Raw genomic sequence first — 57,671 nt, forward strand, 5'->3', positions numbered from 1 at the left:
CCCGACGTCAAGATGAACTACCTGGCGTCCCCGCCGCTGGTCGTCGCGTACGCCATCGCCGGTTCGATGAAGGTCGACATCACCAAGGACGCCCTGGGCATCGACCAGGACGGCAAGCCGGTCTTCCTGGCCGACATCTGGCCGACCGAGGCCGAGGTCAACGACGTCGTGGCGAACGCCATCGGCGAGGACATGTTCAACAAGTCCTACCAGGACGTCTTCGCGGGCGACGCCCAGTGGCAGGCGCTCCCCATCCCGACCGGCAACACCTTCGAGTGGGACTCCGAGTCCACCTACGTGCGCAAGCCCCCGTACTTCGAGGGCATGGCGATGGACCCGTCCCCGGTCGAGGACATCACCGGCGCCCGCGTCCTGGCCAAGCTCGGCGACTCGGTCACCACCGACCACATCTCCCCGGCCGGCGCCATCAAGGCCGACACCCCGGCCGGCAAGTACCTCACGGAGCACGGCATCGAGCGCCGTGACTTCAACTCCTACGGCTCGCGCCGTGGTAACCACGAGGTCATGATCCGCGGTACGTTCGCCAACATCCGCCTGCGCAACCAGATCGCGCCGGGCACCGAGGGCGGCTACACCCGCGACTTCACCCAGGACGGCGGTCCGGTGTCGTTCATCTACGACGCCTCGCAGAACTACCAGGCGGCCGGCACCCCGCTCGCGATCCTGGCGGGCAAGGAGTACGGCTCCGGCTCGTCCCGCGACTGGGCCGCCAAGGGCACCGCGCTCCTCGGCGTCAAGGCCGTCATCGCCGAGTCCTACGAGCGCATCCACCGCTCGAACCTCATCGGCATGGGCGTCCTGCCGCTCCAGTTCCCCGAGGGCCAGAACGCCGAGACCCTCGGCCTCACCGGCGAGGAGGCCTTCTCCTTCACCGGCGTCACCGAGCTGAACAACGGCACCACCCCCGTACGGTCAAGGTCACCACCGACACCGGGGTGGAGTTCGACGCGGTCGTCCGCATCGACACCCCCGGCGAGGCCGACTACTACCGCAACGGCGGCATCCTGCAGTACGTGCTCCGCAGCCTGATCCGCAGCTGATCAGCCTGATGCGCCGCCGAGCGGTGGCCGGCACAACGCGAGGGCCGCGCCCCGGGATTCCCGGGGCGCGGCCCTCGCGCCGTTTCCGGGGCCGCGGCCCGGGGCCCGCCTCAGTCCGCGGGCCCCGACGGTGTGCGCCAGATGTCGCTGATCCGGCAGGTCGTGCCGCGCGGCACCTCACCGACGTCCTGCGCCTTCCTCACCGCGCTCGCGCCGGGCTCCAGGGCGACCACTCCCGCCCCGCCCTCCGCGACCCTGACGCCGTCCTTGTCGAGGAACTCGATCATGATGGTGTAGCTGGCCGTCGTCGACGAGCCGTTCACGACCTTCACCTTCGCCGCCTGCCAGCCGATCTGCGGATCACGGGTGCAGGCCGTGATCGTGACGTCCTTCTCCGCGTCGGGCTCCGGGGCGGCCTCCGCCGGGCCCTCGTCGTACGGTTCCTCGTCGTACGGCCCGGAGCCCTCCTCGTACGGCTCCGAGTAGGGCGCCTCCGACCGCGGCGGCAGCGCGATGGAGTCCTCGAAGGAGTCCATCGCGGAGAAGACGAGCGCCACCACCGCTCCCGCCACGACGAGCGCACCGCCCACGGCGAGCGTCACGATCAGCCCCGTGTGCTGCTTCCGCGGCGGCCCCGCGGGCGCGGCCCACGGCGAAGGCCGCTCCGGAGGCGCCCCCATCGGAGGCCGGTGTTCCTGCTGCGGCTGTTCGGGCGGCGGAGGCGGAAAGTTTTCGGACATGCGGTCCCCCCACGGGAAAGCGATCAGCTGAGGGGCTTACCGTACGTGGCCCCATCAGCCCCACCCGCACCACCTGGACAGAAAGCGAACGGACCACCATGGGCGAGCTGATCCTCATCCGGCACGGCGAGACCGAATGGTCCCGTTCCGGGCAGCACACGAGCTGGACCGACCTCCCCCTCACCGACGTCGGGGAGCGCCAGGCCCGCGCGCTCGTCCCGCTGCTGGCCGACCGCACCATCGGCCTCACTCTCGTCAGCCCGTCGATCCGGGCCCGCCGCACCGCCGAACTGGCCGGGCTCCCCGCGCCCCGGGTCACCCCCGAGCTGCGGGAGTGGGACTACGGCGGGTACGAGGGCGTCACCACCCGGGAGATCCGCCGCACCCGCCCCTTCTGGAACCTGTGGACCGACGGCGTCGACCCCGGCTCCGACGAGCACCCCGGCGAGAGCCCCGCCCAGATCGGGCAGCGGGCCGACCAGGTGCTCGCGGGCGTCCGGTCGGCCGCCGAGGAGGTCGGGGGCGAGGAGGACATCGCGCTCGTCGCGCACTCGCACTTCCTGCGCGTCCTCACCGCCCGCTACCTCGGCCTGACCCCGGCCGAGGGACGGCTCTTCCAGCTCGCCACCGGCGCCGTCTCCCGCCTCGGCACCGAACACGGCCGCCCGGTCGTCGCCGCGCTCAACGTCGCCCTGCCCGAGAGCCTCCAGGGCGGCTGAGCCACGGCTGCCACGACCGGCGCATCCGCCACGGCCGGGGCGCCCGCCAGGGCTCTCGCGCCGCCACGGTCGTCGCACCCGCCAGGACCGCTGACACGCCGACGGCCGGCACCCCGATCCTCGGGGTACCGGCCGCCCGCGCTCACCGCGTCACGCTCAGGACAGCAGCTCCACCTCCGCGAGCGTCGCCGAACCCGTCAGCACCAGCCGGTACTTCGTGTACGAGCCCGGCCTGTCCACCGAGAACACCCGGGTCTGCTTGTCCCAGGCGAACGACTGGCCGGAACGGCGGTCGAGGTCCGTCCACTCCTCGCCGTCCGCCGAACCCTGGAGCGTCCACCCCGTCGGGGCCTTGTCCGCCGCCGCCGAGGTCAGCGTGTACTGCACGCCCTTCGTGGCCGAGGCCACCGGCAGCTCCACCGACTCCACCGTCGCCGACGTCGCCGAGGTGTCGTCGAACAGCGCGCCGTCTCCCTTGAGCGCGTCGCCCTTGGGCGTCGGGACCTGGTCGTCCTTCTGCACCGAGACCGGGGCCGCGTCCTTGCCCGTGCCCCAGGCCGACGGCTTCGGGCCCATGGCGAACTCCAGCGTGCCGCCCTTGGCCAGCACGTCGTGGGGGAGCGCCGTGGAGGTCCACTTCTTGCCGTTGACCTTCACGCCCTGCACGTAGATGTTCCTGTCGCTGTTCTTCGGCGCCTTCACGACCAGCTTGCGGCCGTTGTCCATGCGGACGGTGACCTTCTTGAAGAGCGGCGAGCCGATCGCGTACTCCCCGCTGCCCATCACCAGCGGGTAGAAGCCGAGCGAGGAGAAGAGGAACCACGCCGACTGCTCGCCGTTGTCCTCGTCGCCGTGGATGCCCTGCCCGATCTCGCTGCCGACGTACAGCCGACCCAGCACCTCGCGGACCTTCTCCTGCGTCTTGTACGGCTGCGAGGCCGCGTTGTACATGTACGTCGCGTGGTGGGCGACCTGGTTGCTGTGGCCGTACTGGCCCATCCGCACGTCACGCGCCTCGGTCATCTCGTGGATGACCCCGCCGTAGCTGCCGACGAACTCCGGGCCCGCCGTCTCCGGCGTCGAGAAGTACGTGTCCAGCTTCTTGCCCAGACCCGCGCGGCCGCCGTACAGGTTGGCCAGGCCCCGGCTGTCCTGCGGGGCGGTGAAGGCGTAGCCCCAGCCGTTGGTCTCGGTGTAGTCGTAGCCCCAGACGCGCGGGTCGTACTGGTCCGAGGGCAGGCGCCAGTCGCCGTTCGGCTTCTTGCCCTGGAAGAACCCGGCCTTGTCGTCGAAGAGCTTGACGTACTTCTGCGCCCGGTTCATGAAGTACTCGGACTCTTCCTTGTACCGTGCCTTCTTCGTCTTCCTGTACAGCTCCTGGCCCATGCGGGCGATGCCGTAGTCGTTGACGTAACCCTCCAGGGACCAGGACAGGCCCTCGTGGGTGGCGGTGTTCGCGTAACCGGTGAAGACCGAGGTCTGAAGGCCCTTGCGGCCGACGCCCGAGGACGGCGGGGCCACGGTGGCGTTCTTGAGCGCCGCGTCGTAGGCCGCCTCGGCGTCGAACTCCACGCCCTTGACGTACGCGTCGGCGAACGCCACGTCCGAGCTGGTGCCGGTCATCAGGTCCGCGTAGCCGGGGGAGGACCAGCGCGAGGTCCAGCCGCCGTCCTTGTAATGCTGCACGAAGCCGTCCACCAGCTTCCCGGCCTTCTTCGGGGAGAAGAAGGAGTAGGCCGGCCACGTCGTGCGGTAGGTGTCCCAGAAGCCGTTGTTGACGTACACCTCGCCGTCGACGATCTTCGCGCCCGTCTGCGTCGGGGTGTTCTCGCCGGTCGCCTTGGAGAAGGGGCTGGCGTATTTGTTCTTGCCCTTCACCTTCTCGTGGCCGGAGTTCGGGTAGAGGTAGAGCCGGTAGAGGCTGGAGTAGAGCGTCGTCAGCTGGTCGGCGTTGGCGCCCTCGACCTCGACCGTCCCGAGGATGTCGTCCCAGGCGCTCTGCGCCGTGCGCCGCACACGCTCGAACGAGGTGGACTCCGGGATCTCCATCGCCAGGTTCTGCTTCGCCTGGTCGACGCCGATCAGCGAGGTGGCCAGGCGCAGGTTGACCGTGCGGTCCTTGCCCGCGTCGAAGCGGAAGAAGCCGGTGACGTCGTCGCCCCCGCCGCCCTTCAGCCTGCCGCTGTCGGTGACCGGCGCGTCGAAGACGCCGTACACGAACATCCGGGTCGCGCCGGTGGACAGGCCGCTCTTGACGTCCGTGTAACCGGAGAAGGAACTGGTCTTCGGGTCCAGTGTGATGCCGCCGGCGTTCGAGACGTTGTCGAAGATCAGACTGGCGTCCTTGCCCGGGTAGGTGAACCGCATCCGGGCCGCGTGGTCGGTCGGCGTCATCTCGGCCTTGAGGCCGTTCTCGAACGTGACGCCGTAGTAGTGCGGCTTCGCCGTCTCGTTCTCGTGCCGGAAGGGCAGCGCGCGGGCGGTCCGGGAGGCGTCCGGGGTGCCGCTCGCGGCCGAGGGCATCAGCTGGAAGGTCTGCCGGTCGCCCATCCACGGGCTCGGCTCATGGCTCGCGCCGAACGCCTGGAGCGTGGGGAGGTTGTCCGCGTTGTTGCCCCGGTGGTAGTCGTACAGCCAGCTCAGCGAACCGGCGTTGGTCACCGGCGTCCAGAAGTTGAAGCCATGGGGGACCGCCGTGGCCGGAATGTTGTTGCCGCGCGAGAAGCCGCCGCTGGAGTTGGTGCCGCGGGTCGTCAGCGCGTAGTCCGACAGGTGCGCCTTGCGCTTCTCCGGCTTCTTCGGGGCGATCGCGATGTCGTCGATCCACCCCTGGAACTTCGCCTTGCCCTTGGGGGAGTCGTACGCCACCAGGATCCGGTCGACCGTCCTGCCCGCGGCGACCGTGCCGATCCGGGCCGCGACCTTGTTCCACTGGTTGACGTAGAGGCGCTTGGCGTCCGCCTGGCCCTGCGGGGTCAGCAGCCCGCCGTGGCTGTCGGTGGCCTTCAGGTCGCTCAGGTACGTGCCGTCGGTGAAGGCGAGGTCCACCGCCACATGCGTGGCCGGGTAGTTCAGGTCCGTCTCGCCCATCTGCGGGTAGACGAGGTAGGACAGCTCGGTGTCCTTGGTGACGGCCGTGTTCACGTCGAAGATCTTGTTGTACGAGTAGGCGCGTCCGTCGGACGTGTGCGTACCGGCGTAGCGCAGCGCCTTCTTTCCGGTGAATCCCGCGCCCGACTTCGCGGTGGGGGAGCCGGAGGGGCCGCGGTCGGGCTGGCTGCGCATCTCGTCGGGCACCGGCGTCGAGGTGTCACCGTTCGAGAACTGAACGTCGGCGAGCTGGAGCGCGTCCGCGCCGCCGTTCGCCGTGATGTCCAGCCGAAAGTGCTTGTAGGCGGTGCCGCCCGCGAACTCGTAACTCTTCGTCTCGTGCCGCTTGGCGAAGGACTCGCCGCTGCGGGTGTCGAGGTCGGTCCACTCCTTGCCGTCCGCCGAGCCCTGGAGCGTCCAGTTCTTCGGGTCGCGTTCCGCGTGGTCGTTGGCAGAAGTGAGTGCGTACGTCACGACCTTGACCGGTTCGTCCAGATCGAACTCGATCCAGCCGGTCTTGGCGAACGTCAGCCACTTCGAGGCCGGCTCGACATCGACGAGGTTCTCCTTGACCTCGCCGCCCGCGGTGTTCTCGGCGCTCGCGCGCACCCCCGTCACCCGGTCGGTGACATTGCCCGGGATGCCGGAGGAGAAGCCGCCGTCGACACCGGAGGACCGCTTCTTGCCGTCGGGGCCCTCCTCGACGGTGCTGCGCCAGTCCGGCTGCTTCTCGTCCGCCTCGAAGGAGGTGGTGAACGTCCGGTCGCCGGAGGGCTTGCGGTCCGGCGACGCGGGCTGCGCGGTGGCGACCGCGGGGGCGATCACCACGAGCGCGAGGGACGCCGCCAGGGCGGCTGCTGTGGGGGTCCGTCTCCGGCGGGGGGCCGGGCGGGGGACCGCGTGAGGGGCTGTGTCGAAGCCGTGGTTGAGGCCGCGTGGTGGCTGCATGCCGAGCCGTTCCTCCCCGGGAAAATGCATGGACAACGTTGTCATAGCGGGATGCAAGGTCCAGTAGGGAGCCAAGTGACAGGACGTGTCAAGGGTGTTGTCTCAGGGTCCGTCGGCGAATCGGCCGGAATGGGGAAATAGCCGCCGCGGGAGGAGGGTGCGGGGCGTCGAGGTGTCCGTGAGGTCTCAACTCGGGAAAGACTGCCGCCCAAACCTGCATTCGATCTTGCTCAGTTGGCGACAAGTGGACTATACCTGTCGGCATCTGCACAGCCGTTTCACACGGATGTGCGCGGGGGAAACAGGAACGTCGCGAGGACGCCGAGGGCGTCCTCGCTGTACGGTCTCCCGGCATCCCCACTGCACCGGCCCGTCCGGTGCGTCTGCATATCCGCATGACCCAAGCGCAACTGACCGCGGTGGCGGGGCCCTTCGCCTGAGGCGAATTCTCGACGGGTGACCGGCACACCGCCTGAGTCCTGGAGAAGGCGAGGACTTGAGCATGGGATCCACCTCCGCCCACAACAATGAGGGCCTTGGCCGTCGCGATCTGATCAAGCGTTCTGCCGCACTCGGCCTGATCGCTGTTCCGACGATGAGCTTCCTGTCCGCCTGCGCGAGCGGCGACAGCAGCAGTGACGACAAGGTCGAAAAGGGCGAAAAGAGCGACAAGAACCCGCTGGCCGTCAACGGCAGCGCGCCGCTGGAGATCGTCATCTTCGACGGCGGCTTCGGCACCAAGTACGCCGAGGACGCCAAGGCCGTCTACGAGAAGACCTACCCCGAGGCGAAGGTCAAGTTCTCGGCGACGCAGAAGATCCAGTCGGTTCTTCAGCCGCGATTCAACGGTGGCACCCCGCCGGACCTGATCGACAACTCCGGTGCCCAGCAGATGGACATGGGCGTCCTGGTCGGCAAGAAGCAGCTCACCGACCTGACCCCGCTCCTCGACGCCCCCTCCATCGACGACCCCGCCAAGAAGGTCCGCGACACCCTGCGGCCCGGCATCGTCGAGATGGGCCAGTTCGACGGCGACCCGGTCTGGATCATGTACTACGCGTACACGGTCTACGGCGTCTGGTACTCGCAGACCGCGCTGGAGAAGCTCGACGCCACGTACCCGGAGAACTGGGACGACATGCTCGCGCTCTGCGCGAAGGCAAAGAAGAAGGGCATCGCCGGGTGGACCTACCCCGGCAAGCACCCGTACTACCTCCCCTTCTCCCTGTACCCCTTCATCGCCAAGATCGGCGGTGTCGAGGTCCTCGACGCGATCGACAACCTGGAGCCGAAGGCCTGGGAGCACCCGGCGGTCAAGGCGGCCTTCGAGGCGTACTACGAGCTGGTCGCCAAGGACTACATCCTCGACGGCACCCCCGGCCTCGACCACCGCGGTTCGCAGGGCGCCTGGGCCCGCGGCAAGGCGCTGTTCATCCCGAACGGCTCCTGGGTGGAGAACGAGGAAGCGGCGATCATCCCCAAGGACTTCAAGCTGTCCGTGGGCGCCCCCTCCAGCCTCGACTCCTCCGACAAGATGCCGTTCGGCACCATCTGGGCGTCCGGCGGCGAGCCGTTCATCGTCCCGAGCAAGGCGAAGAACGTCGAGGGCGGTATGGAGCAGCTGCGCATCATGCTCAGCGAGGCCTCCTCCAAGTCCTTCACCGCCAGCACGAAGTCGCTGTCCGCCTTCAACGGCGGCACGGACGGCATCGAGCTGTCCGACGGCCTCAAGTCCGGTGTCGCCGCGCTGGAGAAGGCCGGCACCAACGTGGTCAACCCGCGCCTGCAGGACTGGTACGTGAAGCTCCAGAAGGAGCAGATCGGTGTCGCCGCGCTCGGCGAGATGATGGCGGGCCGCGCCAAGCCGGCCGAGACCATCAAGAAGATCCAGGCCTTCGCCGACGCGACCGCCAAGGACCAGTCCATCAAGCACTTCAAGCACCAGTGACCACGCGTCACCAGCGGCGGGCAGCACGGGAAGGTCGGAGTCGGTAACGATGCAACACGGTAAATACCGGTTCATAGTCGGGTTCTTGGTGGTCCCGATGGCGTTGTACGTCATCTTCGTCATCTGGCCCTTCATCCAGTCCATCTACTACTCGTTCACGGACTGGACGGGTCTGAGCCCCGACTTCAAGATGGTCGGGTTCGACAACTACACCAAGATGCTCGACGACGACGTCTTCTGGAAATCGCTGCAGCACAGTGTGCTGCTGGCGGTGCTGCTCCCGCTGGTGACGCTCGGCCTCGCGCTCTTCTTCGCCTTCATGCTCAACGTGGGCGGGCGGCGCCGCAAGGGCGCCGCCGTCACCGGCGTCCGGGGCTCGGGGTTCTACAAGATCGCGTACTTCTTCCCGCAGGTGCTCTCGATTGCGATTGTGGCCATCCTGTTCCAGTTCGCCTTCGACCCGGCCCAGGGCATGATCAACGGCACGCTCAAGGCCGTCGGCTTCGACGACGTGCCGGACTGGCTGGGCGATCCGCAGCTGGCGCTGTGGGTCATCATGGCGGTGCTCGTCTGGTGCACCACCGGCTTCTTCGTGGTGCTGTTCTCCGCGGGCATGGCCTCCATCCCCAAGGACTTCTACGAGGCCGCCCTGTTGGACGGGGCGAGCCGCTTCACGACCTTCTTCCGGATCACACTGCCCCTGCTGTGGGACACCGTCCAGTCCGGCTGGGTCTACATGGGCATCCTGGCGCTCGGCGCCGAGGGCTTCGCCATCGTCCACATCATGAGCGTCGGTCCCGGCGGGCCCGACTACTCGACCACCGTCCTGCCGCTGTACGTCTACCAGTCGGCGTTCCGTGACGGACAGGCGGGCTACGCGACCACGATCGGTGTCGCCCTGCTCATCGTGACGCTGGCGTTCGCCGCCATCGTCATGCGGGTGGGCCGGCGCGAGCGGCTGGAGTTCTGATGAAGACCACTGACACCTCTCCGTCCGGGCCCTCCGGAACCCCGTCCGGCGCCGACGCGGCCAAGGTCCCGGCCCAGCGCACCGAGGCGGTCTCCAAGGGCTCGTCGGCCCCCGCGAAGAGCAGTGAGGGCCACGTCCTCAACGTCTTCTCGCACGGGATGCTGATCCTGTGGGCGATCATGGTCGTCCTGCCGCTGTTCTGGGCGGTGATGTCCTCGTTCAAGACCGACTCGGACATCTTCAACACGCCGTGGTCGCTGCCCAGCTCGCTGAACTTCGACAGCTGGGGCCGGGCCTGGAGCCAGGCCCACATGAGCGAGTACTTCCTGAACACCATCCTGGTGGTGGGCGGTTCGCTGGTGGGCACCCTGGTCCTCGGATCCATGGCCGCCTATGTGCTCGCCCGCTTCGAGTTCCCCGGGAACCGCTTCATCTACTTCCTGTTCGTCGGCGGCATGAGCTTCCCGATCATGCTGGCGCTGGTCCCGCTGTTCTACGTCATGGACAACATGGGGCTGCTGAACACGATCCACGGCCTGATCCTCGTGTACATCGCGTACTCGCTGCCGTTCACCGTGTTCTTCCTGACCTCGTTCTTCCGTACGCTGCCGACCTCGGTGGCGGAGGCGTCGATCATCGACGGGGCCTCGCACACCCGGACGTTCTTCCAGGTCATGCTGCCGATGGCCAAGCCGGGCCTGATCAGCGTCGGGATCTTCAACTTCCTGGGGCAGTGGAACCAGTACATGCTGCCGACGGTGCTGAACACCGACCCGGAGAAGCGGGTGCTGGCCCAGGGCCTGGTGGAGCTGGCCGCCAGCCAGGGGTACAAGGGCGACTACTCCGGCCTCTTCGCCGGCCTGGTGATCGCCATGCTGCCCGTGCTGGCCGCCTACATCATCTTCCAGCGGCAGGTCGTCTCCGGTCTCACGGCGGGCGCGCTGAAGTAGGTCGCGCGAGAAGGTCACATATCGGCAACAACCCGGTGCCCCGGCGGAATCCCTCCGCCGGGGCACCGGGCCGTCATGGGGTGCGCCGGTGCTCAGGTCTTGACGGGAGGCACCCCCGAACGGTCAGCTTAGAGTTCACATGTTGGAGGAAGCCGGGGTCTCATCGCTGCGGCCCCGGCCGGGGCGGTCCTCAGGGACCGCCCGCCAAGGGCAGGAGTGGATGAGTCGATGGAGACTCCCGGGTCGCAGACATCGCTGCACAGGGCCAATCTGGAGCGGGTCGTACGCGCCGTACGGATGGCAGGATCGCTCACCCAGGCGGAGATCGCCCGGAGCACCGGCCTCTCCGCGGCCACGGTCTCCAATATCGTCCGGGAGCTGAAGGACGGCGGAACGGTCGAGGTCACCCCCACCTCGGCGGGCGGCCGACGGGCCCGCAGCGTCTCGCTCAGCGGCGACGCGGGCATCGTCATCGGCGTCGACTTCGGCCATACGCATCTGCGCGTCGCCGTCGGCAACCTCGCCCATCAGGTGCTCGCCGAGGAGTCCGAGCCGCTGGACGTCGACGCCTCCTCCGCCGAGGGCTTCGACCGGGCCGAGGTGCTGGTCAAGCGGCTGATCGAGGCCACCGGGATCGGCCCGGACAAGGTGATCGGCGTCGGTCTCGGCGTGCCCGGCCCCATCGACGTCGAGTCCGGCACGCTGGGCTCCACCTCGATCCTGCCGGGCTGGACCGGCATCAATCCCAGCGAGGAGCTCTCCGGCCGCCTCGGCGTGCCCGTGTACGTCGACAACGACGCCAACCTCGGAGCGCTGGGCGAGCTGGTCTGGGGCAGCGGGCGGGGCGTCAAGGACCTCGCGTACATCAAGGTGGCCAGCGGCGTCGGCGCCGGTCTGGTGATCGACGGGACCATCTACCGCGGCCCCGGCGGCACGGCCGGCGAGATCGGGCACATCACGCTCGACGAGTCGGGCCCGGTCTGCCGTTGCGGCAACCGCGGCTGCCTGGAGACCTTCACCGCCGCCCGCTACGTCCTGCCGCTGCTCCAGCCCAGCCACGGGCCCGGGCTCACCATGGAGCGGGTGGTCCAGCTGGCCCGCGAGGGCGACCCCGGGTGCCGCCGGGTGATCGGGGACGTGGGCCGCCACATAGGCAGTGGCGTGGCCAACCTGTGCAATCTGCTCAACCCCAGCCGCGTCGTGCTCGGCGGCTCGCTGGCGGAGGCCGGAGAGCTGGTTCTGGGGCCCATACGGGACTCCGTGGCGCGGTACGCGATCCCCAGCGCCGCCCGGCAGCTCTCGGTCCTTCCCGGGGCGCTCGGCGGCCGTGCCGAGGTGCTGGGCGCACTCGCCCTGGTGCTCAGCGAGATGGGCGATTCAACCCTTTTGGAGAGCACCCTTCCCGTGGCCACTCCTGCCTTCACTTAGATAACGAATGGCACCGTTGTCATCTCGTTAAGGATTTACTCCTTGACGCTGACGCTGAGGCCGAGTTGACTTCCAGCCACCTCGGCCGCAACGTCGCGGCCTCGTCAGGGAGGTTCGAGAATGAACACGCGTATGCGTCGTGCCGCCGTTGCCGTTGCCGCCACCACGATGGCGATCTCGCTGGCCGCTTGCGGGAGCGCCAAGGAGTCCGGCGACAAGGCCGAGCAGAGCTCGGAGAAGAAGGGCGACGACCTGAAGATAGGTCTGCTCCTTCCCGAGAACCAGACGGCCCGTTACGAGAAGTTCGACCGGCCGATCATCGAGAAGAAGATCAGCGAGCTCACCGGCGGCAAGGCGAAGGTCACCTACGCCAACGCCAAGCAGGATGCGAACACGCAGGCCCAGCAGGTCGACACCATGATCACCAACAAGGTCGACGCGCTGATCCTGGGCTCGGTCGACTCCAAGGCGATCGCCAACAGCGTCAAGAAGGCCAAGGACGCCGGTATCCCGGTCGTCGCCTTCGACCGCCTCGCCGAGGGCCCCATCGACGCCTACACCTCCTTCGACAACGAAGAGGTCGGCCGGGCCCAGGGCACCGCCCTGCTGGAGGCCCTGGGGGACAAGGCCGACGGCGGCACGATCGTGATGATGAACGGCGCGATCACCGACCCGAACGCCGCACTCTTCAAGTCGGGCGCCAAGTCCGTCCTCGACGGCAAGGTGAAGTACGGCAAGGAGTACGACACCAAGGAGTGGAAGCCGGAGAACGCCAACGCCAACATGGAAGCGGCGATCACCGCGCTCGGCAAAGACAAGATCGACGGCGTCTACTCCGCCAACGACGGCATGGCGGGCGGCATCATCACCGCCCTCAAGGCCGCCGGTATCTCCCCGCTCCCGCCGGTCACCGGTCAGGACGCCGAGCTCGCGGGTGTGCAGCGCATCGTCTCCGGTGAGCAGTTCATGAGCGTCTACAAGTCCTACCCGGCCGAGGGCATCGTCGCCGCGGAGATGGCCGTCGCCCTCGCCAAGGGCGAGAAGCTCGACTCCATCGCCACCTCCAAGGTCGACAGCGCCACCACCAAGGGCATCCCCACGGTCCTCGTCCCGGTCGTCTCGCTGACCAAGGACAACATCAAGGACACCGTCATCAAGGACGGCATCTGGACGCTGGACGAGATCTGCACGGCCAAGTACAAGGCCGCCTGCGACAAGCTCGGCCTCAAGTAGTCCTCCGGGGCCCCGGCCCCAGGGACCCGGCCCCCCCGAGCGGCCGGGTCCCGCCCGCTCCACCGCCACCCGGTCCGCCGCGCGCCCGCGCGAGGGCCGGGCGGCCCACCGCCCACGCGGGCGCAGGCCCCCGGCCCGCCCGCGTCAGGAAGCCTGTCCGGCGTCCCGCACATCAACCGTCCCGCTACCGGGCGGGGCGCCGGACGGAACGCTTCACCGCTCTTCCCGTATCTCTTCTGCTCGACACCGCCGCGCCTTCCCCCGGGCGCGGCATCCCCGCCGGTCAGGCGGCGAAGGAGATGGTTCATGTGTCCGCTACGCCCGTGTTGGCGTTGCGAGGGGTCTCCAAGCGCTTCGGTGCCGTCCAGGTACTCACCGATGTAGAGCTTGAAGTCCACGCCGGCGAGGTGGTCGCCCTGGTCGGCGACAACGGCGCCGGTAAATCAACGCTGGTCAAGACGATCGCCGGAGTGCACCCCATCGATGACGGCGTCATCGAGTGGGAGGGCCGGGCGGTGCAGATCAACAAGCCGCACGACTCCCAGAACCTCGGCGTCGCGACCGTCTATCAGGACCTCGCGCTGTGCGACAACATCGACGTCGTCGGCAACCTCTACCTGGGCCGGGAGCTGCGCAGGTTCGGCATCCTGGACGAGGTCGAGATGGAGCGCCGCTCCCGCGAGCTGCTCTCCACGCTCTCCATCCGGATCCCGAGCGTCCGTATCCCGATCGCCTCGCTCTCCGGCGGCCAGCGCCAGACCGTGGCCATCGCCCGGTCGATGCTCGGTGAGCCCAAGCTCGTCATCCTCGACGAGCCGACCGCCGCCCTCGGCGTCGAGCAGACCGCCCAGGTCCTCGACCTCGTCGAGCGGCTGCGCGAGCGCGGTCACGCGGTCATCCTCATCAGCCACAACATGGCCGACGTGAAGGCCGTGGCCGACAAGGTCGCCGTGCTCCGGCTGGGCCGGAACAACGGTGTCTTCGATGTGAAGACCACCTCCCAGGAAGAGATCATCTCCGCCATCACGGGCGCCACGGACAACGCCGTGACCCGTCGTGCGGCGCGCAACGCGGAGGTTTCCAAGTGACCACCGACGAGACCACCAACACGGTGGACAAGAGCAGCTCCGCCCTGGACAAGGGCACCGCCCCGGCGGACACGCCGCCGGTCGGCAACCCGGACGCCGCCGACGGCGCCGCCACGGTCGTCGACCCCCGGCTGCTCGTCCGCGAGCAGGGCCTCGCCGGCTACCTCACCGAGTTCAAGCGCAAGATCAGCGGCGGTGACCTGGGCTCGATCCCGGTGGTCATCGGCCTCGCCATCATCGCGATCGTCTTCCAGAGCCTGAACTCCGAGTTCCTCTCCGCGAAGAACATCAGCGACATCGCGGTCACCATGGTCGCCACCGGCATGATGGCCGTGGGCATCATCTTCGTCCTGCTGCTCGGTGAGATCGACCTCTCGGTCGGCTCCGTCTCCGGCGTCTCCGGCGCCCTGATCGCGGTGCTCAGCGTCACCCAGGGCATGAACGAATGGCTGGCGATCCTCGTCGCCATCGTCAGCGGCGCGGTGATGGGCGCGATCCACGGCTTCTTCTTCGCCCGGATCGGGGCCCCGGCCTTCGCCGTCACCCTGGCCGGCCTGCTGTTCTGGCTCGGCTTCATGCTCCAGCTGCTCGGCGACTCCGGCACCATCAACCTGGACGGCGAAGGCGTGGTCGGCCAGCTGACCACGTACTACTTCACCGATGTCGCCGCCGCCTACGGGCTCGCCGCCATCGCGGTCGTCGGCTACTTCGCCGCCGCCTTCCTGGACACCCGCCGCCGCGAGGCCGCGGGCATCCCGTCCCGGCCGGTCGCCGACATCGCCGTGCGCACCGCGGTCCTCGCGGTGTTCGCCTTCGCCGCCGCGTACATGTTCAACCAGTACCGCGGCCTGCCGCTCGCCCTGGTCCTCTTCCTGATCGTCCTGGTCGGCACGGACTTCCTGCTCCGCCGGACGGCCTACGGGCGGAAGATCTTCGCGCTCGGCGGCAGCGTGGAGGCCTCCCGGCGCGCCGGTATCAACGTCACCGCGATCCGGATCTCCGTCTTCTCCATCGCGGGCACCTTCGCGGCGATCGGCGGCCTGTTCTGGGCCTCCAAGATCGCGGCGGCCAACCAGGGCTCCGGCACCGGCGACCTCCTGATGAACGTCATCGCGGCAGCCGTCATCGGCGGCACCAGCCTCTTCGGTGGCCGCGGCCGCACCTGGAACGCCCTGCTCGGTGTCATGGTGATCGTCTCGATCCAGTACGGACTGTCGCTGGAGGGCATCGCCACGCCGATCCAGTACATGGTCACCGGCGCCGTGCTGCTCGCCACGGTCGTCATCGACTCCGTCACCCGTAAGACCCAGAAGACCGCGGGTCGCGCCTGACCGCACGTTCGCGCAGGTGCCCGGCGTCCCGAGAGGGGCGGCCGGGCACCTGCGCGTGTCCGGGTATCGCTACGAAGAAGCCCGCCCGCTGCTCACGTCCGGTAGCGGAACATTAGACTCATCGGATCGGCACGCTCGATCAGCTCAAACGCAAGGAGGCACGGGTGGATCTGCTGACCCGCATCAAGGGACCGCGCGACCTGGACCGGCTCAGCCTCGGTGAGCTGGACCAGCTCGCGGAGGAGATCCGCACCTTCCTGGTGGACGCGGTGTCCAAGACCGGCGGCCACCTCGGACCCAACCTGGGCGTCGTCGAGCTCACCATCGCCCTGCACCGGGTCTTCGAATCGCCGAAGGACAAGGTCCTCTGGGACACCGGCCACCAGGCCTACGTCCACAAGCTGCTCACCGGCCGCCAGGACTTCTCGCGGCTCAAGAGCAAGGGCGGGCTCTCCGGCTACCCCTCCCGCGCCGAGTCCGACCACGACATCATCGAGAACAGCCACGCCTCGGGCGTCCTCGGCTGGGCCGACGGCCTCGCCAAGGCGAACGAGGTCCTGAAGAAGAACGACCACGTCGTCGCGGTCATCGGTGACGGCGCGCTCACCGGCGGTATGGCCTGGGAGGCGCTGAACAACATCGCCGCCGCCAAGGACCGCCCCCTCGTCATCGTCGTCAACGACAACGAGCGCTCCTACGCCCCGACCATCGGCGGCCTGGCCAACCACCTCGCCACGCTCCGTACGACCGACGGTTACGAACGGTTCCTGGCGCGCGGCAAGGACATCCTGGAGCGCACGCCCGTCGTCGGCCGCCCGCTGTACGAGACCCTGCACGGCGCCAAGAAGGGCCTCAAGGACTTCATCGCCCCGCAGGGCATGTTCGAGGACCTCGGCCTGAAGTACGTCGGCCCGATCGACGGCCACGACGTCGAGGCCCTGGAATCCGCTCTCCAGCGCGCCAAGCGCTTCGGCGGCCCGGTCATCGTGCACTGCCTCACCGAGAAGGGCCGCGGCTACACCCCGGCCCTGGAGGACGAGGCCGACCGCTTCCACGCGGTCGGCAAGATCCACCCCGACACCGGCCTGCCCATCTCCACCTCCGGGCTCGACTGGACCTCCGTGTTCGGCGAGGAGATGGTCAAGCTCGGCCAGGAGCGCGAGGACATCGTCGCGATCACGGCCGCCATGCTCCAGCCGGTCGGCCTCGGCAAGTTCGAGGAGGCCTTCCCGGACCGGATCTACGACGTCGGCATCGCCGAGCAGCACGGCGCGGCCTCCGCGGCCGGCCTCGCCACCGGCGGCCTCCACCCGGTCTTCGCGGTCTACGCCACCTTCCTCAACCGCGCCTTCGACCAGGTCCTGATGGATGTGGCCCTGCACAAGTGCGGCGTCACCTTCGTCCTGGACCGGGCCGGCATCACCGGCACCGACGGCGCCTCGCACAACGGCATGTGGGACATGTCGATCCTCCAGTGCGTGCCCGGCCTCCGGATCGCCGCCCCTCGCGACGCCGACCAGGTCCGCGCCCAGCTGCGCGAGGCCGTCGCCGTCGACGACGCGCCCACCGTGGTCCGCTTCTCCAAGGGCGCGGTCGGCCCCGCCGTGAAGGCGGTCGGCAAGGCCGGCGGCATGGACATCCTGCGCGAGCCCGAGGCGGCCCGCCCGGACGTCCTGATCGTCTCCGTCGGCGCGCTCGCCCCGATGTGCCTGGAGATCGCCGACCTGCTGGACGCCCAGGGCATCTCCAGCACCGTCGTCGACCCCCGCTGGGTCAAGCCCGTGGACGAGGCGCTCGCCCCGCTCGCCGAGCGCCACCGCGTCGTCGTCACCGTCGAGGACAACAGCCGCGCCGGAGGGGTCGGCTCCGCCGTCTCCCAGGCCCTGCGCGACGCCGGCGTCGACGTACCGCTGCGCGACTTCGGCATCCCGCCGGTCTTCCTCGACCACGCATCCCGCGGCGAGGTCATGGCCGACATCGGACTGACCGCGCCGGACATCGCCCGGCAGGTCACCGGCCTGGTCGCCAAGCTCGACGGCCGCTTCGAGAGCCGCGCGGTGGAGCCCGCCCGCGACTGAGCCGCTCCTCTCTCCGTACGGCCGACGGGCCGGGAGAACCACCCCTGTACGGGTGGTTCTCCCGGCCCGTTCGCGTGAAACGGGCCGGATGGCGCATGCCTGGGCCGACCCGGTCCCAACCATGGCGTTCACAACGAGTGCGTGGAGGTAACGCAGGTGAGCGCGCAGGTCACACCACCCCGCGGCAAAGGCATGTTCCGCACCAAGTCCGTCGAACAGTCGATCCGTGACACCGAGGAGCCGGAACACGCGCTCAGGAAGTCCCTCTCCGCCGTGGACCTCACGGTCTTCGGCGTGGGCGTCATCATCGGTACCGGCATCTTCGTCCTCACCGGCAAGGTCGCCAAGGAGACGGCGGGACCCGCGACCGCCCTCGCTTTCGTCGCGGCGGGCGTCGTGTGCGCACTGGCCGCCCTCTGCTATGCCGAGTTCGCCTCCACCGTCCCGGTGGCGGGCTCCGCGTACACCTTCGCGTACACGGCACTGGGCGAACTGGTGGCCTGGATCATCGGCTGGGACCTGGTGCTGGAGTTCGCTCTGGGCACCGCGGTCGTCGCCGTGGGGTGGTCCGGCTATGTCCGCTCACTGATGGACAACGTCGGCTGGACGATGCCCGAAGCGCTCTCGGGGCCGGACGCGGCGGAAGGGGTCGGCTTCGACGTTCTGGCCTTCGCCCTGGTGCTGGTGCTGACCGCCATCCTGGTCGTCGGGATGAAGCTGTCCGCCCGGGTCACCTCGGTCGTGGTGGCGATCAAGGTCGCGGTCGTCCTCATGGTGATCATCGCCGGCCTGTTCTTCGTCAAGGCCGAGAACTACAGGCCCTTCATCCCGCCGGCCGAGCAGCAGCCCGCGGGCTCGGGCTGGGACGCCCCGCTCGTACAGCTGATGTTCGGTTACGAACCCACCAATTTCGGCGTGATGGGCATCTTCACCGCCGCGTCCATCGTCTTCTTCGCGTTCCTCGGCTTCGATGTGGTCGCCACCGCCGCCGAGGAGACCAAGGTGCCCCAGCGCGACATGCCGCGCGGCATTCTCGGCTCGCTCCTGATCTGCACGGTGCTCTACGTGGCGGTCTCCCTCGTGGTCACCGGCATGCAGCACTACAGCGAACTGTCCGTCAGCGCCCCGCTCGCCGACGCCTTCAAGGCCACCGGGCACCCGTTCTACGCCGGTCTGATCAGCTTCGGCGCGGCGGTCGGACTCACCACGGTCTGCATGATCCTGCTGCTCGGCCAGACCCGTGTCTTCTTCGCGATGAGCCGGGACGGTCTGCTCCCGCGCTTCTTCTCCAAGACCCACCCGCGCTTCCGCACCCCGTACCGGCCGACGATTCTGCTCGGCGTGGTGATCGCGGTCATCGCCGGGTTCACCAGCATCGAGGAGCTCGCCACCCTGGTGAACATCGGCACGCTCTTCGCGTTCGTCGTCGTGGCCCTCGGCGTCCTGGTCCTGCGCCGCACCCGGCCGGACCTGCCCCGCGCGTTCCGTACGCCGTTGGTCCCGCTGCTCCCGATCCTCTCGGTGGCCGCCTCGGTCTGGCTGATGCTCAACCTGCCGGTGGAGACCTGGGTGCGTTTCGGCGCCTGGATGGCGCTCGGCGTCATCGTCTACTTCGTGTACGGACGTTCCCACAGCCGGATGGCGAGGGAAGCACGCTAGGCCCTGCCCGTCTGCCGTCTGCCGTCTGCCGTCTGCCGTGCGACGAAGCACCAGGGGCAGCACCCGTGCCGAGTACGCGACAGCCGACGTCGGCGGGTCGTCGACGGAGCTACCCGGCTCCATCGACGTCAGTACAGGGCCACGAGCTCACACTGATCGACGCTCTGCTCCTCCAGGACCTTGTGCGCGGCGTCGGGCGAGACATCGTGAGGTATCGACACGGGGGCCGGTAGCGCGTACAGACGGAAGACGTAAGGCCGTGGTCCACCGTCCGACGCGTCGGGGCCGCCCCAGCCCGCCTCGCCGTAGCTGTTCCTGTGCACGTGGCTGCCGGGGTCGCCGGTGCCCGCGGCCAGTCCTGTACGGCGTGGATCGATGCCGGTCACGAGCCAGAGCAGATGGCCGTCGCGGGAGGGCGCTTCGGGGCCCTCACACATCAGGGCCAGCTCCGAGGCCTCCCGTGGCACTCCGGTCCACGACAGAGGCGGTGAAGTGTTGTCACCGGCGCGTGCACATCGAGGGGGGAGGCGGTCCTGCCCGCGGAACGCTGGGCTGCTCAACTCCATTCGCGTCATGAGGACCGGCTACCCGTCATCGGCGACCGCATGTCGGCGTGTGACGCTCGGCAGGCGGCCGCCCTGCCCGGGGCGGGCACCGGCAGCGTGCAGCCCTCCCGCTTTCATCCCGGCGGGTTACGCGTAACCGTGCCGATGCCGGGCACTCAGGGAGGAGCGTCCGACCGGGCGCGCCAGCCCTGCGAGACATACCAGGAGGACCCTATGGGAACCGGCCCCACCCCCGTTCTGACCAAGCTCTCCGACTCACCCCAGGTCATCGCCTCCCCTGCCGAGGACATTCTCGGCAGGAAGGTGACCGACCGGTCAGGCGTCAAGATCGGCAAGGTCGGCGACCTCGTCATCGACGAGAACGAGAAGAGGGTCCGCTTCCTGATCCTGGAACACGGCGGCTTTCTGGGCATCGGGGAGAAGGAGACCTACATCCCGGTCGACGCGGTGTCAGAGGTGACCGAGGACCGTGTGCACATCGACCGCACAGGCGATCACGTTGCCCAGGCACCCGGTTACGACCCCGAACTGCTGGACCAGAACGAGTACTACGGCAGCCTCTACAGCCACTACGGCTACACCCCCTTCTGGGGAGCCGGCTACGTCTACCCCCGCGTCTATCCCTGAGCCCCGCGCCCGGCCACCGCACGGGATCCCGAGTCCGCTCTCCCCATTTCGTCGTCGCTGCTCCGCACCGGGCCGACAGCGCCGCCTGCCGCCTCCGCCGAGGCGACCGAGTTGCCGTGGTGGCGACCCGGCCGTGTGATGGAGGTGTCCGGAAGAACAGCGGGAGAGAAGAGGACCATGGACGGTCGGCGCATGGCCGGAGCAGTGGTGGTGGGGGTGGTCGACACCGCGGAGCAGAGGCCGGTCGTCCGGTACGCCGCCGAGGAGGCCACTCGGCGTGGGGCCGTCCTGCGCCTTCTGCATGCGGTCGAGTGGCCTGCGCCCCCGGGGTCGGCCGACTCGGCCGGCCGGGGCGCGACCGCGCAGGATGCGGAACAGGTGATCGCCTCGTTCGCCGAGTCGGTGGCTCAGCAGTTCCCGCAGGTGGAGGTCGTGCCCGATGTCGTCTCCGGACCGCCGGCACGAGCACTCGTCGACCGGTCCTACCAGAACGCGATGATCGTTGTCGGCCACCGGGGCACCGGCGGGTTTCCCCGTCTGCCCCTCGGCTCGGTGAGTCTCCAGGTCGCCACGCACGCGGAGTGCCCGGTGCTCGTGGTGAGGCCGGGCGAGCGTGAGGAGCCGAGGGAGAACCGCGTGGTGGTGGGCGTCGATGTGGACGACCTTCCGTCCGGTCTGATGGAGTTCGCGCTGGAGGCTGCGGAGGCTCGCGGCGCCGCTCTCGACGTGGTGTACGTGGCCACCCGACCGGAGCTGCTCGGTACCGGCCCCACCGGACCTGCGCTCATGGACGAGGAGGCGGTGTCCAGCAGCGCGAGGGAAGGACTGGAGAACTTGCTGACCTCCTACCGGGCCCGCCATCCCGGCCTGGACCTGCGAGGGCACGTCAAGCGGCACCACCCCGCAGCGGCCCTGGTGGACGCCTCACGGCGTGCCGGCCTGCTGGTGGTCGGCTCCCATGGCCGCACGGGGCTGAAAAGGCTGCTGCTCGGCTCGGTGAGCGGCAAGGTGCTGCACACCGCTCTGTGTCCGGTGGCCGTGGTACCGGCCGCGCATCAAGGCGTTGCGGCGAGTTGAGACACCGCCGGACCTCACCCTGTACCCATGCGCTGGAGCTTCCCGGACCTCGTGGCGCCGGCGGGTACAGGAACCGTAACGCGTCCGCGCCGGTGGAGGGGGACGGGAGGGCCTGGCCGACAGGTGCTCGGGTTGCGCGATGCGAGGCTGCGCGCTAGGCAGGGAGCATGAGCGACGAGACGGCCTCCTGGCACCCTGGCGAGATCGTTCCCGCCAGCGGGATCTACGCGTGCGACTGCGGCGGAGAACACCACTGGAGCACGGATGTGAAGGGGCATCGCTTCCCGCCCCTGCCCTCGGGCTGTTCGGGCCGGTCCTGGACGCTGCAGGAGCCGACGCACCCCGAGAACCACCCCGGCTGAGTCCGACCTCCCCGACCACTGGGCCCTCGACCGCCGATCCGGCCATCGCCGCGGCGCATCGACCCGCCCTCGCGTACAGCAGCGGCCGTCACCTGCCGGCCTTGCTCCAGGCCATGGCCCGCCCCAGTTCTCCCGCCGTCGCGTTCACCCACGGCGGTAGCGCAGCAGAAGCATGGCCGCATCGTCCTGCGGCCCTCTGGCGTACCGGACGATATCCGTGCGCAGTGCTTCCAGCGCTGCGTCGGCGTCGGAGATGTCGAGAAGTCCGGCTCGCTCCTCCAGGGGGTAGAAGGCACCTTCCGCGTCCCGTGCTTCGGTCACTCCGTCGGTGTAGAGGAGAAGTTGCTCGCCCGGGCTGAAGTCGGCGCGGTAGGGGCGGGGCGGGTCGCCTCCGAGTGTTCCCATCCCGATGGGCAGTGCGTAGGCGGGCGGCAGGGGGAAATCGACGGAGCGGTCGGCGCGGATGATCATCGGGGCCGGGTGGCCGCAGTTCAGGAACGCAACGCAATTCTCCTCGGTGTGTATCTCGGCGAGGACCACGGTCACGAACTTTTCTCCATCTGCGTCGCGGGCGACCGTGCGCTCCAGCCGAGCGGCGATGGCGCTCAGGCCGGGCTCATCGTGCGCGGCTTCCCGGAAGACACCCAGCACCAGGGCCGCTGTCTCCACGGCGGCGAGCCCCTTGCCCTGGACGTCCCCGACGATGACGCGAACTCCGTACGGCGACACCACGACCTCGTACAAGTCACCGCCGATGCGTGACTCGGCAACCGCCGATGTGTAGGAAGCCGCCACCTGGAGACGCCCGACCCGGCGCGGCACGGGACGCTGCAACACGCGCTGGGCCACCTCGGCGATGGAGCGCACACTGGCCAGCTCCGCTTCACGCCGCATACGTGTGCTCGCGGCCAGAGCCCCGGCCAGCGTTACTCCGGCTACGGAAGCCATGGCCGTATAGCCACGTCGGGTGTCGAAAAGTCCGTCGTACACCCCCAGGCCGGCGCACAGCAGCAGCGCCGCGCAGCCGATGAGCACGGTGCGCCGCCACGTGCCGATCAACCCGGCGAAGGCAGGACCGAGCGAGACGAGGGGCAGGAAACCCGCCTGCGGGCCGGCCGTCAGGTCCATGGCGGCAACCACCGCCATCACCACGACGGGGAGCCACGAAAGCACTGCCGGATCGCCTTGGCGCTTCGCAGTGATCATGACGCTCCCAGCAGTCTGACGGCTTCGGCCCGACTCGGCCGGGAACCTCTAAACCTTAGATTATGCAAAGATTCCCCGGACTAAGGACCGGACCACACCTGTTTATGTGATCGTTTCCCTTACCGGCTCTCAGGATGCACGGCGACGGCGCGAAAGCACCGACAGCCCGGCCGCCTTCGTCTGCCCCGCGGACGCGAGGAATCGATCCATTCCGTGAGACGCGGAAGTCGCCGGGGCGGCTCTCACTGACGTGTGCTCGTCCCGTTCCGGGCCCGCTCGCCCATCCGGCGGTAGAGGGCGAGGCCGGGCGCGGTGGTGACGCCGTGAGAGACGGTGCTGGCCACGACGACCAGGGTTCCCGCGGCCATGACGGCCGGGTCGACACCGAGCCGGTGGGCCTCCATGGTCAGGTAGAAGAGCGCCGAGACGCCGATCGGTCCGAACCAGCCCAGGAAGAGGGCGTCCCGCCAGGTCAGCGACAGCGGACGCTTGAGCGCGAGCAGTACGGGAAGGCGGCGCAGCAGCAGCACCCCCAGGACCAGAAGCAGGCCTCGCCACCAGCCCAGCTCACCCCACTCGCGCCAGGGGATCATGGCGCCGAGTGCGACGAACAGCGGCAGGACGATGAACCGGTTGACCGCCTCGTCGATCTTGTTCTCGTCCCTCCGATCCTCCCAGGAACTGGTCGCGTTGAAGGCGAGGCCGGCGACGAAGACGGCCAGGACGCCGTCGACGCCCAGCAGTCCGGAGGCGCCCAGCACCAGGAGGGCGAGGAGAAGCGTGTAGACCAGCAGCGGACCGGACTGCATGGTCCGGTACTTCTCGGCGCCGGACAGCGTTCTGCCCCCGAGCCAGCCGGTCACGAGCCCGAGCGCGGTGCCCCCGAGCACCTGCCAGAGAGATTCCAGCAGCGCTTCGCCCCCGCTCAGCGGGCCTGCGATGGCGATCGCGGCCACCACCAGGGGCAGCGCCAGGCCGTCGTTCGCGCCTGACTCCAGGGAGAGCAGCAACCGGGTACGGGTGGGGACGCTCTTCTCGGCCGGCTCGCCGGAAACCACACTGGAGGCAAGCACGGGATCGGTGGGGCACAGCGCCGCGCCCAAAAGCGCCGCCGCGCCCAGACCGACGCCCAGGGCGGCTGCCGACACCAGCGTCGTGACCACAGCCATGGCAGCCATGGCTGTGGTCATCAGGAGGGCCACACTGCGGACCGACGCCCGCATCTCCCGGAACCCGTAGCGCAAGGCCACGGCCATCACCGAGATCGCCAGAAGCAGTCGGGAGAACTCGTGCAGCTCCTCGTGCCCCTCCACCACGGTGGGCAGGTCGAGGAGATTCAGCATCCGGGGGCCGACGACCACCCCGGCCACCAGGGCCAGCAGGGGGGCGCTCACCGGCGCGCGCTGGACCCACCGGGAGAGGGCAGCGACCACGAGAGCCAGGAGACCGACGACCGTCAGCAGAATGTCCAGCACGGAGATACGCCTGCCCGATCAGCACGGCGGCATGTCCTCCTGGCGACCGGGTACCACTCCCGGCGGATCCACCGGTCGGCTGCCGGGCCGGTCAGCCACGCTCCCTTACGGCCGGACTTCTGCCCAGAGGTCTGCGACGTGGGACACCGCTCGCGCAACGCCGGCCGACGGCAGCTGGAACCGGCCGCTTCCGCCCAGGCGCACGCCGACAGGCCTCGGGAGGCGTCTGATCACCGGGGACGTGCCCTGGAGCGCGTGCCCGGGGGCCCGGATCCCGGCCGAATCACGTCGCGGCGGTCATCGACCCGCAGGCGTGACCGCCGAGCCTCCGGGGGTAGGGAAAGCCTCACGGAGGGGTAGCCGTGCAGGTGTGTTCTACGAATCCTGGAACGAACTCCTCCGTGTCCCGGCCGCAGCCGGACTGGCCTACCTCATCCTGATCGCCGCAGTACGCCTGTCGGGCAAGCGGACCCTCGCGAAGATGAACGCCTTCGACCTTGCGGTCACCGTCGCCCTGGGATCGACCCTTGCCACGATTCTGCTCAACCGTCAGGTGACCGTGGCGCAGGGGGCCGCGGCGCTCGTCTCGCTGGTCCTCCTGCAGTTCGCCACGGCTTGGGCCTCGGTCCGCTTCCGAAGCGTACGGAGCCTGGTGAAGGCCGAGCCGACCTTGCTTCTGCGTGACGGCCGCATGCTGCACGACGCGCTGCGACGTCAGCGGGTCACCCCGGACGAGGTGCGCCAGGCGGTCCGTACCCAGGGAACCGGCGGACTGGAGCTGGTATACGCGGTGGTCCTGGAGACGGACGGCACCTTCAGCGTCATCTCCCATGCGCAGTCCGGCTCGGGAAGCGCCCTGATGGATCCGGGCCGCCCACGGACGCCCTCCGCCGGAGCAGACCGGCTCTGAGAGGACCTTCACGACCATCGGGCAGCCGGGGGGGCTTTTCGTGCGATCCTCCGGCCGGCCTCACGCCCGGACGGGCGTGAGGCCGTGGTCGTGCGCGTAGGCGGCGAAGACTTCCATGGACCCCCCGAGGCCTTCAGGAACCGTTCTTCAAGTACCGAGGCGAATTCCTCCAGCGCTGTGGCGAGCATGGTGGCGCTCGTGCGGACGTCGGCCGCCCCGGACCGCTGTCCTGCCAGGGCGAGGTCTGCCGCGTAGCTGCTCAACGCCGCCATGGTGGGGCCGCCGTCACCGTCGTGGAAGTAGTACGTCTCGGCACGCTGGCTCAGGTCCACGCGGACCCGGATCACCTCCGCGGCCAGGTTCTCCAGCAGCACCGCGGTGAACGTCGTATCCGTCAGCCTGCCGGACCCCAGGGACCTGCGGATCGCTTCGAGGCGGAGTGCCAGGGCGCGTCGGCGTGTCAGCGCCGGGTAGACCTGGCCCACCCAGGAGACGGCAGCCGTCAGCAGCGCGAAGCCGAGGAGACCTTGCAGGGGCGCCGCGATCCGCAGCCAGCCTTCGGCGGGGACGATGTCGCCGAACCCCAGTGTGGCGACCGTGACAAGCGACAGATAGAGCCCGTCGAGCAGAGGCTCGCGCTGGGAAGGCGCGAGTCCCGGGGCGAAGGAGAAGTCGTCGGGCATGTGGGGCGCGTAGACGAGCGCCCCGCCGACCACGACGAGCGATGTCCACACCGCGATGACCACGACCAGCGCCGCGGGGCCAGCGGCGACGGCGAGGCGGCCCTGTCCGCCGGACCGTCTGCGGCAGCGCCACACTCCGCCCATGACCAGGGCGCTGAGACTGCCGCGGCCGACGGGATGCCACAACGTGTGGAACACGTCGCGCAGGGCCACCAGGATCAGTCCCGCACCCGCCACCGAGATCAGGAGGTCAGAAGCCAAGGTCACGCTCCTCGCCCCGCCGACCCGCGAGGAACGCGGGGCGGGGCGGACGGCGCCGCTCGTGCCGGCCGCCGGTCACGGATCCTTTGACCGGCACTCTCCGGTATGTGCGCCGGCGGCATCAGCCGAGCCCTGCCAGAAGGTTGTTGCACGCCTGCTCGCATCGGCGGCACGCTTCCGCGCAGAGCCGACAGTGCTCGTGCGCCTCCGCGTGGCTGTCGCACTCGTCGGCACACGCCTTGCAGATCGCGGCGCACGCCTGGAGTACCGCCCGGGTGACGGTGGCGTCATAGCCGGTGCGGCGTGACAGGACCGCAGCCGTGGCGGCGCAGACGTCGGCGCAGTCCAGATCCGTGCGGATGCACGTGGTCAAGTCGGCCACCATGTCCTCGGCCAGACAGGCGTCCGCGCACGCCGTGCACGTCTGGGAGCACTCCACGCACGCTTCGATGCAGGCGGCCAGGGCGTCCCGGTCGAACCCTCCCAGGCCCGCGGGGTAGGAGTTGAGCATGCTTCGTACCGTTGTGGTCATCGGCCTCACCTTTCCTCGGTGCCGTCCCGGTACCGAGAGCGGTACCGGCCGGGCGACGGGTTTCTGGGACTGACGGGTACCACGGCCCGGGAGGGCACAAACGGACGCTCTCTCCGGCATTCCGCCATCAAAGAGGCTCCTGCGGCCTCGGTCCTGCGCGGAGTTCACCATGGCTCGCCGGCGGCCGCCGGGTGCGTCACCCTGACGGCCCTGCTCCTGCTCACCTGCCGAGGAGCGGCACTCTGCTGGAGCCGGGTACGCGGGCGCCGGTCAGGCGTACCCCGGGCCTGACAGCGGTCTCGCCCGGTGCTGCCGCCGAGGCGGGAGGGGCGAGGGCGAGCGGATCCGCAGCGGCTCGCACGGGTGAGAGGAGCCCGGGCGGGCAGAGGCACTGGGGTTATGTTCTTGCGGACCCCGCGGGGGTGTCCGCCGGGCCGGCACCGATCACCGGTGCCGCTCGATCGACAGCGGGGAGCGCGTCGCGTTGGTACTCGTCATGGTTTTCGGCGTGGCACTGCTGGTGGCCGTGCTGCTGTCCGGACTGGCCGCCCGGTCGGTGCTGTCCACCTCCCTGCTGTTCCTGCTGGGAGGCGCTGTCGTCAGCGAGGGCTTTCTCGGCCTGATCCACATCACCCCGGACAGTGACATCGTCGGGGTCACCGCCGACCTGGCTCTCTTCGCAGTGCTGTTCACCGACGGCATGCACGTCTCCGTCCCGGCCCTGCGGCGCTCCTGGCGCAACCCCGCACGCGCCCTCGGCCTCGGGATGCCGCTCGCCTTCCTCGGGGTCGCGTTGCTGACGCATTTCCTCGTCGGCCTCGACTGGACCACCTCGTTCCTGGTCGGCGCGGTCCTCGCGCCGACCGACCCGGTCTTCGCCTCCGCCATCGTGGGCCGGAAGGAGGTCCCCGCTCGCCTGCGGCAGCTGCTCAACATCGAGAGCGGTGTCAACGACGGCATCGCCCTGCCGTTCGTCCTCGTCCTCATCGCGGCCGCCGCACCCGCGGGCCACGCGGAGGACGTCGGGCTGGTCCCGATCGCCGGTGAGCTCCTCCTCGGGGTGCTCTTCGGCGTGTCGCTCCCGTTCCTGGTGCACCGCCTGGTCCGCTTCCGGCTGCTGGGCGCCGAACCACGGCTCCAGCCCCTGCTGCCGCTCGCCGTCGGGGTCACCTTGTACGCGGCCTGCCACCTCACCCATGCCAACCCGTACCTGGCGGCGTTCTCCGCGGGCGTGGTGACCGTCGCGCTCGCCCCCGAGGCCAAGGCCGCCTTCGAGCCGCTCGGCGAAGCCCTGGCCGAACTGGCGAAGTTCGCCGCGCTCCTGGTCTTCGGAGCGCTGCTGACCCCGCACCTCTTCGGCGACCTGTCCATCGGTGGTTACGCGGTGGCAGTGCTGTCCATCGTCCTCATCCGCCCGGCCTCGCTCCTGCTGTCCCTGGCCGGAACCGACTTCGACCGCAGAGAGAAGCTCACGGCGGCCTGGTTCGGCCCCAAGGGCTTCGCGTCCGTGGTCTACGGGTTGCTGGTGCTCCAGGCCGGCATCCCCTCGGGGGAGGAGGCGTTCACGCTGATCGCCGTCACCATCGCCTTCTCCATCATCGCCCACAGCAGCACGGACGTCCCGATCGCCCGCATCTTCGACGTCGAAGAGCTCGTCGGTATCCCCGACGACGACAAAGCGACACCGGGGAGGACGACTTCCCGCGGTACCGAGTGACCGGATGAGGGTGCCGGCGAGAGCGGCTGCGGCGGGACAGCGGCCGGACGCCCGTCGCAGCGGGCGGCGACCGCCCGGCTCCGTACCGGCCGGAGTCCGCCCTGCCGGTGTCGTTCTTCCTCTCACGGCCCCGACTCCCGGCGGAGGGCCGCGCCGCGATCTCTGTCGGGCGCCCTTCAGCGCTCCCGGTCCGAGGGAGGCCGTACCGTCCGGGGCCCCACGCACCGGGCCCCGTACGCCTCGACCCGTTGCCGCAGTCCGCGGTCGGCGGTGACGACGAGGCACTCCCGGTCCGGGCCGGCGGCTGCCGCCAGTTCGGCGATCAGATCGTCACCGCTGCCGGGGGCCGATGCGACCCGGGCCCCGGCCACGGAGTCGACGCCCCGGGCGGCCCCCTCGACCACGAGCACGATCTCGGCCGGGCCGGGCAGCCCCGGCAGCCCGGCCGTGGCGTACGGGACCAGCCGGTCGCGCAGCCGGAGCGCCGCCCCGTGCCGGTCGCGCCACCAGCCGTCGGGCACGGACCCGACCACGTTGGCGCCGTCCACGATCACCAGCACCGCTTCGTCCTCGCTCATCCCGGCAGGGTGTCACGGGGAGAGCGGTACGCCGGGCGGTCAGCCCCCGGTGGCGGGGGACTTCTTCGCGTCCTCGGGGATCGTGGCGTCCTCGCGGATCGCCTTCCACAACTGACCGGCCTGCGGCTCGGCGGCGATCACCCGGTTCGGGTCGATCTTGTCGTACGCCACCGGCAGCATGATCGTCTCCATGGAGGCCGGGTCGACGCCGTTCATGGAGCGGGCGAACTCCGCCAGCGAGGCGAGCGAGGCGAGCGAGGAGTCCGTGGTGAGCGACTTGGTGGCGGACTTGGCGATCTTGTACGAGTTCGCCGGACTTCCCAGCAGGTCCTGCGACTTGACCTCGCTCAGGAGGGCCATGAGGAACTGCTGCTGGAGCCCGATGCGGCCGAGGTCGCTGCCGTCGCCGATGCCGTGCCGGGTCCGGACGTACGCCAGGGACTGGGTGCCGTCCAGCTTCTGCGGGCCCGCGGTGAGATGCAGCCCCGAGGACTTGTCGTCGATGTCCTGCGGGACGTCGACGGTGACCCCGCCGATGGCGTCGACGAGATCCTTGAACCCGGCGAAGTTGATCTCCAGGTAGTGGTCGACGCGGACGCCGGACATCTTCTCCACCGTCTTCACCACACAGGCCGGACCGACCTGCGCGTAGACGGAGTTGAACATGACGCGTTCCTTGCCCGCCACCGTCGAGCCGTCGTCCTTGACGCACTCGGGCCGGGTCACCAGGGTGTCGCGCGGGATGGAGACGGCGACGGCCTTCGACCGGCCCTCGGGTATGTGCACCACCATCGCGGTGTCGGAGCGCGCACCGCTGACGGCACCGCCCCCGCCCAGCTCCTCGTTCTCCGCCCCGGCGCGCGAGTCCGAGCCGAGGACCAGCAGGTTCTGCCCGCTGGTGGGGAGCTTCTCCGGACGGTCCTCCCCGAGCGCCTTGTTGATGTCGACGCCCTTGATGTTCCCGTCGAGCTGACTGTAGAGCCAGTAGAGGGTGCCACCGGTGGCGAGCAGCAGGACGAGCAGGACACCGAGCGTGATCTTGAGGCCGCGGCGGCGTTTGCGGGGCTTGTCCGAGCGTCGGGAGGCGCGGGGGCCCGGGGTCGTCTCGTCGTTGCTCATCGTGCGCGAGTCCTCAAATCTCATGGTCCGCAAGGGCGGGGGAGTGCGGGGGACTCGGGTGGGGGGTGTGGCCGGTCCGTGAATGTTCGACTGACCGAGCACTATAGAACAGGGGATCGTGAGAATGCGCGTTCCCTTGGTGGCGGCGGGAGTGTGACCGTGATCGAACTATTCTTCGTACATGACTTGGTTGATCACGGGTGGGGCGGGTTTTATTGGGGCACATGTGCTCCGTGTGATGCGGGAGGCCGGTGAGCCGGTCGCCGTGTACGACGACCTCTCGACCGGAGACCGCTCACGGATTCCCGCGGACGTTCCGTTCGTACAGGGCTCGACTCTCGACGGCGACCGGCTGCGCGGTGCCATGCGGGAGCTGTCCGTGCGCGGCGTGGTCCACCTGGCGGCGAAGAAGCAGGTCGCCGAGTCGGTCGAGCGCCCGCTGTACTACTACCGCGAGAACGTGGAAGGGCTGCGGTCCCTCCTGGGCGCGGCCGTGGACCACGGTGTGGGCGCCTTCCTGTTCTCCTCGTCGGCCGCCGTGTACGGCATGCCCGATGTCGCGTCGGTGACGGAGGATCTGCCCTGCGCCCCGATCAACCCCTACGGCGAGACCAAACTGGCCGGTGAGTGGATGGTGCGCGCCGCCGGGCGGGCCCACGGCATGGCGACCGCCTCCCTGCGCTACTTCAACGTCGCCGGCGCCGCCGCACCGCAGCTCGGCGACACCGGTGTGTTCAACCTCGTCCCCATGGTCTTCGAGAAGCTGACCGAAGGGGCCGCGCCGGTCGTGTTCGGCGACGATTACGACACCGACGACGGCACCTGCGTACGCGACTTCATCCACGTCGACGACATCGCCTCGGCCCATCTGGCCGCCGCCCGGGCGCTCGTGGACCGCGCGCCGGGGACGGACCTCACGCTGAACATCGGCCGGGGGCGGGGCGTTTCGGTCCGGGAAATGATCGACCTCATCGGCGAGGTGACGGGCTACGGGCCCGCGGCGGCTCCCGTCCCGGCTCCGCGCAGGCCGGGCGACCCGGCCCGGGTCGTCGCCTCGGCGGACCGGATTCTCGATGAGCTCGGCTGGTCGGCCCGGCACGACCTCCGTGCGATGGTGGCCTCGGCATGGGTCGGCTGGTGCCTGCGGCATCCGGACGCGCGCCGCTGACGGGGCGGTGAAGGGAGTGTGGCAAACTTCTGCGGAGACTTCACGAATAGTCCACTTGTGCGACTCCCGGATCTGCTGACGGCCGACCGGGGGCGGGGCGCCGGGTGGCGACGGTCGGGGGGCCGTGACACGGAAGCGGTGAGGGGCGGGTATGGGGGCGAGGTCCGGTCGTGGCGCCATGAGGGCCGGGCGTCCCGGGGCTGCCGCGCCCGGGGAGGACGTGACACCGCCCCGGCTGTCGGCCGCTGAAGGCGTCCGGCTCCTGCTCGGCAGGGATCACCGCCTCACCGCGATCGCCCGGACCACGAACGGCCTGCTCCGATGGGCGCAGCGCAGACCCGGCGGGTCGGACTGGGAGGGGCCCGAGCTGATCGCGGCCCCCCGGCTCACCGGCCTGTCGGTGGCTCAGGGAGCCGACGGATTCGTCCACTTCGCCGGTCGGCGGGTCTCGGAGCCCGGCGGTACGGTCGCCGTCGTCCAGGCCGTGCAGTACCAGACGGGCCGCCCGCTCACCCAGTGGCGCTCCACCGGCAACCCGCACAAGGACCCGGAGCGGGCCCGGTCGGTGACCGACCCCGGGATCGCGGTGAGCGCGGCGGGGCTCGTCCACGTCTTCCTCGTCAGGGCCGGAGGCGGGGTCATGATGCGCCAGGAGGCGGCCAACGGGCAGTGGCGTTCCTGGCACGCGCTCAAGGGGCAGCTCGCTCGGGGCGACCTGGCCGCCGTGGCCACGGCCTCCGGCCGGATCGAACTGCTGGTTCCGGACACCAGGGGCCGCGCCATGCGCTGGCAACAGGACGAGGCGGACGGCGAGATGGTGCGCTGCCCCAATATCCCCATCGCTCCCGGCGCCGGCACGCTCGCCGGCCTGGAGACGGCGGCCGACCGCGTCACCTACTACTGGGCGGACCCCGAGTCCGGAGGCGTCCTCGCCCATCGCCCCGGCGAGTGGGTGATCCCGCTCGGCGGAGGGCCGGTCGACGGCCGGATCGCCGCCCTCCGGGTGCCGCTGGACGGTTACGACTGCACCGTTCTGGCGCACCGGACCCCCGGGGGCGACGTGATGCTGGCCGCCTGCGCGACGGAGAACGAAGCCGGTGGTCTCTGGTGGGCGCCGACCGGGGAGCGGTCCGCCGGGCCCCCGGTCCTGGCGCGTGACGCGTACGGCCGGGTGGTCATGGCGACCCTCGGCGACGAGGGTGGCCTGCGGATCGCCGTGCAGTCCGGTGAGCCGGGCCTGGTCATGGGGCCTTCCCTCCGCGTCTGAGCCACGGGGCCGTGTGTGGGCCAAGGGGCCCGGGTGAGTGACGGGGGCGGAGGAGGCCTCCTTTTCCCCCGCCGGTCATGCTCCCTGTTGCGCGTAGATAACGGATGTGAAGATCCATCCATTCCACATGGACAGCCAGTGGCTGAAATGTGAAGATCCTTGGGCTGCCATCTGACTCCGGTGATGGCGTCGGCGGTCGGAGCTGCTCGCCGGACGAAGGCGCGGGAGTGGGCCGAGGCCCCGAAGCTGTATGGATGGTGCGGAAGACCAGTGGTGAGCGTCACTAACCCCGAGACCAGTTCGCTCGTCTCCACCTATCGGTCTCTGGTCCCGGTGCGGGCGCGCCGGCGCATCGTGCGCCGCGTTCCGGTCCCGTTGCGCAACATGGTCATGCACCTGCTGGCCACGTTCGACTCCCTCCGCTCCGCGGTCGTCGTGCGCGTGCTGGGAGGCCGCGACAACCCCGCCAGGCACAGCACGGAAGCCTCCCTGCGCGTCGTCAGGATCGACGGCAGGCACGTGCGCGCCGTCGTCGTCAGGGGCGCCACGGAGTGGGCGGCGCGGGCGCGGAACCTGCACATGGTCGTCGCCGTCCTGGAGGACGCGGAGATCGACTACTTCGCCGTCCGCGGCACCGGCAAGGACATCCCGTGCGTCGCCGTCTCCGCGCGCCATCGCGCGGACGTCGAGGAAGTGCTCCAGATCGCCTTCGGACGCAACCCCGGCTATGTCCGGGACGTGGCGGGCGGACAGTTGCGAACGGGAGCGTCGGCGAAGACCTGGAACCGGCTCCGCTCCAGCCAGGTGCTCCGGCTGGCCTGGAACGTCTGCGACCCGACCGGCAAGCTCGTCTTCGGCCCGGACTCGGGATGCGACCTGGAATTCTGGGCGGAGTCGGACGGCGCGCTGGTCGCTCCCAGGCCCAACGCCGTCGTGACCCGGCTGCCGGTCGGCACCGAACCGCGCAGGGCGGAGCAGAAGCTGTTCAGCCTCGTGCCCGGCCAGTACCACACCGGCTACACGCGTACGGTCCCCGAGTTCACCGCACGGCTCCCCGGCGACCACGCCTTCCCGATCGACGTCGTCTACACCTGGGTGGACGACGCGGACCCGGTGTGGCGCGCGGGCAAGGACGCGGTGCGCCGCTCCCTGGAACCCGGCCGGGCCGAGGAAATGCACGAACAGGCGGACAACGGCGCCCGGTACACCAGCCGGGACGAACTGCGGTACTCACTGCGGTCGATCCACCAGTACGCGCCCTGGGTGCGCAACATCTACCTCGTCACCGCCGGGCAGGCGCCCGGCTGGCTGAACACGGACCACCCGGGCCTGCGCGTGGTCGACCACCGCGAGATCTTCTCCGACCCCGGCGCCCTGCCCACGTTCAACTCGCACGCCATCGAGAGCCAGCTGCACCACATAGCCGAGCTGTCGGAGCACTTTCTCTACCTCAACGACGACGTCTTCTTCGGCCGGCCCGTCACACCGGAGCACTTCTTCCACACCAACGGACTGACGAAGTTCTTCACCTCCAAGGCGCTCATCCCCTCCGGGCAGATCACCCCCGAGGACCTGCCGGTGGACGCGGCGGGAAAGAACAGCCGCGGTCTGATCGCCCAGCAGTTCGGGACGGTCATCTCCCAGAAGATGAAGCACACGCCCCACGCGCTCAGCAGAACGGTTCTCGCCGAGATCGAGCTGACCTACGGGCGGGCCCACTGGGTCACGCAGAACTCCAGGTTCCGCTCGCCCCACGACATCCCCGTCGCCTCCTCGCTGCACCACTACTACGCCTACCACCAGGCACGGGCGACCCTCGGCAACCTGCGGTACGTCTACGTGGACATCGGCGACGCCCTGGCGCAGCGGCGGCTGGACCGGCTGGTAGCCCGGCGGGACTTCGACACCTTCTGCATCAACGACACCGTCGTACCGGAGGACCCGGACGCGCAGGCGCGCATGGTGAAACGGTTCCTCGACGACTACTTCCCCGTACCGAGCCCCTTCGAGCTCCCCGGCGCCGAAGGCGCCCCGACCCGACGTATCGCAGAGCTGGGAGCGGCGGCATGATTCCTCGACGCAGACATCTGGCGGCCGCCCGCCGACGGCTCACCGCCCGCGCCGTCCCGTTGCGGTCGTGGCTCATGCAGCGCCTCTTCCTGCCCCTGCGGTCCGGGCGGGCCGCCCGTCTGCTGTACGCCGCCGTGCTGGACGGGCAGACGGTCAACCTGCACGCGGAACTGCCCCGCTCGACGCGGCTCCCCGAGGACGCCGGGCTGGTGATCCAGCGCGGCCGGCGGCGGTACGAGAGCCCCGCCCGGGTGTACGAGGAGCGGGACGGCCGTCTGCTCATGGACGCCACCGTCCTGCTGGGCTCCGAGGCCGGAGGCGTACCGCTGTCCGACGGACGCTGGCGGATCGCCCTCACGACCCGCTCGGGCCGCAGGTCCGCCCGGATCCCGCTCCTCCTCGTCGAACCCCCGCAGCCCTACGGCGGCCCGACCATGCCCATGGCGGTCTCCCCGGTCAGCGGGCGACGCCACCGCCTCGGCCGCACCGTGACCGGCAACCTCCGCGTCGTCACCTCACAGGCCCGGCCCTCCGCCGAGGTGGTGAAGGTCGACCTCTCCCACACCGGACTCGTCGTCGACTTCCGTGTCGTCGGAACCAAGGCCTCCGAGCCCTGGGCGGAGTTCACCGCCACCGGACGCAGGATCCGACAGCCCCTCAGCGAGCTGGGCGACGGGATCTGGCGCGTCGTCACCCCCCTGGAGGAGATGACGCCGCGGCGCCGGGCCACCGAACACTGGGACGTCGCCTTCTGCTCGGCCGGTGGCCGAGCGATGAGACTGGGCCGCAGACTCCACGACGTCCGCAATCCGCAGCGCGTCTTCGCCATGAGCCAGGCCGGCGTCGCCCCCCGAGGGCAGACGCCCCTGCTGGTCCACCCCCGCTACACGCCCGCGGGCAACTTCCGCGTGACGTGCAGTCGTATGCCCGAAGCCGGGCGGAGACTCTCGTGAAGATCACCTTTCTGCTGACCACCGCCGACGCCGTCGGCGGCACGGAACGGGCCGTGTTCAACCAGGCCGCCGAACTCGCCGACCGCCACGACGTACGGGTCCTGAGCGTCTTCAAGAGCAAGCCCGAACTCTTCTTCTCACCCGACGAACGGGTCCGGGTCGACTACCTCGTCGACATGACCGGTCGGGTGCAGCGGCCGGTGCGCCGCGCCGATCTCGACGAATCCGTCTACGCGGCCCTCTCCCAGCAGCCGAGCAGCCTGGTCGACCGGGCCTGGGAAGCCGCGTTCAACCGGCTCTCCGACATCGAACTCGGCCTGGCGCTGGAACGCACCGACACGGACATCCTGATCACCACCACTCCGGCCCTCATGGCGCTGGCCGTGCAGCTCGCCCCGGCCGAGGTCATCACGGTCCACCAGGAGCACCGAGTCTCCGAGCTGCGCGGCACCAGCGGCGAGCCGTTGCTCCGCCACGCGGCCCGGCTGGACGCCCTCGCCGTGCTCAGCGACCGTACGCGGGACTGGTTCGCGGAGACGCTCGGCGCGACCGCACCGCGCATCGAGGTGGTGCCGAACGCGCTCCCCGCGGGATTCCGGCCGCGCTCCACGCTGGAGACCCGGACGGTGGTGATCGCGGGCCGGCTCGTCGGCGAGAAACAGCTCGACCAGGCGCTCGACGCCTGGGCGCTGCTGGCCCCCCACCACCCCGCCTGGACGCTCAGGATCTTCGGCGACGGGCCGTTGAGCGGTGCCCTGCGACGGCAGATCGCCCAGCTGGGCCTGCAGAGCAGCGTGCAGCTCAACGGGAACTCGCCGCATCTGGCGGAGGAATGGGCCAAGGCGAGCATCGCCCTGATGACGTCGAAGAACGAGGCGTTCCCCCTGGTGCTCATGGAGGCGCAGGCGGCCGGGGTCCCCGTGGTGTCGTACGACTGCCCCAACGGGCCGCGTGAGATCGTGCTGGACGGGCAGTCGGGCATCCTCGTGCCGCCCGGCGACGTCGAGGCGCTGGCCGGGCGGCTCCACCAGCTGATGTCCGACGGCCCGATGCGGCACCGGATGGGCGCGGCGGCGGCCGATTCCATCACCCGGTTCGCACCGCCCCTGGTCACCGCGCGGTGGGAGGCGTTCTTCCAGGCCCTGGTCGAGGACCGGGACCACGGCGGCCGGGGCGCGGCGAAGGCGGACCGGCTGGCCCTGCACGCCGCCCACAGCGGCCCGGAAGGTGCCGCGACGGCCGCCACCGCCGCCCCGTCGAGCCAGATCCGCTCCGGCGCCCACCGGCAGCTGGAGCAGCAGGTCGCCAAACGGCAACCCGAACTGGTCAAGGACGGCGGCCAGTTGTGCCGGGTCGTGGACGCGGAGTCGCCGTTCGACATCGTGCAGGCCAACCTGGCGCTCGCCGCCTCCGCACTGGAGGCCGCGGATGTGCCGTACCTCCTGGTCCGCGACACGATGGTGCGGCGGACGGTCGCCGTGCACGCCTCGTTCCGTGAGGCGGTCCTCAAGTCGCTGAGCGGGATGTACCAGCACGAAGCCGTCTACACCGCTCTCCTCAACGACCGGCAGAACCCGGTCATCACCACGCTCGCCGGCCTCCTCGGCGACCACCTCGACCAGCCGTGCTCCGGCGTCCGCGTCTACCGGAACGCCGTGTCGACCTCCCGCACCCTGCGGCTGGGTGCGGTGTACGGCTGCACGATCTCCTTCTGGGACAACGATCCCGAGGAGAGCGACATGCTGGTGGCGCCCACCCGCACCCTGATCGGCGACCGGATCTCGCAGCACTCCCTGGGGCGCGCCTCGACGGTCCTCTCCGGGCGGACCTACCCGACCATCAACGCCTTCGCGCAACCGCTCCACGGCGACGTCGGCTTTCCGGTCGACGCCGTGTACACCTGGGTCGACGGATCCGATGTCCAGTGGCTGGAGCGGAAGAACCAGGTGCTCGCGATGGCGGGGCTGGAGACGGTGGACGCCGCCGCCAGCGCCGCCCGCTTCCGCAGCCGTGACGAACTGCGCTACTCGCTCCGCTCCATCGACATGTACGCCCCGTGGATCCGGAACATCTACATCGTCACCGACCGGCAGGTCCCGTCCTGGCTGGACCACACCCACCACCGGGTCCGCGTGGTCGACCACACGGAGATCTTCGGCGACCAGGGGGCCCTGCCCACGTACAACTCGCACGCGATCGAAAGCCGGCTCCACCACATCGAGGGCCTCTCCGAGCACTTCCTCTATTTCAACGACGACTTCTTCATCGGGCGTACCGTCATGCCGAGCCTGTTCTTTCTCGGCAACGGCCAGGCCAAGCACTTCCCGTCGCCCACCGCGGTCCCCATGGTGCCGCCGCTGGCCACCGACGACTTCAACATCAGCGCGGCGAAGAACAACCGGGCGCTGATCGCGGACAGCTTCGGCCAGACCCTCACCCATTCCTTCCTCCACGCGCCCTACGTCCTGCGCAGAAGCGTCATGGAGGATCTGGAACGCGCCTATCCCGAACAGGTCGCCGCCACCTCGGCGAGCAGACTGCGCAGCCACGGCGATGTGTCGATCGCCTCCTCGCTCCACCACTACTTCGCCTACCACACCGGCAGAAGCGTCCCCGGGAGCATTTCCTGCGGATTCGTCAACGTGGGCCTGAGCGAGCACCGGACCAGGCTCAGCCGCATCCTGACGAGCCGTCCGAACGACGTCTTCTGTCTGAACGACTTCCACGACGGTGACGTGCCCGAGGACGAACAGGACGCCATTCTGGCGGCGTTCCTCCCGAGCTACTTCCCCATCGCGAGCCAATTCGAGTACGGCTCACCCCGCAATCAGCGGTACCACGCGCGCACCCTGCCCGACTGGCCGCTGTGAGGTCCACAGCCGTCGAGTCGGGAGAGGTGAACGCGAGAGAGGCGAACCCATGAGCAAGATCTGCATAGTCGGGAACTCCGTGGCCGCGCCACGCACGCCGGAGGAAGCCCCTCTCGCGGGCTGGGGACAGTTTCTCGCGGAATTCCTGACGCCGTACCACGAGGTGCGCAACTACGCGCGCGACGCGATGACGCTGCGGACCTACTTCACCGACCGGCTGGCCACCCTGCTGAATCTGCTGGCCCCCGGTGATCTGGTCCTCATCAACCTCGGTGGGGTCGAGCAGCGCATCGACAACCCCCTGCGCTACCACGGGCCGCGGGAGTTCAAGGAGTTCCTCTACCTCTACATCGACGGGATCAGGGCCGAGGGCGCCTTCCCCGTCCTGGTCACCCCCGCCGCCCGGTGTGCCTTCACGGCCGAGGGCGAGGTGTCCGACACCCGGGGCGAGTACCCCGGCCTGATGCGTGAGGTGGCCGCCGAGACGGGAACGGCCCTCGTCGACCTGGCCGCGTTCACGACAGGGTGGCTGGCGGAGCTGGGTCCGCGGCGGGCGCGTCACTTCTTCCGCTGGCTCGACGCCGGCGAGCACCCCCGTCACCCCGAGGGCATCATCGACTCGTCCCACTTCAACGAGGCGGGTGGCAGAGCCGTGGCCCGGATGGTGGCGATCGCCCTGCACGAATCCCGCGACCTGCCGCCCGGGCTCATCGACGAGAACACGCTCGCCACGGCACCGGAATATCCCCCGGTGCTCACCGAGTTCACGGTGGAGAAGCCGGAGTTCGCTCTCTACAGCGAGGTGCGTACGGGTGCCGCGCCCGTGGTGGAACGGCCCGCACCGGGGCAGCTGGCCGGAGCCATGCAGAAGTTCTCCGGCACGGCCGAGGCCGGGACGAGCTATGTGCTGTTCTTCGAGAACGGCGGCTACCTCGGCGGGACCCGCGTCAACGCCGAAGGGCGGTGGCAGTGGCGACGGGTGCTGAACTGGGCCGCGGGCGACCACCTCGTGCAGGTGGTCGGATACCACCCGCAGGGGGTGACCCCCCTCTCCACGGTGGCCTTCACCGTGCGGGACCTCGTCGAACCGCCCGTGGTCCTCGGCCCCAGGGAGGGTGCGCTGAGCGGTGCGCGCCCCCGCTTCTCGGGGACCGCCGCCGCGGGCGTCACCAAGGTGATGGTGCTCGAAGGCGGCCGGCTGATCGCCTCCGCTCCGGTGGCCGAGGACGGCACCTGGAAGGTGACCCACCCGCACGACTGGAAACCGGGCACCTACACCGTCGAGTTCGTGTCGATCTTCAGCGCCATCCACTCCCGGCCGGCCCGGCTCACCCTGCGGGTGCACGGCGTGCCGGAGGGAAACTGGATCAGGCAGTCCGTCAGCGCCCGGGCGGCCTGCTCCGAGGCCTGCGACCACCTCCCGTTCAGCGGCGGCCGCTGACCGCGGCCCCACCGCGGCGGCCCCGGAACGCGAACCGGCCCGCACACCCCTCGGGGTGTGCGGGCCGGGCCCGTACCGGCGGGTGCTTACGCCGGAACGCTCGCCACGCCCTGCGCGAGGAACGGCTTGCCGTTCACCCGCTGGGAGACGCCCTCGCGGTCCAGGTACGGCGTGATGCCGCCCAGGTGGAAGGGCCAGCCCGCACCGGTGATCAGGCACAGGTCGATGTCCTGGGCCTCGGCGACGACGCCCTCCTCCAGCATCAGGCCGATCTCCTGCGCCACCGCGTCGAGCACGCGGTCCCGGGTCTGCTCCTCGGTCAGGACGGTGTCGCCCTGCTTGAGGAGCGCGGCGACCTCGGGATCGAGGACCGGCGCGCCGGAGTCGTAGACGTAGAAGCCGCGCTTGCCGGCCTTGACGACCGCGGCCAGGTTCTCGGAGACGGTGAAGCGCTCCGGGAAGGCGCGGTTCAGGGTCTCGGAGACGTGCAGACCGATGGCCGGGCCGACCAGCTCCAGAAGCACCAGCGGGGACATCGGCAGGCCGAGCGGCTCGACGGCCTTCTCCGCGACCTCGACCGGGGTGCCCTCGTCGATGACGTTCTGGATCTCGCCCATGAAGCGGGTGAGGATGCGGTTGACGACGAACGCCGGGGCGTCCTTCACCAGGACCGCGGTCTTCTTCAGCTTCCGGGCCACACCGAACGCGGTGGCCAGCGAGGCGTCGTCGGTCTGCTCGCCGCGCACGATCTCCAGCAGGGGGAGGATCGCGACCGGGTTGAAGAAGTGGAAGCCGACGACCCGCTCGGGGTTCTTCAGCTTCGACGCCATCTCGGTCACCGAGAGCGAGGAGGTGTTGGTGGCGAGGATCGCGTGCGCCGGGGCGACCGCCTCGACCTCCGCGAACACCTGCTGCTTGACGCCGATCTCCTCGAAGACGGCCTCGATGATGAAGTCCGCGTCCGCGAAGCCCTCGGCCTTGTCGAGGACACCGGAGACCAGGCCCTTGAGGCGGTTGGCCTTGTCCTGGTTGATGCGGCCCTTGCCGAGCAGCTTCTCGATCTCGGCGTGGACGTAGCCCACACCCTTGTCGACGCGCTCCTGGTCGATGTCCGTGAGGACGACCGGGACCTCCAGGCGGCGCAGGAACAGCAGCGCCAGCTGCGAGGCCATCAGACCCGCGCCGACGACGCCGACCTTGGTGACCGGGCGGGCCAGGCTCTTGTCCGGGGCGCCGGCCGGGCGCTTGGCGCGCTTCTGGACCAGGTTGAAGGCGTAGATGCCGCTGCGCAGCTCGCCGCCCATGATCAGGTCCGCGAGGGCCTGGTCCTCGGCGTCGAAGCCGGCGGACAGGTCGCCGTCCTTGGCCGCGGCGATGATGTCCAGCGCGCGGTACGCGGCCGGGGCCGCGCCGTGCACCTTGGAGTCGGCGATGGCCCGGCCACGCGCGACAGCCGCGTCCCAGGCCTCACCGCGGTCGACCTCGGCGCGCTGAGGCGTGACCGAGCCCTTGAGCACGTTCGCGGTCCACACGAGCGACTGCTCCAGGAAGTCCGCGCCCTCGAACAGCGCGTCCGCGATGCCGAGTTCGAAGACCTGCTTGCCCTTGAGCTGACGGTTCTGGTTCAGCGAGTTCTCGATGATCACCGAGACCGCGCGGTCCGCGCCGATCAGGTTGGGGAGCAGCGCGCAGCCGCCCCAGCCGGGGACCAGGCCGAGGAAGACCTCGGGCAGCGAGAACGCCGGGAGCGCCTTGGAGACGGTGCGGTAGGTGCAGTGCAGACCGACCTCGACACCGCCGCCCATCGCCGCGCCGTTGTAGTACGCGAAGGTGGGCACCGCGAGGCCGGAGAGACGACGGAAGACGTCGTGGCCGCCCTTGCCGATCGCCAGCGCGTCCTCGTGACGGCTCAGCAGCTCGACGCCCTTGAGGTCGGCGCCGACCGCGAAGATGAACGGCTTGCCGGTGAGGCCGACACCGGTGATGGTGCCCTCGGCCGCCTCCTTCTCGACCTGGTCGATCGCGGCGTTCAGGTTCGCCAGCGACTGCGGTCCGAAGGTGGTCGGCTTGGTGTGGTCCAGGCCGTTGTCCAGCGTGATGAGCGCGAACCGCCCGGCGCCGAACGGCAGGTCCAGGTGGCGTACGTGCGCCTGCGTGACGACCTCGCCGGGGAACAGCTCGGCCGCACCCTTCAGAAGCTCAGTGGTGGAGCTCACTTGTTGCCTCCGTCGAAATTCGGGTTCTCCCAGATGACCGTGGCGCCCATGCCGAAGCCGACGCACATCGTCGTCAGGCCGTAGCGGACCTCGGGCTGCTCCTCGAACTGCCGGGCCAGCTGCGTCATGAGCCGGACACCGGAGGAGGCGAGCGGGTGGCCGTACGCGATCGCGCCGCCGTACTGGTTGACGCGGGCGTCGTCGTCGGCGATGCCGTAGTGCTCCAGGAAGGCGAGCACCTGCACGGCGAACGCCTCGTTGATCTCGAAGAGACCGATGTCGTCAATGGTCAGACCGGCCTGGGCCAGCGCCTTCTCGGTCGCCGGGATCGGGCCGTAACCCATGACCTCCGGCTCGACGCCCGCGAAGGCGTACGAGACCAGGCGCATCTTGACCGGGAGGCCCAGCTCGCGGGCGACGTCCTCGGCGGCGAGCAGCGAGGCGGTGGCGCCGTCGTTGAGACCCGCGGCATTACCGGCCGTGACCCGGCCGTGGGCGCGGAAGGGGGTCTTCAGATTGGCCAGCGACTCCAGCGTGGTGCCCGGGCGCATCGGCTCGTCGGCGGTGACCAGGCCCCAGCCCGTCTCGCCCGCCTCGGCGTTGGTGCGGCGCACCGAGACCGGTACCAGGTCCTGCTGGATCTTGCCGTTGGCGTAGGCCTTGGCGGCCTTCTCCTGCGAGCGCACGGCGTACTCGTCGGCGCGCTGCTTGGTGATCGTGGGGTAGCGGTCGTGCAGGTTCTCCGCCGTCATGCCCATGAACAGGGCGGACTCGTCGACCAGCTTCTCCGACACGAAGCGCGGGTTCGGGTCGACGCCCTCGCCCATCGGGTGCCGGCCCATGTGCTCGACGCCACCGGCCACGACGACGTCGTACGCGCCGAAGGCGATGGAACCGGCCGTCGAGGTGACGGCGGTCAGCGCGCCCGCGCACATGCGGTCGATCGAGTAGCCGGGGACGGACTGCGGCAGGCCGGCCAGGATTCCGGCGGTGCGGCCCAGCGTGAGGCCCTGGTCCCCGATCTGCGTGGTCGCGGCGATGGCGACCTCGTCGATCTTCTTGGGGTCCAGGTCCGGGTTGCGGCGCAGCAGCTCCCGGATGGCCTTCACGACGAGGTCGTCGGCGCGGGTCTCGTGGTAGATGCCCTTCGGGCCCGCTTTGCCGAACGGGGTGCGGACGCCGTCGACGAAGACGACGTCCCGGATGGTACGAGGCACGGTGGCTCTCCTCCAGGGTGCGGGATGGCACTGCTGCGGGGCACGCCACGGGGGCGCACCGCCTGCCATCATGCTACTTGCGGGTAACCAGACTGCCCACCCCCCGGGGCCGGAGCGTCGAAGGTCACACCGCCCCGGCGGCCGGTGCGGGCCTTCCCGGGTGCCTCGACCGTACGTCCGCGTCCCCTCCCCGGCGTCGAAGCCGTGCGGGCCCGACCGCTTCGGGGGTGCCGGAGCCGTGCGCGCGGCCGCAGGCCAGCAAAGGCGTCGGCAACCTGGCGTGATTTCGCTCCTCCGCGACGACCGTCCGGACCGCCGACGCGCACTCCGCGTCACCGGCCGCCTCCGCTCCGATGATCGGTTCCGCCCCGCCGCCGGCCTCACCGGCCCGGAAACGCTGCGGGCCGCGCCGGATCGCGGGGTGCGGCCGGACCCCGGTCCGCCTCACCGCCCCGTCCGGGCCGCTCGCGGCGAGCGGCCCGGAGCCGCGTGTCCCGTTCGCCCGCGCCGTGATCCCCCTGGCAGCCCCCGTGTCTGCTCCGCCCGGGGTCAGGCCGTGGTGTCCAGCGCCCGGACCAGGAGTGGGGCGACCTGCCGGATCTGCCAGTTCCGTGCCCCGTACCCGGCGAGGGCGTCCTCGACGGCGCCCGGGGTCGGGTTCTTCGGCGGCTCCCAGCAGAGCCGGCGCACGGTGTCCGGGGTGATCAGGTTCTCCTGGGGCATGTTCAGGCGTTCCGCCAGCTCGGAGACGGCAGCGCGGGCGGCCGAGAGCCGGGCGGCGGCGGCCGGGTCCTTGTCGGCCCAGGAGCGCGGCGGGGGCGGCCCGGCCGGCTGCTGACCCGGCTGCGGCAGCGCCGACTCCGGCAGCGCCCTGGCCCGGTCCACGGCCGCCTGCCACTGCTCCAGCTGACGGCGTCCCATGCGGTGGCCGAATCCCGGCAGGGCGGTCAGGGCCTGCACGTCGACCGGCAGCGCGAGCGCGGCCTCGACGATCGCGGCGTCGCCGAGCACCTTGCCCGGCGAGACGTCACGGCGCTGGGCGACCTGGTCACGGGTGGTCCACAGCTCCCGGACGACGGCCATCTGACGGCGCCGGCGCACCTTGTGCATGCCCGACGTACGCCGCCAGGGGTCCTTGCGGGGCGGGGCCGGCGGCGCGGCGGCGATGGCGTCGAACTCCTCGCGGGCCCACTCCAGCTTCCCCTGCCGTTCCAACTCCTCCTCCAGCGCGTCGCGCAGGTCGATCAGGAGCTCCACGTCGAGCGCGGCGTACCGCAGCCAGGGCTCGGGCAGCGGGCGGGTGGACCAGTCGACCGCGGAGTGGCCCTTCTCCAGGACGTATCCGAGGACGTTCTCCACCATCGCGCCGAGGCCGACGCGCGGGAAGCCCGCGAGCCGGCCGGCCAGCTCGGTGTCGAACAGCGAGGTGGGGGTCATGCCTATGTCCCGCAGGCACGGCAGGTCCTGGGTCGCGGCGTGCAGGATCCACTCGGTGCCGTCCAGCGCGGTGCCGAGGCCGGAGAGGTCGGGGCAGCCGACCGGGTCGACCAGAGCGCTGCCCGCGCCCTCGCGGCGCAGCTGTACGAGGTAGGCGCGCTGGCCGTAGCGGTAACCCGAGGCGCGCTCGGCGTCGACGGCCACCGGGCCGGTGCCCGCGGCGAAGGAGGCGATCACCCGGGCGAGGGCGTCGGCGGACGTCACCACCGGGGGAACGCCCTCGCGTGGCTCCAGCAAGGGGATCGGCGCCGGGGCGACGTCGTCCGGGGGAGCGCCCCCGGTGGTTCGCAGTGAAGTGTCTGCTGCGGTCTCTTGGGCGTCGGTCACGTGTCAAGGGTATCTGTGTATGCACGGAGCCCGTCGACGGAACGTTCCGTCGACGGGCGGCCATGCACGTATTCCAGCCGGAGGCGCATCGGTGCACGTCCCGGCGGGGGTGCGGTCAGTGGATGATGCCCGTCCGGAGGGCGACGGCGACCATGCCGGCCCGGTCTCCGGTGCCGAGCTTGCGGGCGATGCGGGCGAGGTGGGACTTGACGGTCAGGGCGGAGAGGCCCATCGAGACGCCGATGGCCTTGTTGGACTGGCCCTCGGCGACCAGGCGGAGCACCTCCACCTCACGTCCGGACAGTTCGCGGTAGCCGCCCGGGTGGCTCGGGGACCCGGGGGGACGGCGGTGCATACGGGCCGCGTTGGCGCCGATGGGGGCGACGCCGGGGCGGGTGGGGTGGCCGATGTTGGTTCGGGTGCCGGTGACGACGTAGCCCTTCACGCCGCCCGCGAGGGCGTTGCGAACGGCGCCGATGTCGTCGGCGGCGGAGAGGGCGAGACCGTTGGGCCAGCCTGCGGCGCGGGTCTCGGACAGCAGGGTCAGCCCGGAACCGTCGGGCAGATGGACGTCGGCAATGCAGATGTCGCGCGGGTTGCCGACGCGGGGACGTGCCTCCGCGATGGACGACGCCTCGATGACGTCACGTACTCCGAGGGCCCACAGATGGCGGGTGACGGTGGAACGGACGCGCGGGTCGGCCACGACGACCATGGCCGTCGGCTTGTTCGGGCGGTAGGCGACCAGGCTTGCGGGCTGCTCAAGGAGAACGGACACCAGGCCTCCTGGGGGGAGTGGCGGGACGGGCCGGCTCGGGGGATGAAGCCGGGGGGCGAACCGTGCTTGAAGGGTCATTGACCTCTTCGGCAGCGAACCCGTCCTCCTTTAGGGGAAGATCACGATTTGGTGAGTAACAATTCGGGCAAATAGGACGCGCGATCGATTGTACGAAAAGAGATCCGGCGGATGTGCGATACGGGTGACGGAGTGTTACGGAACCTGTGGCCCGCGCCGCTGCGGCAGCGTCACCACCGCCGCGTCCGACAGATCGGACGGCGGCAGTCCCGCGATCTGGCACAGCAGATCGCCCCAGGCCATCAGGTGTGACGCCGTGTCCGGGATCCCGCCGCGCCACTCCCTGGGCGTCCACGAGGCACGGATCTCGATCTGCGTCGCCGGGCGGCGCGCGGAGAGCGCGCCGAAGTAGTGCGATCCGGCGCGTGTCACCGTCCCGCCGGCCTCCCCGTACGACAGGCCCCGCGCGTCCAGCGCCCCCGTCAGCCAGGACCAGCACACCTCCGGCAGCAGCGGATCCGCCGCCATCTCCGGCTCCAGCTCCGCACGGACCAGGGTCACCAGCCGGAACGCGCCCTGCCAGGCGTCGTGCCCCGCCGGATCGTGCAGCAGCACCAGCCTGCCGTCCGCGAGATCGTCCTCGCCGTCCACCACCGCCGCCTCCAGGGCGTACGCGTGCGGCGCGAGACGCCGGGGCGGCCTGGTCGCCTCCACCTCCAGCTCCGGGCGCAGCCGCGCGGAGCGCAGCGCGTCCACCGCCGCCAGGAACGCGGGAGGCACGGGAGGATCCTCCTCCTCGCGGTCCTTGCCTTCAACGCCGTCGGAATGATCGGAAAACTGTCCCTGAGCCGGAGCCATGCGGGGAAGAGTAGGCGGAAGGCGGGCCGCGTGCAGGGACAGACACCCGTGCGGGGCCGGGCTCCTTCGGCACGCGTGCGAAGATTCTGTGCGTGAGTGCCAACGACAGCCCTTCGGGCCAGCAGACGACGACCTCCGCCAGCCTCGACGCGGTCCGCAACGCCACCCACGACTCGGCGTTCCTGAAGGCCTGCCGCCGCGAACCCGTACCGCACACCCCGGTCTGGTTCATGCGTCAGGCGGGACGCTCGCTGCCCGAGTACCTGAAGGTCCGCGAGGGCATCGCGATGCTCGACTCCTGCATGATGCCGGAGCTGGTCGCCGAGATCACCCTCCAGCCCGTACGCCGCCACAAGGTCGACGCCGCGATCTACTTCAGCGACATCGTGGTGCCCCTGAAGGCCATCGGCATCGACCTCGACATCAAGCCCGGTGTCGGCCCCGTCATCGCCGAGCCGATCCGCACCCGCGCCGACCTCGCCCGGCTGCGCGACCTCACCCCCGAGGACGTCCCGTACGTCACCGAGGCCATCGGGATCCTCACCGCCGAGCTGGGCGCCACTCCGCTCATCGGCTTCGCCGGGGCCCCGTTCACGCTCGCCAGCTACCTCGTCGAGGGCGGCCCCTCGCGCAACCACGAGCGCACCAAGGCCATGATGTACGGCGACCCGCAGCTCTGGGCCGACCTCGTGGACCGGCTCGCGGAGATCACCGGAGCCTTCCTCAAGGTCCAGATCGAGGCCGGCGCCTCCGCCGTCCAGCTCTTCGACTCCTGGGTCGGCGCGCTGGCCCCCGCCGACTACCGCCGCGCGGTCCTCCCCGCCTCGGCGAAGGTCTTCGACGCCGTCGCCCCCTACGGCGTCCCCCGCATCCACTTCGGCGTCGGCACCGGCGAACTGCTGGGCCTGATGGGCGAGGCCGGCGCGGACGTCGTCGGCGTCGACTGGCGCGTCCCGCTCGACGAGGCCGCCCACCGCGTCGGCCCCGGCAAGGCGCTCCAGGGCAACCTCGACCCGGCGGTGCTCTTCGCGCCGACCCCGGCCGTCGAGGCCAAGACCAGCGAGGTGCTGGACGCCGCCGCCGGTCTGGAGGGCCACATCTTCAACCTGGGCCACGGCGTCATGCCGAACATGGACCCGGACGCGCTCAGCCGCCTCGTGGGGTACGTCCACGAACAGACCGCGCGCTGAAGCACGGCACCGCCCGGGGGTCGGCCGGAAGACCGGCCCCCGGGGGATCAGCTCCCCGCGCCCCGCACCGCCGCCACCGTCTTGCGGGCGGCCACCAGCACCGGGTCCCACACCGGTGAGAACGGCGGGGCGTAGCCGAGGTCGAGCGCCGTCATCTGCTCCACCGTCATCCCGGCCGTCAGCGCCACCGCCGCCACGTCCACCCGCTTCGCCGACCCCTCGCGGCCCACGATCTGCACCCCGAGCAGCCGTCCCGTACGCAGCTCCGCGATCATCTTCACCGTCATCGGCTTCGCCCCCGGGTAGTACCCCGCCCGCTGCGTCGACTCGATCGTCGCCGTGACATAGCGCAGCCCGACCGCGCGGGCGTCCTTCTCCCGCAGCCCGGTCCGGGCGATCTCCAGGTCGCAGACCTTGCTCACCGCCGTACCGACCACACCGGGGAACGTGCCGTAGCCGCCCCCGACGTTGGAACCGATCACCTGGCCGTGCTTGTTGGCGTGGGTGCCCAGCGCGATGTGCCGGGTGCGGCCCGCCACCAGGTCCAGGACCTCCACGCAGTCGCCGCCCGCCCAGATGTTCTCGTGGCCCACGACCCGCATCGCCAGGTCCGTCAGCAGCCCGCCGTGCGGCCCCACCGGCAGCCCCGCCGCCCGCGCGAGCCCCGTCTCCGGCTCCACGCCGATGCCGAGGACCACCACGTCCGCCGGATACGTCCCCGCCTCCGTCACCACGTCGGTGGCCCGGCCGTCCGGACCCGTGAGGATCTTCGTCACGGCCGCCCCGTTGACCGTCGTGACGCCCAGCCCGTCCAACGCCTCGTGGACGAGCCGCCCCATGTCCGCGTCGAGCGTCGCCATCGGCTGCTCGCCCCGGTTGACGACGGTCACCTCGAAGCCCCGCTTGAGCATCGCCTCGGCCATCTCCACGCCGATGTACCCCGCGCCCACCACCACCGCCCGCCGGGGCCCACCGCCCGAGCGCAGCGCCTCCAGCGAGTCCAGGAGCGCCTGCCCGTCGTCCAGGGTCTGCACCCCGTGCACCCCGGCCGCGTCCATCCCCGGCAGCGCCGGGCGCACCGGACGGGCCCCGGTGGCGATCACCAGCTTGTCGAAGCCCGTCCAGTACGCCTCCCCGCTCTCCCGGTCCAGCGCCCGCACCCGCTGCTTGGCCACGTCCAGCTCGGTCACCTCGGTCCGCATCCGCAGATCGATGTCCCGCCCCCGGTGCTCCCCGGGGGTGCGGGCGATCAGGTCGTCGCGCTCCTCGACGTCGCCGCCCACCCAGTACGGAATGCCGCAGGCGGAGTACGAGGTGAAGTGGCCGCGCTCGAAGGCGACGATCTCCAGCGCGTCCGGCCCCTTCAGCCTGCGGGCCTGTGACGCGGCGGACATGCCCGCCGCGTCACCGCCGATGACCACCAGTCGCTCCGCTGCCATGCCGGTTCCCTTCCGCCGGTTCGCCGCATCGGCGAGTCAGGGCCCCACGCTACGACGCCGGAGCGGTTCAGGAAGCCGAGGCGCCGTCCTCCCCGGCCGGGGCCGCCGCAACCGCCGGAGCGGACCGTCGGGCTGCCCCGCGCTTCCGCAGCACCCGCCACACCACGACCGCCAGGGCCGCCGTGAGCAGGAACGGGAACGCGGCCCCGAACGCCACCGCGATCCACCGCAGCATCGTCACGAACGCGTCCCAGCCGCCGCCCAGCGCGTCCAGGAACCCCGGGTCCTCATCCCTCGACCCGTCGTCGCCCGGGGCGTCCGGCGGCGTCAGGTCCAGCGTGATCGTCGCCAGCGACGTGCGGTCCTTCAGGCTCGCCTGCTGGGCCAGCAGCGACTCCAGATCGGACTGACGGCTGCTCAGCTCCCCCTCCAGGGCCACCACATCGCTGATCTTCTCCGCCTGGTCCATCAGCTCCCGCACCCGCGCCACACTCGCGCGCTGGGTGGAGATCCGGCTCTCCACATCGACCACCCGGTCGGTGACGTCCTTCGCGTTCGAGGTGCGCGACAGCAGCTTCCCGGAACCTGCCAGCTCCCGCAGCACCTCCTGGAACCGCTCCTGCGGCACCCGCAGCACCAGGTGCGAGGTCTCGTAGGTGTCGTCGAGCCGCTCGGTGTTCTCCGTCGCGACCAGGCCCCCCGCGCTCTCCACCACGCCGCGCGCCGCGGCCACGGCCTTCGGCACGCTCTTCACCTCGACGGAGAGCGTGGCCGTACGGATGACATGCGAGGCGCCCGCCTTCGGCGCCGCCTTCCTCCCGGCCGCCTTGTGGTCCGACCCCTCCTCGGGAGCGGCGGAGGCGGCTGCCCCGCCCCCGTCCGACAACGCCTCACGCGGCGCTGCCTTCGCGCCGCTGTCCGCCGCGTCGCCCGACGCCCCGCAGCCGCCGACGGCGAGCAGCAGGCCGAGCGACCCTGCCACGAGCGCCGCACGTGCCCGGACACAAGGCCGGCCGCTCTTGCTTTCCCCATCCATAACTGGTCCCCCCAGAACGTTGGTTGATATCGCCGGTTCGACGCGGCCGCCCCCGGACCGGTTGCCGGACGGCGGTTTCGAAGTGGTCACGGTGGGGCGTCGGATCGGGTTTGAGAGAGTGGACCCATGCAGCGTTCTCAACAGCGTGCGGAAGCGCCCCCGGGGCACGTCGTCGTCATCGGCGGCGGCATCGCCGGCCTGGCTGCCGCCCACCATCTGGTCGTCACCGGCCTGCGGGTCACCCTCCTGGAGGCCACGGACCGGCTCGGCGGCAAGCTCATGACCGGCGAGATCGCGGGCGTCCAGGTCGACCTGGGGGCCGAGTCGATGCTCGCCCGGCGCCCCGAGGCGGTCGCGCTCGCCGAAGCGGTCGGCCTCGGCGACCGGCTCCAGCCGCCCGCCACCGCCACCGCGTCGCTCTGGACGCGCGACGCGCTGCGCCCCATGCCCAAGGGCCACGTCATGGGCGTCCCCGGCGACCCGGCGGTCCTCGGCGAGGTGCTGTCCCCCGAGGGCCTGGCCCGGATCGCCGAGGAGCGCGACCTCACCCCGGCCCCCGTCGGCGACGACGTCGCGGTCGGCGCGTACGTCGCCGACCGTCTCGGCCGCGAAGTCGTGGACCGGCTCGTGGAGCCCCTTCTCGGCGGGGTCTACGCGGGCGACGCCTACCGCATCTCGATGCGCGCCGCCGTACCCCAGCTCTTCGAGGCCGTGAAGGAGGGCGGCCCGCTGCTCGACGGCGTCCGCCGCATCCAGGAACGGGCCGCCGCCCGGCAGCAGACCGGCCCGGTCTTCCAGGGCATCGCGGGCGGCATCGGCACCCTCCCGGCCGCCGTCGGCGACGCCGTACGGGCCGGGGGCGGCGACATCCTCACCGAGACGCCCGTGCTCGGCCTGACCCGTACGGAAACGGGCTGGGCCGTCCGCACCGACACCCGGACGATCGCCGCCGACGGCATCGTCCTGGCCACCCCCGCCTGGTCCGCGGGCGCCCTGCTGGCCGCGGAGTCCCCGGCCGCCTCCGCCGAGCTGTCCGGCGTCGAGTACGCCTCGATGGCCCTGGTCACCCTGGCCTTCCGGCGGACCGACATCGAGGCGTACGAAGCCCTGCGGGGCCGCTCCGGCTTTCTCGTGCCGCCGGTCGACGGGCACACGATCAAGGCGTCCACGTTCTCCAGCAACAAGTGGCAGTGGGTCGCCGACGCCGCCCCCGACCTGTTCGTGCTCCGTACGTCCGTCGGCCGCTACGGCGAGGAGGACCACCTCCACCGCGAGGACCTGGAGCTGGTCTCCGTCTCCCTGCGCGACCTCGCCGCCGCCACCGGCCTCACCGCGCGGCCCGTCGACACCGAGGTCACCCGCTGGGTCGGCGGCCTGCCGCAGTACCCGGTCGGCCATCTGGCCCGGGTCGCCCGCATCCGCGACGAGGTCGCCAAACTGCCCGCCCTGCGCGTCTGCGGCGCGGTCTACGACGGGGTGGGCATCCCCGCCTGCATCGCGAGCGCCCGCCGCGCGGCCGACGAGATCGCGAGCGAGATCATCGCCACGCCGACCCTGGTTCGGGGCACGGGGAGCGAGGCGGGACAATAGCCGTATGAGTGCTCCTGAGACTGTGACATCAAGCAAGAGTCCGAACGCCGGCAAGAAGGCCAAGGACCTCAACGAGGTCATCCGCTACACCCTGTGGTCGGTCTTCAAGCTCCGCGACGTCCTCCCGCTGGACCGCGCGGGCTACGCCGACGAGGTGCAGGAGCTGTTCGACCAGCTCGCGGCCAAGGACATCACCGTCCGGGGCACCTACGACCTGTCCGGGCTGCGGGCCGACGCCGACATCATGATCTGGTGGCACGCCGAGACCTCGGACCAGCTCCAGGACGCGTACAACCTCTTCAGGCGCACCAAGCTCGGCCGCGCGCTCGACCCGGTCTGGTCGAACATGGCGCTGCACCGTCCCGCCGAGTTCAACAAGTCGCACATCCCGGCGTTCCTCGCCGACGAGACGCCCCGCGACTACATCAGCGTCTACCCCTTCGTCCGGTCCTACGACTGGTACCTGCTGCCCGACGAGGACCGCCGCCGCATGCTCGCGGACCACGGCAAGATGGCCCGGGGCTACCCCGACGTCCGCGCCAACACCGTCGCCTCGTTCTCCCTCGGCGACTACGAGTGGATCCTCGCCTTCGAGGCGGACGAGCTGTACCGCATCGTCGACCTGATGCGTCACCTGCGCGCCTCCGAGGCACGGCTCCACGTGCGCGAGGAGGTCCCGTTCTACACGGGCCGCAGGAAGAGCGTCGCAGACCTGGTGGCCGGGCTCGCATAGCCAGCGAGTCCCGCACCACCCCAACCCGGAAGATCAGAGAGTCGGGCACCGGGCACCGATCGTGCCGTCCGCCTCTCCAGCGACACCGGGTTCGGCTTCGGGGGCCGTCGCACCGTGAAGGTGCGGCGGCCCCCGCTCCGTACGCCCGCCGACCGCCGGATCAGTCCAGCGACACCGGGTTGGGCTCCGGGTGGGCGGCGCAGTCCGCCCCCCGCCCCGGCACCTCACCGGTCAGCAGATACCGGCGCAGATGATCGTCGACGCAGGCGTTCCCCGCCCCGCCGATGCCATGCGTCCCCGCGTCCCGCTCGGTCACCAGTGACGAACCGGGCAGCCGCTTCCGCAGTTCCAGCGCCCCCCGGTACGGGGTCGCCGCGTCCCGCTCCGCCGCCAGGATCAGCACCGGCGGCAGCTCGCCCCACCCCACGCGGACGTCCAGCGGCCGCTGCCGGGGAGCCGGCCAGAAGGCGCACGGCAGGTTCGAGAAGGCGTTGTCCCAGGTCTCGAAGGGCGCGACGCGCGCGAGCTCCGTGTGGTCGCGGTCCCAGACCTCGAAGTCCTCGGGCCAGGGCGCGTCATTGCACTCGACGGCCGTGTACACCGCCTGGGCGTTCTCGTTGTCCTTCGCCGCCACCGCGCGCGGGGACGCCTGCGCGACCAGCGGCTCCGGATTGCCCCGGACGTACTCCGACAGCGCCGTCGCCCGCATCGCCCAGTAGTCGTCGTAGTAGCCCGCCCCCAGGAACGCCGAATGCAGCTGCCCCGGCCCGACCTTGCCGCCCGCAGGCTTCACCGCCAGCTCGGCGCGCACCTCGTCGTAGCGCCGCTGCACCGCCTCGGGGGTGGTCCCCAGGTGGTACACGTCGTCGTGCTTGGCGACCCAGCGGCGGAAGTCCTCCCAGCGCGCCTCGAAGGCCAGCGACTGACCCATGTTGGAGCGGTACCAGATCTGCTCCGGGTCGGGATCGACCGCCGAGTCGAAGACCATGCGCCGTACGTGGGAGGGGAACAGCGTCGCGTACAGCGCCCCGAAGTACGTCCCGTACGACGCCCCCATGAACGTCAGCCGGCTCTCGCCGAGCGCGGCCCGCAGCACGTCCAGGTCCCGGGCGTTGTTCAGCGAGGTGTAGTGCCGCAGCGTCTCGCCCGCGTGCTCCGCGCAGCCGCGCGCATACGCCTTCGCACGGGCGACGCGCCGCTCCTTGTCCTCCTGGGTCGGATGCGTCGGCGCGTCGGTCGGACCCTTCGTGTACGCGGCAGGGTCCTGGCAACTCAACGGGGCGGAGGAGCCGTTCACCCCACGCGGAGCGTAGCCGACCAGGTCGTACGCCTCGGCGATCTCCTTCCACTCCGGCAGCTCCCCGGCCAGCGGGAAGGTGATGCTGGACGCGCCGGGGCCGCCCGGGTTGTAGACGAACGCCCCCTGCCGCTCCTTCGCCGGACCGGCGGCGGGCGTCCGGCTGACGGTCAGTTCGAGCTGCCGTCCGTCCGGATCCGCGTAGTCGAGGGGCACCTTGACCGTGCCGCACTTCAGGGAGTCCGGGAGCATCTCCTCCTCCGGGCAGGCGGCGAAGTCGATCCCGGCGTCCGTGGCCCGGGCGGCGGCGATCGCGGTGCCCCGGGCCTCGGCTGAACCGGGGCGGTCCCAGGCCCCCGCAGGGGCGGCAGCGAGGGCGGACAGGACCAGGGAGCCGATCGATGTGTAGAGCGCAGCAGTTCTCACGCGCGGGGGCCTCTCTGCGGATGCGGAGAGGAATGGTCGGGCGGCCGGAGGGACATGTCCAGTACCGCCCCGGAGGGTCACCGGGAACCACTCCGATGGGCGGTCAAGATGCTTGCGTACGGGCCCGATTCAGGTTCGAGAGAGGGAGGGGGCCGGTTCAGGACCCGCCCCCACAGCTGGAGCCACCACCGCAGCTGGAACCGCTCGAACCACCGCAGCCGGAACCGCCACCACAGCTCGACCCGCCTCCGCCTCCGCACCCGGACCCGCCGCCGCAGCTCGAACCGGAGCCGCACCCGGTCGACCCGCCGCAGCTGGGGCCGCCGGGGCCGGAGGCGGCGCACCAGACCGTCGTGGCGGCGACCGCGGTGGCCCCCGCCGCCGTGCCGCCGGCGACGTACGACGAGGACCGCCGACGCGGCGCGCTCAGCCGTGCCGCCGCCACCAACTGGCCCTGGAAGACCGGGTCCGGCAGCGCGCGCAGTCCCAGCGTGGCGACGAGATGTGCGGGGGTCGCCACATGGGCGTAGGAGGTCCGGAACGACAGCGCGGCGTGCCGCCCCGCCTTCGTGAGGCGGCTCGCGGAGGAGACCGTGACGATCAGCCCGGTGAACGCGCCGATGACGATCGCGGGCAGCATCTTCACGATGAACGGGACCGAGATTTCCAGGGGGTCGGTCGCGGCGAACTGGACGAACGTGAGCACCACGCTCACCGGCAGTGCGATGAGGCACGCCACCCCCTGGGTCAACCCCCACCGCCGCAGCGGACGGAGCCGGTGAGGAGGCACCAGCAGTCCACGCGCGGCGAGCCCGTCGCCGATCTCCTGGACCGCCGGGTGCCGCATCACCGCTTCCCGCAGGCCGTGCAGGGCGCCGTTCGGGGCGTCGGCCAGCGCCTCGAACACCGCGCGCTCCACCGGGTCGTTCGCCTGCTCCCGCTGTACGGCGACGATGCCGGGCCCGCCGACGGCCAGCCGGCCGTCCGCGTACAGGGCGGTCAGGGCGGTGTCCACGACCCTGGCCGGACCCCCGTTCAGGAACGCGACCTCGTACAGGTCGTGAAGAGCGACGCCGGGGCCGGCAGAGGGGCGGCGGAACCGCTCGGCCACCGTCGTGACGACGAGCAGCACCGAGGAGACGACGACCCCGAGGGTCGCCAGCAGAGCCAAGACGTTCACAGCGGTCACTTCCCCACGAGGACGGCACGGGCCGCCCGGACCAGACGGGTGGTACGGCGCGGCGGCCGGGCGCCCGACCGGTCCTGCCACCAGGACGTCAGCCGGCGCCGCGCCGCCGGATCGGCGGGACCGCCCGTGATGAGCACATGCTCCGCGAAGTCCAGGGCGTCGCGGCGGTAGCCGCCGGACAGGGGGCGGCTGCCGGCGTACGCGAGGAACGCGGCGCGGTAGCCGTCGCCGAGGATCTCCGGCAGTTCGGGTGCCACCTTGGCGACGACGTCGGCGCGCTTGGCCGCCAGCGCCCGGCTCTGCACCCGCAGCCGCCGGTGGTCGAAGCCCTCGGGGGCCGGGGTTCCGGCGACGAGGGCGGAGAGCAGGGCGGTCTGTGCGACGGCGGTACGGTCACGGATGCCGGCGGGTGCGGGGGCAGGTGCGGCCGCGACCGTAGGGGTTTCGACGCCCGCGGTGGCGTCGGCCGCGGGAGCGGCACCCCGGCCCGCCGCCCGGTCCGGCCCCTGGCCCGCCGAGGGTGCCGCCTTCCGCAGCGTCGCCCGGATCGCGTCCAGTTCGCCCGCCAGCTCCGCGCCCGGCGGGAAGGCGTCGTCCCGCTCCAGCAGTACGCCGGGCGGATCGACCCGGGAGCGCAGCTCGGCCAGCACCTCCAGGACGGGTTCGGACACCGGGTGGGCGTGCGTGTCGTGCCAGACGCCGTTCTTCTCGACCCCGCCCGCCACATGGACGTACGCGATCGCCTCCACCGGCAGTTCGTCCAGGGCCTTCGCCGGATCCTGGCCGAGATTGACGTGGTTGGTGTGCAGATTGGCCACGTCGATCAGCAGCCGCACCCCGGTCCGCTCGACCAGCTCCGCCAGGAACTGCCCCTCGGTGAGCTCCTCGTCCGGCCAGGTGATCAGCGCGGCGATGTTCTCCAGGGCGAGCGGCACCGGCAGCGAGTCCTGCGCGATCCGCACGTTCTCGCAGAGCACGTCCAGCGCGTCCCGGGTGCGCGGCACCGGCAGCAGGTGCCCCGCCTCCACCCTCGGCGACGCGGTCAGCGGCCCCCCGGCCCGTACGAACGCGATGTGCTCGCTCACCAGGGGCGCCCCCAGCAGTTCGGCGCGCGCCGCGAGACCGGCGAGCCGGTCGGGGTCGGGCCGGTCCGCGCCGCCGAGGCCGAGTGCCACCCCGTGCGGCACGACGGTCACCCCGCGCTCCCGGAGCCGTACGAGCGAGTCCGGGAGGTGGTCGGCGCAGAGGTTCTCCGCGACCGCCTCCACCCAGTCGATCCCGCTCAGCGCCTCCACCTCGGCCGCGATCTCCGGCCGCCAGCCGATGCCGATGCCCAGTTCCATGGTGCCCCCGTCCCCCTGCTCACCTCGCGCTGTTCAGGGGTCATGGCCCCGTCGCGCGGCGATGAACCCGAGCGGTGGGACGTTCAGAGCTACATTTGAGGTTCCGGGCCCGACGCCGTCGTTATGGCATCGGCATCATCGTGGGCGGCACCGGGCGCGAGGTGAAGGACTGGTCGCCGGTCGGCGTCGCCGGAACCGGAGCCAGCGGGGCCTGGCCGTCCCGGGGCATCGACGGGCCGGAAGGGCTGGCCGTCGACCCGCTCGCCGCTTCGCGCGCCAGGGCGTCGAAGTCGACGAAGCCGGTCGCCTCCAGCATGGTGATGTGGTCCAGCACGGTCTGGTTGGCGTCGCTCGCCAGCTGCCGGATCAGCGTGTTCCGGGTGGTGTGGCGG

Annotated in this window: 44 protein-coding genes and 1 pseudogene (2 of these 45 cut by a window edge); 25 read left to right on the forward strand and 20 right to left on the reverse strand. The window is 70.7% G+C overall.

Going from position 1 to position 57,671, the window contains the following annotated elements; translation table 11 throughout:
* Positions 1–1,061 (forward strand): annotated as a pseudogene (gene acnA / locus CCZ36_RS28565) (aconitate hydratase AcnA) (it extends 1,653 nt beyond the left edge of the window).
* Positions 1,062–1,171: 110 nt separating this feature from the next.
* On the opposite strand, the gene CCZ36_RS28570 reads toward acnA, so the two are convergent.
* Positions 1,172–1,663, reverse strand: a complete 492-nt coding sequence (locus tag CCZ36_RS28570; RefSeq protein ID WP_237302756.1) for a hypothetical protein — start codon at positions 1,661–1,663, stop codon at positions 1,172–1,174.
* A 236-nt stretch (positions 1,664–1,899) separates the two neighbouring features.
* Between CCZ36_RS28570 and CCZ36_RS28575 the strand changes: the two genes are divergently transcribed.
* Entirely contained in the window at positions 1,900–2,520 is a 621-nt protein-coding gene (locus CCZ36_RS28575; RefSeq protein WP_069739236.1) for a histidine phosphatase family protein, read from the forward strand.
* A 156-nt stretch (positions 2,521–2,676) separates the two neighbouring features.
* Here CCZ36_RS28575 and CCZ36_RS28580 read toward each other — a convergent pair whose 3' ends face one another.
* Complete coding sequence (locus CCZ36_RS28580; protein WP_069739237.1) at positions 2,677–6,558, reverse strand: GH92 family glycosyl hydrolase; 3,882 nt, start codon at positions 6,556–6,558, stop codon at positions 2,677–2,679.
* A gap of 502 nt (positions 6,559–7,060) precedes the next feature.
* On the opposite strand from CCZ36_RS28580, the gene ngcE reads away from it, so the two are divergent.
* The 9 genes from ngcE to CCZ36_RS28625 all read left to right on the forward strand — a co-directional run bounded on the left by ngcE (position 7,061) and on the right by CCZ36_RS28625 (position 19,243).
* Positions 7,061–8,506, forward strand: coding sequence for an N-acetylglucosamine/diacetylchitobiose ABC transporter substrate-binding protein (ngcE, locus tag CCZ36_RS28585; protein WP_069739238.1), 1,446 nt, complete (start codon positions 7,061–7,063; stop codon positions 8,504–8,506).
* A 49-nt stretch (positions 8,507–8,555) separates the two neighbouring features.
* Positions 8,556–9,476 (forward strand): carbohydrate ABC transporter permease, encoded by a 921-nt coding sequence (locus CCZ36_RS28590; RefSeq protein WP_006128388.1) that lies wholly within the window; start codon positions 8,556–8,558, stop codon positions 9,474–9,476.
* Positions 9,476–10,426 carry a carbohydrate ABC transporter permease gene (locus CCZ36_RS28595; protein WP_128818863.1) on the forward strand — a complete coding sequence of 317 codons (951 nt, stop codon included), beginning with the start codon at positions 9,476–9,478 and terminating at the stop codon, positions 10,424–10,426. Before CCZ36_RS28590 ends, CCZ36_RS28595 begins: the two co-directional genes overlap by 1 nt.
* Positions 10,427–10,654: 228 nt before the next feature.
* Positions 10,655–11,854 (forward strand): ROK family transcriptional regulator, encoded by a 1,200-nt coding sequence (locus tag CCZ36_RS28600; protein ID WP_069739241.1) that lies wholly within the window; start codon positions 10,655–10,657, stop codon positions 11,852–11,854.
* 120 nt (positions 11,855–11,974) lie between these two features.
* On the forward strand, positions 11,975–13,087 hold the full coding sequence (locus CCZ36_RS28605; protein ID WP_069739242.1) for a sugar ABC transporter substrate-binding protein: 1,113 nt from the start codon (positions 11,975–11,977) through the stop codon (positions 13,085–13,087).
* A 299-nt stretch (positions 13,088–13,386) separates the two neighbouring features.
* Positions 13,387–14,175 (forward strand): ATP-binding cassette domain-containing protein, encoded by a 789-nt coding sequence (locus CCZ36_RS28610; protein WP_024264112.1) that lies wholly within the window; start codon positions 13,387–13,389, stop codon positions 14,173–14,175.
* The gene (locus CCZ36_RS28615) at positions 14,172–15,506 is read left to right on the forward strand and encodes a sugar ABC transporter permease (RefSeq protein WP_176734530.1); all 1,335 of its coding nucleotides are present in this window, start codon (positions 14,172–14,174) and stop codon (positions 15,504–15,506) included. Before CCZ36_RS28610 ends, CCZ36_RS28615 begins: the two co-directional genes overlap by 4 nt.
* A gap of 164 nt (positions 15,507–15,670) precedes the next feature.
* Positions 15,671–17,584 carry a 1-deoxy-D-xylulose-5-phosphate synthase gene (dxs, locus tag CCZ36_RS28620; protein ID WP_128818864.1) on the forward strand — a complete coding sequence of 638 codons (1,914 nt, stop codon included), beginning with the start codon at positions 15,671–15,673 and terminating at the stop codon, positions 17,582–17,584.
* 192 nt (positions 17,585–17,776) lie between these two features.
* Positions 17,777–19,243 (forward strand): amino acid permease, encoded by a 1,467-nt coding sequence (locus tag CCZ36_RS28625; protein WP_128819778.1) that lies wholly within the window; start codon positions 17,777–17,779, stop codon positions 19,241–19,243.
* A 128-nt stretch (positions 19,244–19,371) separates the two neighbouring features.
* On the opposite strand, the gene CCZ36_RS28630 is transcribed toward CCZ36_RS28625, so the two are convergent.
* Entirely contained in the window at positions 19,372–19,818 is a 447-nt protein-coding gene (locus CCZ36_RS28630) for a YbhB/YbcL family Raf kinase inhibitor-like protein (protein WP_128818865.1), read from the reverse strand.
* Positions 19,819–20,022: 204 nt separating this feature from the next.
* On the opposite strand from CCZ36_RS28630, the gene CCZ36_RS28635 reads away from it, so the two are divergent.
* The 3 genes from CCZ36_RS28635 (at position 20,023) to CCZ36_RS28645 (ending at position 21,875) form a co-directional block, all read left to right on the forward strand.
* Positions 20,023–20,436 (forward strand): PRC-barrel domain-containing protein, encoded by a 414-nt coding sequence (locus tag CCZ36_RS28635; RefSeq protein WP_128818866.1) that lies wholly within the window; start codon positions 20,023–20,025, stop codon positions 20,434–20,436.
* Between the two features lie 192 nt (positions 20,437–20,628).
* Positions 20,629–21,513 (forward strand): universal stress protein, encoded by an 885-nt coding sequence (locus CCZ36_RS28640; protein WP_237302757.1) that lies wholly within the window; start codon positions 20,629–20,631, stop codon positions 21,511–21,513.
* A gap of 167 nt (positions 21,514–21,680) precedes the next feature.
* On the forward strand, positions 21,681–21,875 hold the full coding sequence (locus tag CCZ36_RS28645) for a hypothetical protein (RefSeq protein ID WP_069739248.1): 195 nt from the start codon (positions 21,681–21,683) through the stop codon (positions 21,873–21,875).
* 144 nt (positions 21,876–22,019) lie between these two features.
* Here the strand turns inward: CCZ36_RS28645 and CCZ36_RS28650 are convergent, their stop codons facing one another.
* Positions 22,020–23,081, reverse strand: coding sequence for a PP2C family protein-serine/threonine phosphatase (locus CCZ36_RS28650; protein WP_128818868.1), 1,062 nt, complete (start codon positions 23,079–23,081; stop codon positions 22,020–22,022).
* Between the two features lie 242 nt (positions 23,082–23,323).
* Positions 23,324–24,556 (reverse strand): cation:proton antiporter domain-containing protein, encoded by a 1,233-nt coding sequence (locus tag CCZ36_RS28655; RefSeq protein WP_206515772.1) that lies wholly within the window; start codon positions 24,554–24,556, stop codon positions 23,324–23,326.
* Between the two features lie 370 nt (positions 24,557–24,926).
* Here CCZ36_RS28655 and CCZ36_RS35115 point away from each other — a divergent pair, with 370 nt between their 5' ends.
* Positions 24,927–25,466 (forward strand): DUF421 domain-containing protein, encoded by a 540-nt coding sequence (locus tag CCZ36_RS35115; RefSeq protein ID WP_206515773.1) that lies wholly within the window; start codon positions 24,927–24,929, stop codon positions 25,464–25,466.
* A gap of 8 nt (positions 25,467–25,474) precedes the next feature.
* Here CCZ36_RS35115 and CCZ36_RS28665 read toward each other — a convergent pair whose 3' ends face one another.
* Both CCZ36_RS28665 and CCZ36_RS28670 read right to left on the reverse strand, forming a co-directional pair.
* The gene (locus CCZ36_RS28665) at positions 25,475–26,410 is read right to left on the reverse strand and encodes a potassium channel family protein (protein ID WP_237302758.1); all 936 of its coding nucleotides are present in this window, start codon (positions 26,408–26,410) and stop codon (positions 25,475–25,477) included.
* Positions 26,411–26,531: 121 nt separating this feature from the next.
* Positions 26,532–26,942 (reverse strand): four-helix bundle copper-binding protein, encoded by a 411-nt coding sequence (locus CCZ36_RS28670; RefSeq protein ID WP_128818869.1) that lies wholly within the window; start codon positions 26,940–26,942, stop codon positions 26,532–26,534.
* A gap of 484 nt (positions 26,943–27,426) precedes the next feature.
* Between CCZ36_RS28670 and CCZ36_RS28675 the strand changes: the two genes are divergently transcribed.
* Positions 27,427–28,659 carry a cation:proton antiporter gene (locus tag CCZ36_RS28675; RefSeq protein WP_069739253.1) on the forward strand — a complete coding sequence of 411 codons (1,233 nt, stop codon included), beginning with the start codon at positions 27,427–27,429 and terminating at the stop codon, positions 28,657–28,659.
* Between the two features lie 176 nt (positions 28,660–28,835).
* Here the strand turns inward: CCZ36_RS28675 and CCZ36_RS28680 are convergent, their stop codons facing one another.
* Both CCZ36_RS28680 and CCZ36_RS28685 read right to left on the reverse strand, forming a co-directional pair.
* Positions 28,836–29,237, reverse strand: a complete 402-nt coding sequence (locus tag CCZ36_RS28680) for an NTP pyrophosphohydrolase (RefSeq protein ID WP_128818870.1) — start codon at positions 29,235–29,237, stop codon at positions 28,836–28,838.
* Positions 29,238–29,276: 39 nt separating this feature from the next.
* Positions 29,277–30,356, reverse strand: coding sequence for an LCP family protein (locus CCZ36_RS28685; RefSeq protein ID WP_069739255.1), 1,080 nt, complete (start codon positions 30,354–30,356; stop codon positions 29,277–29,279).
* A 181-nt stretch (positions 30,357–30,537) separates the two neighbouring features.
* On the opposite strand from CCZ36_RS28685, the gene galE reads away from it, so the two are divergent.
* The 6 genes from galE to CCZ36_RS28715 all read left to right on the forward strand — a co-directional run bounded on the left by galE (position 30,538) and on the right by CCZ36_RS28715 (position 40,125).
* A complete protein-coding gene (gene galE, locus CCZ36_RS28690) occupies positions 30,538–31,524 on the forward strand; it encodes a UDP-glucose 4-epimerase GalE (protein WP_128818871.1) in 987 nt (328 codons plus the stop codon).
* Positions 31,525–31,675: 151 nt separating this feature from the next.
* On the forward strand, positions 31,676–32,791 hold the full coding sequence (locus CCZ36_RS28695) for a hypothetical protein (protein ID WP_128818872.1): 1,116 nt from the start codon (positions 31,676–31,678) through the stop codon (positions 32,789–32,791).
* A gap of 270 nt (positions 32,792–33,061) precedes the next feature.
* Positions 33,062–34,861 (forward strand): stealth family protein, encoded by a 1,800-nt coding sequence (locus CCZ36_RS28700; RefSeq protein WP_176735297.1) that lies wholly within the window; start codon positions 33,062–33,064, stop codon positions 34,859–34,861.
* Positions 34,858–35,814, forward strand: a complete 957-nt coding sequence (locus tag CCZ36_RS28705) for a hypothetical protein (protein ID WP_128818873.1) — start codon at positions 34,858–34,860, stop codon at positions 35,812–35,814. The genes CCZ36_RS28700 and CCZ36_RS28705 overlap by 4 nt, the downstream gene beginning before the upstream one ends.
* Complete coding sequence (locus tag CCZ36_RS28710; RefSeq protein ID WP_069739259.1) at positions 35,811–38,684, forward strand: stealth conserved region 3 domain-containing protein; 2,874 nt, start codon at positions 35,811–35,813, stop codon at positions 38,682–38,684. Before CCZ36_RS28705 ends, CCZ36_RS28710 begins: the two co-directional genes overlap by 4 nt.
* Positions 38,685–38,733: 49 nt before the next feature.
* A complete protein-coding gene (locus CCZ36_RS28715; protein ID WP_069739260.1) occupies positions 38,734–40,125 on the forward strand; it encodes a hypothetical protein in 1,392 nt (463 codons plus the stop codon).
* An 86-nt stretch (positions 40,126–40,211) separates the two neighbouring features.
* Here CCZ36_RS28715 and CCZ36_RS28720 read toward each other — a convergent pair whose 3' ends face one another.
* From CCZ36_RS28720 to CCZ36_RS28745, 5 genes are all read right to left on the reverse strand, one after another.
* Positions 40,212–42,341 carry a 3-hydroxyacyl-CoA dehydrogenase NAD-binding domain-containing protein gene (locus CCZ36_RS28720; RefSeq protein ID WP_128818874.1) on the reverse strand — a complete coding sequence of 710 codons (2,130 nt, stop codon included), beginning with the start codon at positions 42,339–42,341 and terminating at the stop codon, positions 40,212–40,214.
* Complete coding sequence (locus CCZ36_RS28725) at positions 42,338–43,558, reverse strand: thiolase family protein (protein WP_069739262.1); 1,221 nt, start codon at positions 43,556–43,558, stop codon at positions 42,338–42,340. Before CCZ36_RS28725 ends, CCZ36_RS28720 begins: the two co-directional genes overlap by 4 nt.
* A gap of 549 nt (positions 43,559–44,107) precedes the next feature.
* Positions 44,108–45,382, reverse strand: coding sequence for an HRDC domain-containing protein (locus tag CCZ36_RS28735; protein WP_128818875.1), 1,275 nt, complete (start codon positions 45,380–45,382; stop codon positions 44,108–44,110).
* Positions 45,383–45,497: 115 nt separating this feature from the next.
* Positions 45,498–46,160, reverse strand: a complete 663-nt coding sequence (locus tag CCZ36_RS28740) for a response regulator transcription factor (RefSeq protein WP_003965521.1) — start codon at positions 46,158–46,160, stop codon at positions 45,498–45,500.
* 213 nt (positions 46,161–46,373) lie between these two features.
* A complete protein-coding gene (locus CCZ36_RS28745) occupies positions 46,374–47,036 on the reverse strand; it encodes a DUF3000 domain-containing protein (protein WP_069739264.1) in 663 nt (220 codons plus the stop codon).
* Between the two features lie 92 nt (positions 47,037–47,128).
* Here CCZ36_RS28745 and hemE point away from each other — a divergent pair, with 92 nt between their 5' ends.
* Complete coding sequence (gene hemE, locus CCZ36_RS28750) at positions 47,129–48,226, forward strand: uroporphyrinogen decarboxylase (protein WP_128818876.1); 1,098 nt, start codon at positions 47,129–47,131, stop codon at positions 48,224–48,226.
* Between the two features lie 47 nt (positions 48,227–48,273).
* Here hemE and CCZ36_RS28755 read toward each other — a convergent pair whose 3' ends face one another.
* Positions 48,274–49,665 carry an FAD-dependent oxidoreductase gene (locus tag CCZ36_RS28755; protein ID WP_128818877.1) on the reverse strand — a complete coding sequence of 464 codons (1,392 nt, stop codon included), beginning with the start codon at positions 49,663–49,665 and terminating at the stop codon, positions 48,274–48,276.
* Between the two features lie 67 nt (positions 49,666–49,732).
* On the reverse strand, positions 49,733–50,701 hold the full coding sequence (locus tag CCZ36_RS28760) for a DUF4349 domain-containing protein (RefSeq protein WP_069739267.1): 969 nt from the start codon (positions 50,699–50,701) through the stop codon (positions 49,733–49,735).
* A gap of 126 nt (positions 50,702–50,827) precedes the next feature.
* Here CCZ36_RS28760 and hemG point away from each other — a divergent pair, with 126 nt between their 5' ends.
* Together hemG and hemQ are read left to right on the forward strand one after the other, a co-directional pair.
* Positions 50,828–52,291: a protoporphyrinogen oxidase gene (gene hemG, locus CCZ36_RS28765; protein WP_128818878.1), complete on the forward strand. Its 1,464-nt coding sequence runs from the start codon at positions 50,828–50,830 to the stop codon at positions 52,289–52,291.
* A gap of 4 nt (positions 52,292–52,295) precedes the next feature.
* Positions 52,296–53,024 (forward strand): hydrogen peroxide-dependent heme synthase, encoded by a 729-nt coding sequence (hemQ, locus tag CCZ36_RS28770; RefSeq protein WP_006128414.1) that lies wholly within the window; start codon positions 52,296–52,298, stop codon positions 53,022–53,024.
* 160 nt (positions 53,025–53,184) lie between these two features.
* Here the strand turns inward: hemQ and CCZ36_RS28775 are convergent, their stop codons facing one another.
* The 4 genes from CCZ36_RS28775 to CCZ36_RS28790 form a co-directional block, all read right to left on the reverse strand.
* Positions 53,185–54,747, reverse strand: coding sequence for an alpha/beta hydrolase (locus CCZ36_RS28775; protein ID WP_128818879.1), 1,563 nt, complete (start codon positions 54,745–54,747; stop codon positions 53,185–53,187).
* 157 nt (positions 54,748–54,904) lie between these two features.
* A complete protein-coding gene (locus CCZ36_RS28780; RefSeq protein WP_206515774.1) occupies positions 54,905–55,927 on the reverse strand; it encodes a TIGR04222 domain-containing membrane protein in 1,023 nt (340 codons plus the stop codon).
* A 5-nt stretch (positions 55,928–55,932) separates the two neighbouring features.
* Positions 55,933–57,279 carry a DUF692 domain-containing protein gene (locus CCZ36_RS28785; protein ID WP_128818881.1) on the reverse strand — a complete coding sequence of 449 codons (1,347 nt, stop codon included), beginning with the start codon at positions 57,277–57,279 and terminating at the stop codon, positions 55,933–55,935.
* A 121-nt stretch (positions 57,280–57,400) separates the two neighbouring features.
* A protein-coding gene (locus CCZ36_RS28790) for a DUF4142 domain-containing protein (protein ID WP_176734541.1) crosses the window boundary here: on the reverse strand, positions 57,401–57,671 show its end. The gene runs 476 nt beyond the window's last position; the window shows 271 of its 747 coding nt (coding positions 477–747); its start codon lies beyond the right edge, outside the window; its stop codon occupies positions 57,401–57,403.

The sequence above is a fragment of the Streptomyces sp. S063 genome, from assembly GCF_002832675.1.
GTDB lineage: Bacteria > Actinomycetota > Actinomycetes > Streptomycetales > Streptomycetaceae > Streptomyces > Streptomyces sindenensis.

Bases quoted from the DNA above. Each gene is read 5' to 3' on its own strand.
- CCZ36_RS28755 (WP_128818877.1), bottom strand. From the start codon at position 49,665: ATGGCAGCGGAGCGACTGGTGGTCATCGGCGGTGACGCGGCGGGCATG.
- CCZ36_RS28600 (WP_069739241.1), top strand. From the start codon at position 10,655: ATGGAGACTCCCGGGTCGCAGACATCGCTGCACAGGGCCAATCTGGAG.
- CCZ36_RS28595 (WP_128818863.1), top strand. From the start codon at position 9,476: ATGAAGACCACTGACACCTCTCCGTCCGGGCCCTCCGGAACCCCGTCC.
- ngcE (WP_069739238.1), top strand. From the start codon at position 7,061: ATGGGATCCACCTCCGCCCACAACAATGAGGGCCTTGGCCGTCGCGAT.
- CCZ36_RS28625 (WP_128819778.1), top strand. From the start codon at position 17,777: ATGTTCCGCACCAAGTCCGTCGAACAGTCGATCCGTGACACCGAGGAG.
- CCZ36_RS28590 (WP_006128388.1), top strand. From the start codon at position 8,556: ATGCAACACGGTAAATACCGGTTCATAGTCGGGTTCTTGGTGGTCCCG.
- CCZ36_RS28760 (WP_069739267.1), bottom strand. From the start codon at position 50,701: ATGGATGGGGAAAGCAAGAGCGGCCGGCCTTGTGTCCGGGCACGTGCG.
- CCZ36_RS28785 (WP_128818881.1), bottom strand. From the start codon at position 57,279: ATGGAACTGGGCATCGGCATCGGCTGGCGGCCGGAGATCGCGGCCGAG.
- CCZ36_RS28645 (WP_069739248.1), top strand. From the start codon at position 21,681: ATGAGCGACGAGACGGCCTCCTGGCACCCTGGCGAGATCGTTCCCGCC.
- CCZ36_RS28640 (WP_237302757.1), top strand. From the start codon at position 20,629: ATGGCCGGAGCAGTGGTGGTGGGGGTGGTCGACACCGCGGAGCAGAGG.
- CCZ36_RS28605 (WP_069739242.1), top strand. From the start codon at position 11,975: ATGAACACGCGTATGCGTCGTGCCGCCGTTGCCGTTGCCGCCACCACG.
- CCZ36_RS28580 (WP_069739237.1), bottom strand. From the start codon at position 6,558: ATGCAGCCACCACGCGGCCTCAACCACGGCTTCGACACAGCCCCTCAC.
- CCZ36_RS28745 (WP_069739264.1), bottom strand. From the start codon at position 47,036: ATGGCTCCGGCTCAGGGACAGTTTTCCGATCATTCCGACGGCGTTGAA.
- CCZ36_RS28630 (WP_128818865.1), bottom strand. From the start codon at position 19,818: ATGACGCGAATGGAGTTGAGCAGCCCAGCGTTCCGCGGGCAGGACCGC.
- CCZ36_RS28670 (WP_128818869.1), bottom strand. From the start codon at position 26,942: ATGACCACAACGGTACGAAGCATGCTCAACTCCTACCCCGCGGGCCTG.
- CCZ36_RS28695 (WP_128818872.1), top strand. From the start codon at position 31,676: ATGGGGGCGAGGTCCGGTCGTGGCGCCATGAGGGCCGGGCGTCCCGGG.
- galE (WP_128818871.1), top strand. From the start codon at position 30,538: ATGACTTGGTTGATCACGGGTGGGGCGGGTTTTATTGGGGCACATGTG.
- CCZ36_RS28680 (WP_128818870.1), bottom strand. From the start codon at position 29,237: ATGAGCGAGGACGAAGCGGTGCTGGTGATCGTGGACGGCGCCAACGTG.
- CCZ36_RS28575 (WP_069739236.1), top strand. From the start codon at position 1,900: ATGGGCGAGCTGATCCTCATCCGGCACGGCGAGACCGAATGGTCCCGT.
- CCZ36_RS28650 (WP_128818868.1), bottom strand. From the start codon at position 23,081: ATGATCACTGCGAAGCGCCAAGGCGATCCGGCAGTGCTTTCGTGGCTC.
- CCZ36_RS28635 (WP_128818866.1), top strand. From the start codon at position 20,023: ATGGGAACCGGCCCCACCCCCGTTCTGACCAAGCTCTCCGACTCACCC.
- CCZ36_RS28705 (WP_128818873.1), top strand. From the start codon at position 34,858: ATGATTCCTCGACGCAGACATCTGGCGGCCGCCCGCCGACGGCTCACC.
- CCZ36_RS28685 (WP_069739255.1), bottom strand. From the start codon at position 30,356: ATGAGCAACGACGAGACGACCCCGGGCCCCCGCGCCTCCCGACGCTCG.
- CCZ36_RS28610 (WP_024264112.1), top strand. From the start codon at position 13,387: ATGGTTCATGTGTCCGCTACGCCCGTGTTGGCGTTGCGAGGGGTCTCC.
- CCZ36_RS28715 (WP_069739260.1), top strand. From the start codon at position 38,734: ATGAGCAAGATCTGCATAGTCGGGAACTCCGTGGCCGCGCCACGCACG.
- hemG (WP_128818878.1), top strand. From the start codon at position 50,828: ATGCAGCGTTCTCAACAGCGTGCGGAAGCGCCCCCGGGGCACGTCGTC.
- hemQ (WP_006128414.1), top strand. From the start codon at position 52,296: ATGAGTGCTCCTGAGACTGTGACATCAAGCAAGAGTCCGAACGCCGGC.